55 protein-coding genes and 1 riboswitch (2 of these 56 cut by a window edge) are annotated in these 55,779 nt (G+C 62.2%); of the genes, 22 read left to right on the top strand and 33 right to left on the bottom strand.

Annotated elements, in window-relative coordinates; translation table 11 throughout:
- Window positions 1-907: the 5' portion of an MFS transporter gene (locus CGA22_RS20175; RefSeq protein WP_041022713.1), read on the bottom strand. Its footprint begins 287 nt before the window's first position; only the first 907 of its 1,194 coding nucleotides appear in the window; its start codon is at window positions 905-907; its stop codon lies off the left edge, out of view.
- 115 nt (window positions 908-1,022) lie between these two features.
- Between CGA22_RS20175 and CGA22_RS20170 the strand changes: the two genes are divergently transcribed.
- A complete protein-coding gene (locus tag CGA22_RS20170) occupies window positions 1,023-1,562 on the top strand; it encodes a TetR/AcrR family transcriptional regulator (RefSeq protein WP_041022714.1) in 540 nt (179 codons plus the stop codon).
- Between the two features lie 237 nt (window positions 1,563-1,799).
- Window positions 1,800-5,270, top strand: coding sequence for a PAS domain-containing hybrid sensor histidine kinase/response regulator (locus CGA22_RS20165; protein ID WP_041022715.1), 3,471 nt, complete (start codon window positions 1,800-1,802; stop codon window positions 5,268-5,270).
- A 176-nt stretch (window positions 5,271-5,446) separates the two neighbouring features.
- Here CGA22_RS20165 and rmuC read toward each other — a convergent pair whose 3' ends face one another.
- Together rmuC and CGA22_RS20155 are read right to left on the bottom strand one after the other, a co-directional pair.
- Window positions 5,447-6,805 carry a DNA recombination protein RmuC gene (rmuC, locus tag CGA22_RS20160; protein WP_177329257.1) on the bottom strand — a complete coding sequence of 453 codons (1,359 nt, stop codon included), beginning with the start codon at window positions 6,803-6,805 and terminating at the stop codon, window positions 5,447-5,449.
- Between the two features lie 218 nt (window positions 6,806-7,023).
- Window positions 7,024-7,347 carry a hypothetical protein gene (locus CGA22_RS20155; RefSeq protein WP_084213765.1) on the bottom strand — a complete coding sequence of 108 codons (324 nt, stop codon included), beginning with the start codon at window positions 7,345-7,347 and terminating at the stop codon, window positions 7,024-7,026.
- A 910-nt stretch (window positions 7,348-8,257) separates the two neighbouring features.
- Here CGA22_RS20155 and CGA22_RS20150 point away from each other — a divergent pair.
- From CGA22_RS20150 to CGA22_RS20140, 3 genes are all read left to right on the top strand, one after another.
- A complete protein-coding gene (locus CGA22_RS20150; RefSeq protein WP_008051046.1) occupies window positions 8,258-8,482 on the top strand; it encodes a hypothetical protein in 225 nt (74 codons plus the stop codon).
- Window positions 8,483-8,758: 276 nt separating this feature from the next.
- Window positions 8,759-9,241 (top strand): hypothetical protein, encoded by a 483-nt coding sequence (locus tag CGA22_RS20145; RefSeq protein WP_041022718.1) that lies wholly within the window; start codon window positions 8,759-8,761, stop codon window positions 9,239-9,241.
- Between the two features lie 145 nt (window positions 9,242-9,386).
- Window positions 9,387-10,676 (top strand): OmpP1/FadL family transporter, encoded by a 1,290-nt coding sequence (locus CGA22_RS20140; protein WP_041022719.1) that lies wholly within the window; start codon window positions 9,387-9,389, stop codon window positions 10,674-10,676.
- 90 nt (window positions 10,677-10,766) lie between these two features.
- On the opposite strand, the gene CGA22_RS20135 is transcribed toward CGA22_RS20140, so the two are convergent.
- From CGA22_RS20135 to cobO, 13 genes are all read right to left on the bottom strand, one after another.
- Window positions 10,767-11,318, bottom strand: coding sequence for a glutathione peroxidase (locus CGA22_RS20135; protein ID WP_041022720.1), 552 nt, complete (start codon window positions 11,316-11,318; stop codon window positions 10,767-10,769).
- 182 nt (window positions 11,319-11,500) lie between these two features.
- Complete coding sequence (locus CGA22_RS20130) at window positions 11,501-12,700, bottom strand: MFS transporter (RefSeq protein ID WP_370444507.1); 1,200 nt, start codon at window positions 12,698-12,700, stop codon at window positions 11,501-11,503.
- A 61-nt stretch (window positions 12,701-12,761) separates the two neighbouring features.
- A complete protein-coding gene (locus tag CGA22_RS20125) occupies window positions 12,762-13,166 on the bottom strand; it encodes a MarR family winged helix-turn-helix transcriptional regulator (RefSeq protein WP_024779717.1) in 405 nt (134 codons plus the stop codon).
- 182 nt (window positions 13,167-13,348) lie between these two features.
- Window positions 13,349-14,080 carry an adenosylcobinamide-GDP ribazoletransferase gene (locus tag CGA22_RS20120; protein ID WP_041022722.1) on the bottom strand — a complete coding sequence of 244 codons (732 nt, stop codon included), beginning with the start codon at window positions 14,078-14,080 and terminating at the stop codon, window positions 13,349-13,351.
- Window positions 14,081-14,082: 2 nt separating this feature from the next.
- A complete protein-coding gene (cobC, locus tag CGA22_RS20115; protein WP_041022723.1) occupies window positions 14,083-14,658 on the bottom strand; it encodes an alpha-ribazole phosphatase family protein in 576 nt (191 codons plus the stop codon).
- On the bottom strand, window positions 14,655-15,710 hold the full coding sequence (gene cobT, locus CGA22_RS20110) for a nicotinate-nucleotide--dimethylbenzimidazole phosphoribosyltransferase (protein ID WP_041022724.1): 1,056 nt from the start codon (window positions 15,708-15,710) through the stop codon (window positions 14,655-14,657). The genes cobC and cobT overlap by 4 nt, the downstream gene beginning before the upstream one ends.
- The gene (cobU, locus tag CGA22_RS20105) at window positions 15,707-16,228 is read right to left on the bottom strand and encodes a bifunctional adenosylcobinamide kinase/adenosylcobinamide-phosphate guanylyltransferase (protein ID WP_041022725.1); all 522 of its coding nucleotides are present in this window, start codon (window positions 16,226-16,228) and stop codon (window positions 15,707-15,709) included. The genes cobT and cobU overlap by 4 nt, the downstream gene beginning before the upstream one ends.
- 129 nt (window positions 16,229-16,357) lie before the next feature.
- On the bottom strand, window positions 16,358-17,809 hold the full coding sequence (locus tag CGA22_RS20100) for a cobyric acid synthase (protein ID WP_188258685.1): 1,452 nt from the start codon (window positions 17,807-17,809) through the stop codon (window positions 16,358-16,360).
- A complete protein-coding gene (gene cobD, locus CGA22_RS20095) occupies window positions 17,806-18,798 on the bottom strand; it encodes a threonine-phosphate decarboxylase CobD (RefSeq protein ID WP_041024317.1) in 993 nt (330 codons plus the stop codon). Before cobD ends, CGA22_RS20100 begins: the two co-directional genes overlap by 4 nt.
- Window positions 18,791-19,699 (bottom strand): adenosylcobinamide-phosphate synthase CbiB, encoded by a 909-nt coding sequence (cbiB, locus tag CGA22_RS20090; protein ID WP_041024318.1) that lies wholly within the window; start codon window positions 19,697-19,699, stop codon window positions 18,791-18,793. The genes cobD and cbiB overlap by 8 nt, the downstream gene beginning before the upstream one ends.
- On the bottom strand, window positions 19,696-20,346 hold the full coding sequence (gene bluB / locus CGA22_RS20085) for a 5,6-dimethylbenzimidazole synthase (RefSeq protein ID WP_041024319.1): 651 nt from the start codon (window positions 20,344-20,346) through the stop codon (window positions 19,696-19,698). The genes cbiB and bluB overlap by 4 nt, the downstream gene beginning before the upstream one ends.
- On the bottom strand, window positions 20,343-21,761 hold the full coding sequence (locus tag CGA22_RS20080; protein ID WP_041024320.1) for a cobyrinate a,c-diamide synthase: 1,419 nt from the start codon (window positions 21,759-21,761) through the stop codon (window positions 20,343-20,345). Before CGA22_RS20080 ends, bluB begins: the two co-directional genes overlap by 4 nt.
- On the bottom strand, window positions 21,758-22,384 hold the full coding sequence (cobO, locus tag CGA22_RS20075) for a cob(I)yrinic acid a,c-diamide adenosyltransferase (RefSeq protein ID WP_041024321.1): 627 nt from the start codon (window positions 22,382-22,384) through the stop codon (window positions 21,758-21,760). Before cobO ends, CGA22_RS20080 begins: the two co-directional genes overlap by 4 nt.
- Before the next feature lie 80 nt (window positions 22,385-22,464).
- Window positions 22,465-22,810, bottom strand: a riboswitch (cobalamin riboswitch).
- A 159-nt stretch (window positions 22,811-22,969) separates the two neighbouring features.
- Here cobO and CGA22_RS20070 point away from each other — a divergent pair.
- Complete coding sequence (locus CGA22_RS20070; RefSeq protein WP_041024322.1) at window positions 22,970-23,554, top strand: hypothetical protein; 585 nt, start codon at window positions 22,970-22,972, stop codon at window positions 23,552-23,554.
- 66 nt (window positions 23,555-23,620) lie between these two features.
- A complete protein-coding gene (locus CGA22_RS20065) occupies window positions 23,621-24,931 on the top strand; it encodes a PQQ-dependent sugar dehydrogenase (RefSeq protein ID WP_041024323.1) in 1,311 nt (436 codons plus the stop codon).
- An 81-nt stretch (window positions 24,932-25,012) separates the two neighbouring features.
- Here the strand turns inward: CGA22_RS20065 and CGA22_RS20060 are convergent, their stop codons facing one another.
- From CGA22_RS20060 to CGA22_RS20035, 6 genes are all read right to left on the bottom strand, one after another.
- The gene (locus tag CGA22_RS20060) at window positions 25,013-25,675 is read right to left on the bottom strand and encodes a class I SAM-dependent methyltransferase (RefSeq protein ID WP_041024324.1); all 663 of its coding nucleotides are present in this window, start codon (window positions 25,673-25,675) and stop codon (window positions 25,013-25,015) included.
- Window positions 25,676-25,690: 15 nt separating this feature from the next.
- Entirely contained in the window at window positions 25,691-26,224 is a 534-nt protein-coding gene (locus CGA22_RS20055; RefSeq protein WP_139647950.1) for a C40 family peptidase, read from the bottom strand.
- 165 nt (window positions 26,225-26,389) lie between these two features.
- Entirely contained in the window at window positions 26,390-27,016 is a 627-nt protein-coding gene (locus tag CGA22_RS20050; protein ID WP_041020804.1) for a C40 family peptidase, read from the bottom strand.
- A 212-nt stretch (window positions 27,017-27,228) separates the two neighbouring features.
- Window positions 27,229-27,933 (bottom strand): DnaA regulatory inactivator Hda, encoded by a 705-nt coding sequence (hda, locus tag CGA22_RS20045; protein WP_003178999.1) that lies wholly within the window; start codon window positions 27,931-27,933, stop codon window positions 27,229-27,231.
- Between the two features lie 157 nt (window positions 27,934-28,090).
- Window positions 28,091-29,164: an AI-2E family transporter gene (locus CGA22_RS20040; RefSeq protein WP_041020805.1), complete on the bottom strand. Its 1,074-nt coding sequence runs from the start codon at window positions 29,162-29,164 to the stop codon at window positions 28,091-28,093.
- Window positions 29,165-29,194: 30 nt separating this feature from the next.
- The gene (locus tag CGA22_RS20035; RefSeq protein ID WP_041020806.1) at window positions 29,195-30,253 is read right to left on the bottom strand and encodes a DUF2066 domain-containing protein; all 1,059 of its coding nucleotides are present in this window, start codon (window positions 30,251-30,253) and stop codon (window positions 29,195-29,197) included.
- A gap of 364 nt (window positions 30,254-30,617) precedes the next feature.
- Here CGA22_RS20035 and purM point away from each other — a divergent pair, with 364 nt between their 5' ends.
- The 5 genes from purM to CGA22_RS20010 are packed head-to-tail and all read left to right on the top strand — an operon-like array spanning window position 30,618 to window position 33,642.
- Window positions 30,618-31,676 carry a phosphoribosylformylglycinamidine cyclo-ligase gene (purM, locus tag CGA22_RS20030; protein ID WP_047700498.1) on the top strand — a complete coding sequence of 353 codons (1,059 nt, stop codon included), beginning with the start codon at window positions 30,618-30,620 and terminating at the stop codon, window positions 31,674-31,676.
- A gap of 11 nt (window positions 31,677-31,687) precedes the next feature.
- Complete coding sequence (gene purN, locus CGA22_RS20025) at window positions 31,688-32,338, top strand: phosphoribosylglycinamide formyltransferase (RefSeq protein ID WP_041020230.1); 651 nt, start codon at window positions 31,688-31,690, stop codon at window positions 32,336-32,338.
- Between the two features lie 8 nt (window positions 32,339-32,346).
- Window positions 32,347-33,060, top strand: a complete 714-nt coding sequence (locus tag CGA22_RS20020) for a DUF3108 domain-containing protein (RefSeq protein WP_041020213.1) — start codon at window positions 32,347-32,349, stop codon at window positions 33,058-33,060.
- A 27-nt stretch (window positions 33,061-33,087) separates the two neighbouring features.
- Window positions 33,088-33,384, top strand: a complete 297-nt coding sequence (locus CGA22_RS20015; protein WP_041020214.1) for a hypothetical protein — start codon at window positions 33,088-33,090, stop codon at window positions 33,382-33,384.
- A gap of 51 nt (window positions 33,385-33,435) precedes the next feature.
- Window positions 33,436-33,642: a hypothetical protein gene (locus tag CGA22_RS20010; protein ID WP_041020215.1), complete on the top strand. Its 207-nt coding sequence runs from the start codon at window positions 33,436-33,438 to the stop codon at window positions 33,640-33,642.
- A gap of 112 nt (window positions 33,643-33,754) precedes the next feature.
- Here the strand turns inward: CGA22_RS20010 and CGA22_RS20005 are convergent, their stop codons facing one another.
- From CGA22_RS20005 to cysM, 5 genes are all read right to left on the bottom strand, one after another.
- A complete protein-coding gene (locus tag CGA22_RS20005) occupies window positions 33,755-34,294 on the bottom strand; it encodes a DUF2058 domain-containing protein (RefSeq protein WP_024779739.1) in 540 nt (179 codons plus the stop codon).
- Between the two features lie 26 nt (window positions 34,295-34,320).
- Window positions 34,321-35,154 carry a nucleoside triphosphate pyrophosphohydrolase gene (gene mazG, locus CGA22_RS20000; protein WP_041020216.1) on the bottom strand — a complete coding sequence of 278 codons (834 nt, stop codon included), beginning with the start codon at window positions 35,152-35,154 and terminating at the stop codon, window positions 34,321-34,323.
- 159 nt (window positions 35,155-35,313) lie between these two features.
- Window positions 35,314-37,560 (bottom strand): GTP diphosphokinase, encoded by a 2,247-nt coding sequence (gene relA / locus CGA22_RS19995; protein ID WP_041020217.1) that lies wholly within the window; start codon window positions 37,558-37,560, stop codon window positions 35,314-35,316.
- A gap of 101 nt (window positions 37,561-37,661) precedes the next feature.
- Window positions 37,662-39,032 (bottom strand): 23S rRNA (uracil(1939)-C(5))-methyltransferase RlmD, encoded by a 1,371-nt coding sequence (gene rlmD, locus CGA22_RS19990; RefSeq protein WP_188258684.1) that lies wholly within the window; start codon window positions 39,030-39,032, stop codon window positions 37,662-37,664.
- The gene (gene cysM / locus CGA22_RS19985) at window positions 39,032-39,934 is read right to left on the bottom strand and encodes a cysteine synthase CysM (protein WP_041020218.1); all 903 of its coding nucleotides are present in this window, start codon (window positions 39,932-39,934) and stop codon (window positions 39,032-39,034) included. The genes rlmD and cysM overlap by 1 nt, the downstream gene beginning before the upstream one ends.
- Before the next feature lie 416 nt (window positions 39,935-40,350).
- On the opposite strand from cysM, the gene CGA22_RS19980 reads away from it, so the two are divergent.
- From CGA22_RS19980 to CGA22_RS19965, 4 genes are all read left to right on the top strand, one after another.
- The gene (locus CGA22_RS19980; protein ID WP_041020219.1) at window positions 40,351-43,101 is read left to right on the top strand and encodes a response regulator; all 2,751 of its coding nucleotides are present in this window, start codon (window positions 40,351-40,353) and stop codon (window positions 43,099-43,101) included.
- 67 nt (window positions 43,102-43,168) lie between these two features.
- A complete protein-coding gene (locus CGA22_RS19975) occupies window positions 43,169-44,158 on the top strand; it encodes a 2-hydroxyacid dehydrogenase (RefSeq protein WP_041020220.1) in 990 nt (329 codons plus the stop codon).
- A 175-nt stretch (window positions 44,159-44,333) separates the two neighbouring features.
- Window positions 44,334-44,768 carry a hypothetical protein gene (locus CGA22_RS19970; RefSeq protein ID WP_041020221.1) on the top strand — a complete coding sequence of 145 codons (435 nt, stop codon included), beginning with the start codon at window positions 44,334-44,336 and terminating at the stop codon, window positions 44,766-44,768.
- On the top strand, window positions 44,768-45,172 hold the full coding sequence (locus tag CGA22_RS19965) for an META domain-containing protein (RefSeq protein ID WP_041020222.1): 405 nt from the start codon (window positions 44,768-44,770) through the stop codon (window positions 45,170-45,172). Before CGA22_RS19970 ends, CGA22_RS19965 begins: the two co-directional genes overlap by 1 nt.
- Before the next feature lie 83 nt (window positions 45,173-45,255).
- Here the strand turns inward: CGA22_RS19965 and CGA22_RS19960 are convergent, their stop codons facing one another.
- Window positions 45,256-45,723 (bottom strand): TlpA disulfide reductase family protein, encoded by a 468-nt coding sequence (locus CGA22_RS19960; protein ID WP_041020223.1) that lies wholly within the window; start codon window positions 45,721-45,723, stop codon window positions 45,256-45,258.
- Between the two features lie 89 nt (window positions 45,724-45,812).
- On the opposite strand from CGA22_RS19960, the gene arsC reads away from it, so the two are divergent.
- Genes arsC through CGA22_RS19945 form a run of 3 tightly spaced genes read left to right on the top strand, consistent with a single transcriptional unit; the run spans window position 45,813 to window position 47,186 of the window.
- A complete protein-coding gene (gene arsC / locus CGA22_RS19955; protein WP_041020224.1) occupies window positions 45,813-46,166 on the top strand; it encodes an arsenate reductase (glutaredoxin) in 354 nt (117 codons plus the stop codon).
- Complete coding sequence (gene wrbA, locus CGA22_RS19950; RefSeq protein WP_041020225.1) at window positions 46,163-46,768, top strand: NAD(P)H:quinone oxidoreductase; 606 nt, start codon at window positions 46,163-46,165, stop codon at window positions 46,766-46,768. The genes arsC and wrbA overlap by 4 nt, the downstream gene beginning before the upstream one ends.
- Window positions 46,761-47,186: a DUF2069 domain-containing protein gene (locus tag CGA22_RS19945; RefSeq protein ID WP_041020226.1), complete on the top strand. Its 426-nt coding sequence runs from the start codon at window positions 46,761-46,763 to the stop codon at window positions 47,184-47,186. Before wrbA ends, CGA22_RS19945 begins: the two co-directional genes overlap by 8 nt.
- An 89-nt stretch (window positions 47,187-47,275) precedes the next feature.
- Here CGA22_RS19945 and CGA22_RS19940 read toward each other — a convergent pair whose 3' ends face one another.
- Entirely contained in the window at window positions 47,276-47,950 is a 675-nt protein-coding gene (locus CGA22_RS19940; protein WP_041020227.1) for a DNA-3-methyladenine glycosylase I, read from the bottom strand.
- 33 nt (window positions 47,951-47,983) lie between these two features.
- Window positions 47,984-48,808, bottom strand: a complete 825-nt coding sequence (gene ttcA, locus CGA22_RS19935) for a tRNA 2-thiocytidine(32) synthetase TtcA (RefSeq protein ID WP_041020228.1) — start codon at window positions 48,806-48,808, stop codon at window positions 47,984-47,986.
- A gap of 333 nt (window positions 48,809-49,141) precedes the next feature.
- Between ttcA and CGA22_RS19930 the strand changes: the two genes are divergently transcribed.
- Together CGA22_RS19930 and CGA22_RS19925 are read left to right on the top strand one after the other, a co-directional pair.
- Window positions 49,142-49,744 (top strand): Yip1 family protein, encoded by a 603-nt coding sequence (locus tag CGA22_RS19930; protein ID WP_024779754.1) that lies wholly within the window; start codon window positions 49,142-49,144, stop codon window positions 49,742-49,744.
- Between the two features lie 156 nt (window positions 49,745-49,900).
- On the top strand, window positions 49,901-50,395 hold the full coding sequence (locus tag CGA22_RS19925) for a SprT family zinc-dependent metalloprotease (RefSeq protein ID WP_041020229.1): 495 nt from the start codon (window positions 49,901-49,903) through the stop codon (window positions 50,393-50,395).
- Window positions 50,396-50,514: 119 nt separating this feature from the next.
- On the opposite strand, the gene CGA22_RS19920 is transcribed toward CGA22_RS19925, so the two are convergent.
- Both CGA22_RS19920 and CGA22_RS19915 read right to left on the bottom strand, forming a co-directional pair.
- Window positions 50,515-51,696 (bottom strand): CaiB/BaiF CoA transferase family protein, encoded by a 1,182-nt coding sequence (locus CGA22_RS19920; protein ID WP_041022948.1) that lies wholly within the window; start codon window positions 51,694-51,696, stop codon window positions 50,515-50,517.
- A gap of 171 nt (window positions 51,697-51,867) precedes the next feature.
- Window positions 51,868-53,220: a dicarboxylate/amino acid:cation symporter gene (locus tag CGA22_RS19915; protein ID WP_041022949.1), complete on the bottom strand. Its 1,353-nt coding sequence runs from the start codon at window positions 53,218-53,220 to the stop codon at window positions 51,868-51,870.
- A 334-nt stretch (window positions 53,221-53,554) separates the two neighbouring features.
- Between CGA22_RS19915 and CGA22_RS19910 the strand changes: the two genes are divergently transcribed.
- On the top strand, window positions 53,555-54,553 hold the full coding sequence (locus CGA22_RS19910; protein WP_188258683.1) for an AraC family transcriptional regulator: 999 nt from the start codon (window positions 53,555-53,557) through the stop codon (window positions 54,551-54,553).
- A gap of 138 nt (window positions 54,554-54,691) precedes the next feature.
- Here CGA22_RS19910 and CGA22_RS19905 read toward each other — a convergent pair whose 3' ends face one another.
- A protein-coding gene (locus CGA22_RS19905; RefSeq protein ID WP_041020660.1) for an ATP-binding protein crosses the window boundary here: on the bottom strand, window positions 54,692-55,779 show its 3' portion. It continues 259 nt past the right edge of the window; only the last 1,088 of its 1,347 coding nucleotides appear in the window; its start codon lies beyond the right edge, outside the window; the stop codon is at window positions 54,692-54,694.

Here is a 55,779-nt window from a genome sequence, read left to right as displayed (position 1 = left end):
TACCGACGAAGAACAATGGCAGGCTACCCGTGTGCGCGGCGATCAACACCAGCACCAGACCGGTTATCAACAAGCTGGCGGCAAGGCGCAACATCTTCCCAGCGCCCTGGTTGCGCAACGTGTAAATCGACAAGGCCCCGGTGAGCGTCAGGGCTGCCACCAACGCGCCGCCGATCAGGTTGGAGGTCGATCCGGTCGCTGCCCGCACCAGGGACGGCGCCAACGACAGATAGAAACCACCCACCGCCCAGGCCGCCAGGTTCAGTGGCAACACCAGCCACAGCGGCCGCCGCGCCTGCGGCGGCACATGCAAGGTTGGACGCAGGGACTGCCAGGCACCGGATTGCGGGCTGACACTTTCTTTCAGGCGCCAAAGATAGATGGCCTGGACCAGGAACAGGCCCAGCAACAGCCAATAGGTCAGTTGCAGGGGCAACGGCGCGAACTCCGCCAGCAAGCCACACCCCAACGCCCCGCACGCCATCCCCAGCAAGGGCGCGACACTGGTGATCAGCGGGCCTTGCTGGCGATCGAAGTCCAGCAGCGCGGCCCCCAGTACACTGGTGGCCATGCCCGTGGCGAAACCCTGAATCAACCGGGCGCCGATGAGCCAGCCGATGCTGTCGGCATTGATAAACAGCAGCATCGCCAACATGTTGAGCACCAGCGCCACGAAGATCACCGGTTTGCGTCCCAGGTAATCCGACAACGAGCCCACGGTCAGCAACGCCGCCAACAGACTGAAGGCGTACACACCGAAGATCAGCGTGAGGATGGCCGGGGAAAACTGCATGTGTTCCTGATAGAGGTGATACAACGGCGTCGGCGCGCTGGAGGCGGCGAGGAAACCGAGCAAGGTGATGGCCAGGAAGATCAGGCTGGCACGGGTCGAAGCTGGACGGGACATGGGCACACTCCGCAGAAGCTGTTCACAAAACATCAGCAAAAGCTAATTTTTTGCTTTTGCCGAGTGTGCTACCGATGCGTGCTTAAAGCAAATTCTTTGTGTTAAGGTCCGATTCATGGCTATTAAAGAAGGTTTACGCCCCGGCGGCAGAAGCGCCCGGGTACAAGAGTCGATCCATTCGGCCGTCCGCGCCCTGCTCCAGGAACAGGACCGCGCCACGCTGACCGTGCCGCAGATTGCCGCGCGCGCGGGCGTGACACCGTCCACCATCTACCGCCGCTGGGGTGACCTGCCGGCGCTGCTGGCCGACGTCGCCGTCGCCCGCATGCGCCACGACAGCGAACCGGCCAACACCGGCAGCCTGCGCGGCGACCTGCGCGCCTGGGCCGAGCAATACCTGGACGAGATGAGTTCCGAACCCGGTCGCAACATGATGCGCGACATCCAGGCCTGCGCCACACCTGGGCATTGCGTGGGGATCATCAGTGCGCAGTTGCAGGTCATCCTGGAGCGTTATCCCGATGAGCCGAATCCCGGTATCGAGCGGTTGATCAATGTGATGGTGGCGCCGACGGTGTTTCGCATCCTCTTTGCCAGCGCGCCGCTGGAGGTTGAGGAATTGTATCGGTTGATCGATATCGCGTTGGGGCAGTAAAGCCGCCATCGCGAGCAGGCTCACTCCCACATTTTCAGAGGTGGATGAGAAGTTTGTGTCCGTCGCACATCCCTTGTGGGAGCGAGCCTGCTCGCGATGAGGCCCGCAAATCCACGGAATGACCCGAGTGCGACACCCCACCACGCCCCGACCTTGGTCGACACTGACGAACCCGAGCGGGCATGCGAGACTGTCTTGCCGGGCCCAAGCCCCGGTGTTCTTCGTTCGGGAGTTTCCATGTCGTTGTCCAGCGGGCTGATCGCCATCGTTGCCCTGGCCTATATGGCCATCATGTTCGCCATCGCCTTCTACGGCGACCGGCGCAGCACGCCGTTGCCGCCACGGGTGCGGGCCTGGGTCTACAGCCTGTCGCTGGCGGTGTATTGCACCAGCTGGACATTCTTCGGCGCGGTGGGCCAGGCAGCCGAACAGCTCTGGTCGTTCCTGCCGATCTACCTCGGGCCGATCCTGCTGCTGGTGCTGGCGCCGTGGGTCCTGCAAAAAATGGTGATGATCAGTAAACAGGAGAACATTACCTCCATCGCCGACTTCATCGCCGCCCGTTATGGCAAGTCCCAGTCGCTGGCGGTGGTGGTCGCCCTGATCTGTCTGGTGGGCGTGCTGCCGTACATTGCCTTGCAGCTCAAGGGCATTGTGCTCGGGGTGAACCTGTTGATTGGCGCCGGCGCCGATGCCATGGGCACCCGCGCCCAGGACACTGCGCTGATCGTCTCGCTGATCCTGGCCTTGTTCACCATCGTGTTCGGTACCCGCAACCTCGATGCCACCGAACACCACCGCGGCATGGTGCTGGCCATTGCCTTCGAGTCCCTGGTCAAGCTGTTCGCCTTCCTCGCGGTCGGCGCCTTCGTGACGTTCGGTCTCTACGACGGCTTCGACGACCTGTTCGACCAGGCGATGCTCGCACCGCGCCTGGAGCAGTACTGGAAGGAAACCATCAACTGGCCGTCCATGGTGGTGCAGACCGGGGTGGCGATGATGGCGATCATCTGCCTGCCGCGCCAGTTTCACGTAACGGTGGTGGAGAACATCGAGCCCCAGGACCTGCGCCTGGCCAAGTGGGTGTTCCCCGCCTACCTGGCCCTGGCCGCACTGTTCGTGGTGCCCATCGCCCTCGCCGGACAAATGATGTTACCCAGCTCGGTGCTGCCGGATTCGTTCGTCATCAGCCTGCCGCTGGCGCAGGCCCATCCGGCGCTGGCGTTACTGGCGTTCATTGGCGGTGCCTCCGCGGCCACCGGCATGGTGATCGTCGCAAGCGTGGCCCTGTCCACCATGGTGTCCAACGACATGCTGCTGCCCTGGCTGTTACGTCGCAACAACGCCGAGCGGCCGTTCGAAGTGTTCCGACAGTGGATGCTCTCGGTGCGCCGGGTGAGCATCGTGGTGATCCTGCTGCTGGCCTATGTCAGCTACCGACTGCTGGGCTCCACCGCGAGCCTGGCGACCATCGGCCAGATCGCCTTCGCCGCGGTCACCCAATTGGCGCCCGCCATGCTCGGCGCGCTGTACTGGAAACAGGCGAACCGTCGCGGTGTATTCGCCGGCCTCGCTGCGGGGATCTTCCTCTGGTTCTACACCCTGGTGCTGCCGATCGCTGCCCACAGCCTGGGCTGGTCTCTGAGCGCGTTCCCGGCCTTGGCCTGGCTGCACGGCAACCCATTGCATCTGCCGATCAGCCCGCTGACCCAGGGCGTCGTCCTGTCCCTGGCCGGTAACTTCACGCTGTTTGCCTGGATCTCGGTGCTGTCCCGCACCCGTGTGTCCGAGCACTGGCAGGCCGGACGCTTCATCGGCCAGGAGATCAGCGCCCGTCCCAGCGCCCGGTCGATGCTGGCGGTGCACATCGAAGACCTGCTGCAACTGGCGGCACGCTTCGTCGGCGAGGAACGGGCGCGCCAGAGTTTCCTCCGCTTTGCCTACCGTCAGGGCAAAGGCTTCAACCCTAACCAGAACGCCGACAGCGAATGGATCGCCCACACCGAACGCCTGCTGGCCGGTGTGCTCGGGGCCTCATCGACGCGGGCCGTAGTAAAAGCCGCGATTGAAGGTCGGGAGATGCAACTGGAGGATGTGGTCCGGATCGCTGACGAAACCTCGGAAGTGCTGCAGTTCAACCGCGCCCTGCTGCAAGGCGCCATCGAAAACATCACCCAGGGCATCAGCGTGGTCGACCAGTCCCTCCGGTTGGTGGCGTGGAACCGTCGATACCTGGAACTGTTCAACTACCCGGACGGCCTGATCAGCGTCGGCCGGCCCATTGCCGACATCATCCGCTACAACGCCGAACGCGGCCTCTGCGGTCCGGGCGAAGCCGAAGTCCACGTCGCCCGGCGCCTGCACTGGATGCGCCAAGGTCGCGCCCACACGTCCGAGCGGCTGTTTCCGAACGGCCGGGTGATCGAGCTGATCGGCAACCCGATGCCCGGCGGCGGTTTCGTCATGAGCTTCACCGACATCACCGCCTTCCGCGAAGCCGCACAGGCCCTGACCGAAGCCAACGAAGGGCTGGAGCAACGGGTGGCTGAACGCACCCGGGAGTTGTCGCAACTGAACGAAGCCCTGACCGAAGCCAAAAGCACCGCCGAAGCAGCCTACCAATCCAAGACCCGCTTCCTGGCCGCGGTCAGCCACGACCTGATGCAACCCCTCAATGCCGCTCGGCTGTTCTCCGCCGCGTTGTCCCATCAGCACGACGGTTTGCCAGGCGAAGCCCGGCAACTGGTACAGCACCTGGACAGTTCACTGCGCTCGGCCGAAGACCTGATCACCGACCTGCTGGACATTTCCCGCCTGGAAAACGGCAAGATCAACCCCGACCGCAAACCCTTCGCCCTCAATGACCTGTTCGATACCCTCGGCGCCGAGTTCACGGTGCTGGCGCGGGAACAGGGCCTGAAGTTCCGCGTTCGAGGCTCGCGACTGCGGGTCGACAGCGACATCAAGCTGCTGCGGCGCATTCTGCAGAACTTCCTCACCAATGCCTTCCGCTATGCCAAGGGGCCGGTCCTGCTGGGCGTCCGTCGGCGCAACGGCGAGCTATGCCTGGAGGTCTGGGACCGCGGGCCGGGCATCGCCGAAGATAAGCAGCAGGTGATTTTCGAAGAATTCAAACGCCTGGACAGCCATCAGACCCGTGCCGAAAAAGGCCTGGGCCTGGGCCTGGCCATTGCCGACGGGCTGTGCCGCGTACTCGGCCACACGTTGCGCGTGCGCTCCTGGCCGGGACGCGGCAGTGTGTTCAGCGTCAGCGTGCCACTGGCCCATACACAACTTGCCGCGCCCAGCGTCGTGGCCGAACCCAACGGACATTTGCCCAGCGGCGCGCAGGTTTTGTGTGTCGATAATGAAGACAGCATCCTGATCGGCATGAACAGCCTGCTGACCCGCTGGGGTTGCCAGGTGTGGACAGCGCGCAACCGTGAAGAATGCGAGCGCTGGCTCGCCGAGGGCGGACGCCCGCAACTGGCCCTGGTGGACTTTCATCTGGACGACGGCGAGACCGGCACCGAACTGATGGCCTGGTTACGCACCCGCATGGGTGAACCGGTGCCGGGGGTCGTGATCAGCGCCGACGGCCGCCCCGAGACGGTAGCCCAGGTACACGCCGCCGGGCTGGATTACCTGGCAAAACCGGTGAAACCGGCGGCGTTGAGGGCGTTGTTGAGTCGGCATTTGCCGTTGTAAGAAGAAATCTTCTTTCTGCCTGGCACCTTAACCCTGTGGCGAGGGGATTTATCCCCGCTCGGCTGCGCAGCAGTCGCAAACCGGCTTGTACGGTGCATCTGTTGCACCGCAGGGACTGGTTTTGGGGTTGCTGCGCAACCCAGCGGGGATAAATCCCCTCGCCACAGGAATCTGCATCAAGCGTCGGGTTTGGCATCGGCTTCTTCCGACAACTCGGGCAGCCCATCCTCATCGGTCATTGCCCGCTCAAGCAGCTCACCCGGCAACCGCTTGCTCGCCCGGGCACCGAGCAGCTTGAGTTGCTCGGTGCGACTGACCAGGTTGCCGCGCCCTTCTGTCAGCTTGTTGCGTGCGGCATTGTAGGCCTTGTCCAGTTGTTGCAGGCGACTGCCGATTTCGTCCAGGTCCTGGATAAACAGCACAAACTTGTCGTACAGCCACCCGGCCCGCTCGGCGATCTCCCGGGCGTTCTGGCTCTGGCGCTCCTGCTTCCACAAGCTGTCGATCACCCGCAACGTCGCCAGCAACGTGGTCGGGCTGACAATCACGATGTTGCGGTCAAAGGCTTCCTGGAACAGATTCGGCTCGGCTTGAAGGGCTGCGGAGAACGCCGCTTCGATCGGCACGAACAGCAAGACGAAATCCAGGCTGTGCAAACCGTCCAGGCGTTTGTAGTCCTTGCCGGCCAGGCCTTTGACATGGGCCCGCAGCGACACGATGTGTTGCTTGAGGGCAAGCTGGCCGATGGCGTCATCTTCAGCGGCCACGTACTGCTGATAGGCGGTGAGACTGACCTTGGAATCGACCACCACCTGCTTGTCGCCGGGCAGGTAGATCAACACGTCAGGCTGGAACCGCTCGCCATCCGGCCCCTTGAGGCTGACCTGGGTCTGATACTCACGGCCCTTTTCCAGGCCGGCGTGCTCAAGCACCCGCTCGAGAATCAACTCGCCCCAGTTACCCTGGGTCTTCTGGCCCTTGAGCGCGCGAGTGAGGTTGGTGGCCTCATCGCTCAGGCGCAGGTTCAGTTGTTGCAACCGCTCCAGCTCCTTGCCCAGGGAAAAACGTTCCCGGGCTTCGGCCTGATAGCTTTCTTCGACACGTTTTTCAAAAGACTGGATGCGCTCTTTCAACGGATCGAGCAACTGCCCCAGGCGCTGCTGGCTGGTTTCAGCGAAGCGTTGCTCGCGCTCATCGAAGATTTTTCCGGCCAGCTCGGCGAACTGCGCCCGCAGCGCGTCCCGTGAACCTTGCAGGTCATCCAGGCGTTGCTGATGGTTTTCCTGCTGCTCACGGAGTTCGGCATGCAGCGACGCCGCCTGGGCATCGAGCCGCCGCAGTTCCGCCTCTTTGCTGGCACGTTCCAGGTTCCAGGCATGGGCGGCATCCCGAGCGTTATCACGCTCGATCTGCAGCAGTTCGACCTCCCGACAGGCCGCCGCAAGTTCGGCTTGCTTGGCCCCGTTGGCCTGGCTCAGGTCGCTGATTTCGTCTCGGCAGGCATCGAGCTGGGCATTCAGGCCATCATGGGCCATGTGCGCGGTGGCCAGGCGCTCTTCCAATAGCGCCACTTCGGTCTGCGCGGCACCGGCCTGGCGTTGCAGGTGCCAGGCCAGTGCGAGCAACGGCACCGCAGCGCCTGCCAGGCCCAACAACAGGCTGGTCAAATCCATAGCCATGACAAATCCTGCCGATCAGATAAAGCCCGAAGGTTAACCAAGCCGCTGGCGGTTGCCCAGCTCAGCCCTTCTATTCAGTCGTCTATTTCAAGAAGGGCCTGCCGGGCCCGATGATCCCCGGCCCGGGCGGCCTGGCGCAGCAGATCCTGGCCAATGCGCCGGTCCCGAGCGTTACCGCATTCACGGCACATCAACTGGCCAAGACGACTTTGCGCAGCCACGACCCCTTCACGGGCCGGTTGCTTGAGCAGGCGCCCGGCCAGGTGCTTGACGCTGGGGCTTTCTCCGAGCCGTGGGCTGTCGAGCAGCCACTCGGCGACCCGCATCGACATGCGCTTGGGCGGGGTAACACTAGAGGGTGGGGAAGTAACAGGATTTGATACTGAGCGAAACTTCATAACGCACTATGGGGCAGATCGAAAGGCGCGCCACTCTACTCCTTTTTTCGTGTGGGTAAAGCCGAAAAAAACCGGCACGCCCGTGCTAGAGCAAGTGCTTGGGACAATCCACAGAAGCTGTGGATAACTCAGTGGACAACCCCCCCTGAAGGGGTCGAAAGCCCTATGGGACGGGGCCTGCGCTCAAACTGACGATTTTTTCACCAGTAAAAAAAAGCGATGTTTTTCATTGACTTAAATTTTGGATACAGGCACCCACCCCGGATTGTTGCGACATGACAGTTCGGTGACAAACACCCTGGGGAGTGTGCACAAGTAACACCCAGAGTGGTTATATCGATGCGCTTTCTTGATGCATTTTGGCGGTAAGCCTGGGGATAAACCGGCTCAGTGGCATGAGGCTCCAGCCTTGCTCTTCCGACCAAATGCAGCGGATCTGGATATTTTTTGAACAACTCGCTTCCCATAAGCCGCTCGATCCGTTAAGATCCGCGCCGTTAGTACCAAGCTGAAAGTCAATTCCGGGTCGAACACATCTCCACGGTCAGCCATCCCCAAGGGACACCTCACCGATAACAGAGACCGACCCCCTCGATGGTTTCCAGGTAAATCTTGCGCCAACACAGCCTTTGACTGAATACAAAGGGTGTTGCCAGGCTCGTTACTCTGACCGAACCAACCTGCAAAATTGATCAGGATCTTCACCCTGGGCCCAGAACCTTTGCCCTTGCTGTGTCGCCTGCCCTCCTAAGTACCTACCTGCCAGCCCAAGCGCGCACTTTCATATAGCGCTCAAACTGGCTGCTTTGTTCCAGTCGGGTTCTTCGTTCGACCAATGGTGGTCGACGTTACTGGAACGTTTTAACGTTGCACGGTTCTTAACCGTGTCATTTGTAGGAACACCCATAACATGTCGACTCAAATCCAGACACAGGATGCCATCCGCACCCTAACCAACGCTTTTGCTCCAATGAACTGCCTGATCATGGCCGCTCGCAAAGGCTGCTTCAGCTTCACGCTGGTCAACGAACACGGCATCGCTCGTCACAGCGAACGCCTGTACCCTGATCAGTACTCCAGCGCAGAACCGCTGCAGGCCGTGATCGAGCGTACCCGTCAGGCACTGGTTGCCTGAGAGGCCAGAAGCACTGAAAGCCCAAAGGCCCCGCCCGAAAAGCGGGGCTTTTTATTGCCCGAAGTTTCTCGATAAAGCGAAACGGCTTAAGCACCAACGGATATAACAGTTATAACCGCTCGCGGAAGATGCTTTAAAAACAGGCCTTTACAACGGAAATATCACACTACACTTCAAGTCAAGCGGCATGATCCGCTGTCGGCGGAGCCTGGACCGATCCACCGCTGCCAAGCCCTACTCCTCCAGGCTCCGCCCCTCTTACGTTTCGAGGGTGTTATGGGTATCGCTGCCAGCGAACTGTGTCGATATGTGATCCGCCCGACGCTCCTGTACCTGGGGCGCCACAGCGCAACGGCGGAATCCTTGTTGTTGGGTATTGCCGCCAGCCAGTCCGGCCTGGGCTCAGCCTTGCATGACCGTCGCGGCCATGGCCTGTATCGCATTACCGAATGCCGTCACCAAGCACTCTGGGACCATTACCTGGCACTGGATCCGGAACGCGCCAGCCTCGTGCGCGGCCTGGCCAGTCAACATGCCTTTCTCAGCGGCCCTCACCTGGAACTGACCGTCAACCTGCGCTACGCCACTGCCATCGCCTGGCTGCTGGTGGAGGAACAAAACACCCCGCTTCCCGACGCCGACGATCTGCTGGGCATGGCCCGGATCTGGCGCCAGACGTTTCACCCTCAAGGGCGCTTGCGAGACTTCACCTGCGCCTGGCAACACTGTGTTTCATCGCTGAATCAAGTCGCCTGTTGAAAGGGATGTTTGGAAACTTCCTACAACGGCCGCGAATCTGGTCGGATTGTCCTACAAAACCGCTCTAACTCACGCAACACAGGCTATAGCGCTTGAACGAAAATGTTGGTAGTTTTCGCCTCGGTGACCACACGGAGTTCTAACAATGAAAAAAATGATGCTCAAAACCACCCTTGGCCTCGCCGTAACTTTGGCCTCCTCTCAGTTGTTCGCCAGCGGCTTTGCCCTGAACGAGCAGAGTATCAGTGGCATGGGCACTGGTTTCGCGGGTCGTTCTTCCTCTGCCGATGATGCAAGTACCGTGTTTGGCAACCCTGCCGGCATGTCGCGCCTCAAGCGTCAGCAAGTGACGGGTGGCCTGGCGGCCATCGATGCTTCGACCGACATCAACGATGCCAGCGGCAGCCGCACCGGTAGCAACGATGGCGACATGGTGCCGTTCACTGCCGTCCCCATGGGTTATTACGTCAAGCCTATCGATGATCAATGGGCGTTCGGCCTGGGTGTCTATGCTCCGTTCGGCCTGATCACCGACTATGAAAACGGCTTCCAGGGACGCAACTTCGGCAGCAAGAGCGAAGTGAAAGTCGTCACCTTCCAGCCAACTGTCAGCTACGCCTTCAACGACAAGGTGTCGATTGGTTTCGGTCCGACGATCAACCGTATCTCCGGCCAACTGGAATCGGCGCTGACCCTACCGGCACCTTTGCCCGGCACCGATGGCAACGTGAAGATCAAAGGTGATGACATTGGCTACGGCTACAACATCGGCCTTCTGGTCCAGGCAACCGACACCACTCGCGTCGGCCTGACCTACCACTCCAAGGTCAAGTACAAGCTCGAAGGCCACACCGAGGTCACCCCGGGCGCAGGCGTTCCAGCGGCTTTCCTGAGAAACGGACGCTATGACGCTTCGCTGGATATCACCACGCCTGAATCGGCCGACTTCTCCGTCACCCAGCAAATCAACGATGCCTGGACAGTCTATGCAGGCAGTACCTGGACTCGCTGGAGCCGACTGAAAGACATCACGGTCAATAACGACGGAGTGACAGCAGCGGCCGGCGGCGGGTTGGCTCCAGCTCTCGTGGGCACGATCACCGAAGAACAGAACTGGCATGACACCTGGGCCTACGCCCTCGGTACCTCCTACCAGTTGAACAAACAGTGGGTACTGCGTACCGGCCTGACCTTCGACCAGTCCCCTGCCAACAACACCGACCGCTCGCCACGTATCCCGACTGGCGACCGGACCATCTTCAGCCTGGGTGCCGGCTGGAGTCCGACCGACGACCTGACCATCGACGTGGCTTACTCCTACCTCAAGGAAGAGAAAGTCAACGTCAACCGTACCAACCGGCTGGGTCAGTCCTACAACGCCGAGTACGAAAACAGCGCAAACGGCTTCGGTGTTGGCGCAACCTACCGCTTCTGATGACTCACGGCGAGCCTGAACCCCTCGCCATCCGAAGCGAAAAAAAGCCCCGCACTCTGCAAAGAGCCGGGGCTTTTTCGTGGCCAGCGATCAGGGTTTCGACGCAATCGCCGCCTCCACCGCCTTGATGAACTCAGGATCGTCGGGTTTGATTCGGCTGGAGAAACTGGCAACAACCTTGCCCTGCCGATCCACGACGTACTTATAGAAATTCCATTTCGGCGCGCCGGATTGTTCGGCCAGGTGCTTGAACAGCGGTATGGCGTCCACACCGCGTACCGGTTGCGGTTCGGTCATGGTGAAGGTCACACCATAGTTGACGTAACAGACCTTGGCCGTCTCGGCACCGTCCTTGGACTCTTGCTTGAAGTCGTTGGACGGCACGCCCAGCACTTGCAGGCCTTGGTCCTTATAGCGCTGGCTCAGTGCTTCGAGGCCTTTGAACTGGGGCGCGAACCCGCAGAAACTGGCGGTGTTGACCACCACCAGCGGCTTACCGGCGAAGCGCCGGCACAGGTCGATGGTTTCCTTGGCCCGCAGCTTGGGCAACGAACCCTCCAACAACGGTGGGCAGTCGGCGGCCCATACTTGCCCGGTCACAACCAGCAGCAGGGTGGGAATAGCTAGCCAGCGCATCAGCATGTAGGCACTTCCTTGAAAACATGTCAGACCACGACGTTACTCGTCATAACCTGAAGCGTCCACCGCTCAGCAGTTGCCCATGCCCAGTTGCATCAAGGCCAACCCGCCCTGATGCCAGCCCCACCAGGCAAACGCCAGCAGCAGGACCGCACCGGCCACAATCAACCAGGGGCCGACGCGACTCATGCCGCACCAGCCTGAAACTGCAGGCGCGCCACCGGACGCTCGCGCACCGGCCAGTTCAACGCCGCCGCCAGCAGGCTTAACAGGATGGAGACCTGCCAGATCAAGTCGTAGCTGCCGGTGCGGTCATACACCACCCCACCCAGCCAGCCGCCCAGGAACGATCCCAACTGGTGGAACAGGAACACGATCCCACCCAGCATCGAGAGATTTCGTACACCGAACAGGGTGGCCACGGTGCCGTTGGTCAAAGGAACGGTGGAGAGCCACAGGAATCCCATCGCCATGCCAAATGCGTAGGCCGTGGTAGTGGTGACCGGCAGCCACAGGAACACGCCGATCACCACCGCCCGCGCCAGGTACAACCCTGTCAGCAGTCGCGGCTTGGACATGCGTCCGCCGAGCCAGCCGGCGGTGTAGGTACCGAAGATATTGAACAGCCCGACCAGGGCCAGCACGGTGGTGCCGACGCTGGCCGGAAGGTGCTGGTCCACCAGGTACGCCGGCAGATGCACGCCGATGAACACCACCTGGAAACCGCAGACGAAAAAGCCGAACGCCAGCAACCAGAATCCGGAATGGCTGCATGCCTCGCGCAACGCTTCGGACAAGGTCTGCTCATGGCCGGCCAAGGGCGTCGGCGTGTCCTTGAGCATGCTCACCAGCGGCACGATCAGCGCCACCAGCAGGCCCAGGACCAGCAGCGCGGCAGACCAGCCGAGCCAGCCGATCAAGCCCAAGGTGCCCGGCAACATGGCGAACTGGCCAAAGGAACCGGCGGCACTGGCGATACCCATGCCCAGGCTGCGTTTTTCTGGCGGCACAGCCCGACCGACCACCCCGAGGATCACCGAGAAAGACGTACCGGACAGACCGATACCGATCAGCAGCCCTGCACTCAATGACAGCGACCAAGCGGAATCCGACAACCCCATGAACACCAGGCCCACGGCGTAGAGTACACCGCCGATCAGCACCACTTTCGCCGCACCGAAGCGGTCGGCCAGCGCCCCGGTAAACGGCTGCGCCAGGCCCCAGATCAGGTTCTGCAGGGCGATGGCGAAGGCGAACACCTCACGGCCCCAGCCGAACTCGGTGCTCATGGGGGCCAGGAACAGCCCGAAGCCATGCCGCACACCCAGGGACAACGCCAGGATCAGCGCACTGCCCACCAGGACCCAACCACAGGTACGCCACATCGATGCCATTTTTATTCTCCGCTCGCGGGTATATACCCGCTTATTATCGAACGAACCGGCTTCACGCCAGTTCATCCAGCAAGGCCAGCAGTGCTGTGCGCTTCTCTGCGCCCAATTTATCGATCAATCGTTGTTGCGCCGCTTCCCAGGCGGGCAATGCCGCCGCCAGTCGGTCGCGTCCGGCTGGCGTCAGCACGACGATGCGGTTACGCATGTCCTCACCCTCGGCAAGCGCCACCAGCCCCTCGCCTTCCAGCACCCGAAGATTGCGCCCCAGGGTGCTGCGGTCCAGGCCCATGGCCTCGGCCAGGGACGAAATACTCGGCTGATCCAGGCGTGCCAGGTTGCTCAGCAAAGAATACTGGGCAACATTGATCCCGAAGCCATCGAGAGCGCCGTCGTAATACCTGCTGACGCCTCGAGCGGCGCGACGCAGGTTGATGCACAGACATTGGGAAGGAAGCATGATGCGTGTATATACCCGTTAACTGGATGAATGCAAATTTAAATATATCGCTTGACGAGGAAAACCTGTGGCAACAACTTGTGGGAGCAAGGCTTGCCCGCGATGAAGACACCTCGATATCAAGATTCACCGCGTTGACTTTATCGCGGGCAAGCCTTGCTCCCACAGACCTCCGCGTGGCGTCAGATCAATGCGATGCCCACCAACACCGCCATCTCAAGCAACTCCAGCAGGGCACCGGCCGTGTCACCCGTGCACCCACCCAGCCGACGCAGCATCATCTGCCGCAACCCGATGAACACCACCGTTGCGATGATCAGCGCCGAGACCCCGGCCCAGCCCGCCACCAGCACACAGCCCAGCGCACAGACCGACAAGACCTGCCACCCGGCAAGTCGCGGCAGATGGTCGGCGAGTGCCTGGCCTAACCCGCCTGCACGCACATAAGGCGTGGTCAGGAACAGGCCCAGCAGCGCCGCACGCCCCAATACCGGCACGATGAGCAACACCAGGGCCTGCCCTTGTTCGAGCAGCGCCAGCAACGCGGCGAACTTGAGCAGCAGCACCAATACCAGGGTGATCACGGCAATCGGTCCGCTGCGCGGGTCTTTCATGATCAGCAGCGTGCGCTCGCGGTCGCCAAAGCCTCCGAGCCAGGCGTCGGCGCTGTCGGCCAGGCCATCCAGGTGCAGCCCGCCACTGAGCAACACCCAGGCCGTCAGCAATAGAGCGCCCTGCAGCAGCAACGGCGTACCGAGCAGCAAGGTGCTGAAGACCCAGAGCAATGCACCGAACAACACCCCCACCAGCGGGTAGAACAGCAGCGAACGGCCAAGCTGCCCGGGTTCCGGCATGCCTGGCAGGCGAACCGGCAAGCTGCTGAGAAATTGCAGGGCGATCCAGAACGGCAGCATGTTCAGCTTATCTCCGTAAAGACCGGACCGGACGACACCCGCAGGGAGAACCGCGCCCCGTGGGCCACTTCAACGTTGAGCAATTGCTCCCGGGGCAGGCCTCGGGCCCGAGCCAGCAACAACTTCATCACGCCGCCATGGCTGACCAGCAACACCCGCTGTCCCGCGTAAGCCGCGTGCAGGCGCTCCACCGCCGCCAGGACCCGCGTCGAAAAGGCCAGCACCGGCTCACCGTCGGGAGGCGTGAAAGCATAAGGATCGGCCCAGAACCGGCCCAGGGCTTCGGCGTCCGTGTCCATCAACGCCGCTGCGCTGCGGCCCTCCCAGGCGCCAAAATGCAGCTCCTGTAGATCCGCCTCCACGTGCACCGGCAGGTTGAGTCGGCTGCCGAGCTGCTCGGCAAAGCGCGCACACCGCTGCAACGGCGAACTCACCAGTCGATCCCAAGGACCGTCCGTTGCTACAGCCGCATGCATCTGCTCCCAGCCCCTGGCCGTCAAGGCATCGTCGAGGCTGCCGCGCAACCCGCCGCCCAGCTCGGTTTCGCCATGGCGCAGTAGGTCCAGGCGCAAGGTCATGCCGGACGATCCGCCACGGCCGCTTCGGCGAACGTCGCCATTTGCCCGTGCAGGTCACAGGCCAGGCGCAACAGCGGCACCGCCAGCGCAGCGCCACTGCCCTCGCCCAGGCGCAGGCCCAAGTCGAGCAGCGGTTCGGCGCCGAGAGTTTCCAGAACGTGGCGATGCCCCGGTTCGGCGCCGCGATGGCCGAACAGCAGCCATGGCCGGCACCCGGGATTGAGGCGCACCGCCACCAATGCCGCAACGCTGCAGATAAAGCCGTCCACCAGCACTGCGATGCCTTGCTGCGCGCAGGCCAGGTACGCACCGGCCAGCGCGGCGATTTCAAACCCACCCAGATTGAACAGCGTCTGCAACGGATCGTTGCTCTGGGCTCGGTGCAGCGTCAGGGCACGTTCAATCACCTGCGCTTTGTGGCTGACACCCGCTGCGTCCAACCCCGTACCCGGCCCGACCAGATGAGCTACCGGGCAATCGAGCAAGGCGCAGGCCAGAGCACTGGCCGCCGTCGTGTTGCCAATCCCCATCTCACCACCGATGAACAACTGCGTGCCACCGGCTGTCGCGCGAGCAACGCTGTCGCGCCCGGCTTGCAGGGCCTGCTCGCCCTGGGTCACGGTCATCGCCGGGCCCTGGACGAAATTCGCCGTGCCGGGCCCGACATGCAGATGCCGCACACCGGGCAGATCCAGTGACGGCGTCACGGTCCCCAGGTCCACGACCTCCAACGCAGCGCCCAATTGCCGCGCCAGGACGCTGATGGCTGCGCCGCCGCTGACGAAGTTGAGCAGCATCTGCCCGGTGACCTCCTGGGGATAGGCCGACACACCCTCGGCCACCACCCCATGGTCGCCGGCAAAGATCGCGATCCACAGTTGCTCCAGGCTTGGCTTGACCTGCCCTTGCAGGCCCGCCAGTTGCACCGCCACCGATTCGAGCTGTCCCAGGGAGCCGGCCGGTTTGGTCAGTTGTTGCTGACGGGCCGCGGCCCGTTCCAGGGCCTGGGTATCGAGGGGCTTGCACGGGTCCAGCCACCAGCGGTGATTCATAACGCAGTACCTTTGAGGGTCAGGGGCAGGCCGGCAACGGTCAGCACAACACGCTGACAACGCTCGGCCAGGGCTTGATGCAGCCAACCGGCTTCATCGACATAACGGCGAGTCAGCTCGCCCAGCGGCACGACACCCATGCCGGTCTCGTTGCTGACAAAAATGATTTCACCGGGCAGCGCGGTCACACAATCCAGCAAGGCATCGCGCGCCATACCGAGTTGTCGGGCGTCATCGAGCATCAGCAGATTGGTCAGCCACAGGGTCAGGCAATCCACCAGCAAGCAGTGTCCCGGTGCGGCGTTGTCCCGCAACACCTGGGCCAAGGCGAGCGGCTCTTCCACCAGCGCCCATTCGGCCGGACGACGGGCGCGATGCAGGGCGACCCGCTGGTTCATCTCGCCGTCCAGGGGCTGGCTGGTGGCGATGTAGGTCACCGGCAAGCGAGTGTCCGCCGCGAGCTTTTCAGCCAGGCGACTCTTGCCGGAACGGGCGCCGCCGAGGATCAGTTGGAGCATGGCGTATTACCTTTCAAATAGGCGGTGTTGCTGCCGGCCCCATCGCGAGCAGGCTCGCTCCCACATTGGCCGGTGTTCACAATCCCCTGTGGGAGCGAGCCTGCTCGCGATGGGGCCAGTCCAGCCACCCTAGATCCCACAGAGTCCACGCAACAACCCGGTATCCAGATGCTTCTCCACCAGATCCGCCAGCCGCTCGATGTCCCGCTCGCGCAAGCCGTGGTAATCCACCGCTTGCACGTCCGCCAACCCGGCCCAACGCAACAAGGCGCTGCTGGACTCGGGCGACTCGAACAGGCCGTGCAGGTAGGTGCCGAAGATCTGTCCGTCGAGGCTCCGGGCTCCGTCGCAACGACCATCATCCAACTGCACCAAGGGCTGTTCCAGGGCCGGGCCGACGGTCACGCCGGCATGGATCTCGTAGCCACTGACCTCGGCATCCTCCAGAGTCAATCGTCCTCGGACATTGCGCAGCTGCTTCTCGTGCTCCAGGGTCGTTTCGAACGCCAGAAGCCCCAGTCCGTCGCTGGAGCCCGGCGCGCCTTCCAACCCCAGCGGATCGTGGACCTGTTGGCCGAGCATCTGCAAACCGCCGCAGATCCCCAGCAGCTTGCCGCCATAGCGCAGGTGTCGCTGGATGGCCGCTTCCCAGCCGTGGGCCCGTAGATGAGCCAGATCGCTGCGCACGCTTTTCGACCCCGGCAGGATGATCAGGTCGGCTGGCGTAATGGTCTGGCCGGGGCCGATGAATTGCAGATCAACCTGCGGGTGCAGGCGCAGCGGATCGAAATCGGTGTGATTGCTGAGCCGCGGCAACACCGGGACCACCACCTTGAGTACCTGCTCGGCCTTGTCGGTTTGGCGCCGGTCCAATCCGTCCTCGGCTTCCAGATGCAGGTCCATCACGTAGGGCAACACCCCCACCACCGGTTTGCCGGTACGCGCTTCCAACCAGTCCAGGCCCGGTTGCAGCAAGGCGATGTCGCCGCGAAAACGGTTGATGATGAAGCCTTTGACCCGCGCCTGTTCGCTGGGCGAAAGCAGCTCCAGGGTGCCCACCAGATGGGCGAATACGCCGCCGCGATTGATATCGGCGATCAGCAGCACGGGGCAGTCCACCGCTTCGGCAAACCCCATGTTGGCGATGTCACCGGCCCGCAGATTGATCTCGGCCGGCGATCCCGCGCCTTCCACCATCACCACCGGATACGCCGCGCTCAACCGCTCGTGGGAAGCCAGCACGGCCTGCATCGCGATGGCCTTATAGTCGTGATAGGCCACGGCATTCATGGTGGTGACCGCACGGCCGTGGATGATCACCTGAGCCCCCGTGTCGCTGTTGGGCTTGAGCAACACCGGGTTCATGTCGGTATGCGGCTCGAGACCGGCCGCCTGGGCCTGCACCGCCTGGGCACGACCGATTTCGCCACCGTCAGTGGTCACGGCGCTGTTGAGGGCCATGTTCTGCGGCTTGAACGGCACCACACTCACACCCTGGCGCCTGACCCAGCGGCACAGCGCCGTGACCAAGGTACTTTTACCGGCATCGGACGTGGTGCCTTGAACCATCACTGTGGTCATCGGAAGTCCTTGGCGTAGGCCTCGAAAGCCTGTTCGAGACGCAAAAATTCAGCCTCATCGGCCGGCAACCCGAAGCGCAGGCTGCTGTTGTTCGTGAACAGCCGCAAGAGAATGCCGCGATGGGCCATGAAGTCATGAAGCACCTGGGCATGTTCGGTGACCAACCACTGGAACAACCCACAACCACCCTGGGGTTTGAAGCCGTAACGGGCCAGCAGCAGCGCCAGGCGTTGACTGGCGGCTTCGCAGCGCTGACGTTGACGGGTGTGAGCGGCGGTGTCGAGCAAACAGGCTTGGCCCAGGACCCGGGTCGGCCCACTGACCGCCCACGGCCCGACCTGTTCGGCGAGCAACCTGAGCAAATGCTGCTCGGCCAGGACAAACCCCAGGCGAACCCCGGCCAGGCCAAAGAACTTGCCGAACGAACGCAGCACGATCAGCCCAACCTGATGGGCATGGGCGGCCAGGCTCAGTTGCGGAGTGACGTCCATGAAGGCCTCATCCACTACCAGCCAACCGCCACGCTGGGCCAACCGGGCGTGCCAATCCAGCAAACGCTCGGGACTCAGGTTCAGACCCGTGGGATTGTTCGGATTGACCACCACCAGCACATCGAGACTGTCGAGGAAGAAATCCACTTCCGATTCCAGCATCTCACGGACGATGTAACCGCAGCGGCGCCAGGCTTCGGCATGCTCGGCGTAACAGGGCGACAGTACGCCGACCTTGCCGCTGCGACGCAGGCGCGGCAACAACTGGATTGCCATTTGCGAGCCGGCCACCGGCAGTACATGGGTCGCCCCGTAATAAGTGCAGGCGGCCTGCTCCAGCCCGTCATCGGTTTCAGGCAGGCGCGCCCAGGCCCGTAATGGAATCGCCGGGACGTCGAACGGCCACGGCGCCAGACCGCTGGACAGGTCGAGCCAATCCACCTCGGCAATGCCATATTGCCGGGCTGCCTTGCGCAGGCGTCCGCCGTGCTCAAGCATAGAACTCAGCTCCCAGGCAAAGAATCAGCAACCACAACCATACGCCGCGCTGCACCAGTTGCCAGCCGCGATCAATGGCATCGGCGCTCGCCGGCACGCCCTCGCCCAGCGCTGGACGCTGGTGCAGTTCGCCGTGATACACCGCCGCGCCCCCCAGTTCGACGCCCAGCGCACCGGCACCGGCGGCCATAACGGGCCCGGCATTGGGGCTGTCCCAGGTCGGGCCCTGGCTGCGCCAACACCGGAGCGCCAGGCGGGTTTTGCCGAGCAGCGCGTAGGTCAACGCCACCAGCCGCGCCGGAATGTAGTTGAGCACATCGTCGATTTTTGCCGCCGCCCAGCCAAAACGCTCGAAACGTTCGTCGCGATAGCCCCACATGGCGTCGAGGGTATTGCTCAAGCGATACAACACCACGCCGGGAGCTCCCGCCACGGCGAACCAGAACAGTGCGGCAAATACCGCGTCGCTGCCGTTCTCCAGCACCGACTCGGTGGCCGCACGGGCCACGGCGGTTTCGTCCAGCTCACGGGTTTCGCGGCTGACCAGATAGCCGACACGCATGCGCGCTTCGTCCAGATCGCCGCTGCGCAGCGCCCGGGCCACCGGCTCGACATGTTCGCCGAGGCTGCGCAGGCCGAGGGCGCAGTACAGCGCCAGGATATCCACCAGCCACCCCACCAGCGGTGCCCAGGACAGGGCCGTGACGAGTAGGGTCAGCGGCACCACCGCAATGACCCACGCCGTGACCCCATGGCTGCGCCAGCCGCGCCCGCCGGAATTGAAGCGTTGTTCGATGCGATCGGCAAAGCGACCGAACGCCACCAGCGGATGCCCGCGCCGGGGCTCGCCCAGCAGTGCATCCAGCGCTACGGCGGCGGCACTGAGCAGCGCGACACTCATGGGCTCACTCCCCACTGGTTTTCATAGAGCAGCTCATTGAGTGAACGCGGTTGTGCCCAGCCCTCCAAGGCGAGCATCGGTGCCGGATAAAAACCCTCCACCGGGCCGAGGCAGAGTATCGCCAGGGGCTTGGCGCCCGCAGGCAGGCCCAGCAGATCGGCCAGGGCCTGGGGCTCGAACAGCGAAACCCAGCCCATCCCCAACCCTTCGGCACGGGACGCCAGCCACAGATTCTGGATCGCGCAGGACAGCGAAGCGAGGTCCATTTCCGGCAAGGTCCGACGGCCGAAGATGTGCCGCTCGCGGTCATCCATCAACGCCGCCACCAGTACTTCGGCACAGTCATTGATGCCCTCGACCTTGAGTTTCATGAACTCATCGCTGCGTTCGCCCAGGGCCTCGGCGGTGCGAATGCGCTCCTGCTCCACCAATTCCCGGATACCTGCCCGCAGGGCACGGTCACTGATGCGAATGAACCGCCAGGGTTGCATCAGGCCCACGCTGGGGGCCTGGTGTGCGGCTTCCAGCAGACGGCGCAGCAGCCGGGGTTCCACGGTGCCACCGGTGAAGTGACGCATGTCACGGCGTTCGGCGATGGCGCGGTAGATGGCGTCGCGTTCGGCCTGGGGGAATGCGTTGTCAGTCATGGCCTCTTCGCGAGCAGGCTCGCTCCCACATTGGGTTGGTGTTCACAGCTGGATGGGTGTTCACAGATCCCTGTGGGAGCGGGCTTGCTCACGAAAGCGGCCTCAGGGTCCGGCGCCAACAGCGCGGCGATGGCCCTCGGATTCGATGGAAAATAGAAATGCACATAGGAAGCCGTCATCCGCCCCTGCCGGAACACCGCCTCCGCGCCACGCCCGCCGTTGGGGCTATGACCACGGGCAATCGGCTCCAGGTCAGTGCTGGTCAGCGAATGATGGTAGGTGTGTCCACGCAGATTGCCTTCCGGCAGTTCCACCGATTGCAGCGCCAGGGCGGCCAGGCGCTTCTGCATCTGCGCGTCACCGGCGAGCAAACCGAGCAGTTCGGCGCGATTGCCCTCGACATCGGTCAGTGAATCCAGCAGATACAACATGCCGCCGCACTCCGCCAGCAACGGCTTGCCAGCATCGTGATGAGCGCGGATCGCCGCCAGCATCGGCGCGTTCCGCGCCAGGGCAAGGTGATGCAGCTCAGGATAACCGCCAGGCAGGTACAGGCTGTCCGCCTCGGGCAGTTCGCGGTCATGGATCGGTGAGAAAAAGCGCAGCTGTGCACCCATGGCCCGCAGTAGATCGAGGCTCGCGCCATAGGTGAAGGCAAATGCTTCGTCCCGGGCCACGGCGATGCGGACCCCGTCGAGCCACGGTTGCGCGGCAATCACCTCGGGGGCGGCGAATGTCACCGCCGGCGGGAGCGTCACTTCGCAACTGCCGGCCAAGGCCTCGGCTGCGGCGTCGAGGCGCAGGTCCAGGTCGTTCAGCTCACTGGCCTGGACCAGCCCGAGGTGGCGACTAGGCAGTTCGATTCCGGTTTCCCGGGACAGCGCGCCGTACCAGCGCAGGCCTTCGGTGAGGCTGCCTTCAAGCAATTGCGCATGGCGCACGGTGCCGACCCGGTTGGCCAGCACACCGGCGAAGGGCAGGTCCGGCTGATAGCGCGCCAGCCCGAGGGCCAGGGCGCCGAAAGTCTGGGCCATGGCCGTGCCGTCGATCACCGCCAGCACCGGCACACCGAAATGCCGCGCCAGGTCGGCGCTGGACGGCGTGCCGTCGAACAGCCCCATCACCCCTTCGATCAGGATCAGGTCCGCTTCGGCGGCCGCTTCCCACAGCAGCCGTCGACTTTCCTGCTCGCCGACCATCCACATGTCCAATTGATAGACCGGCGCGCCGCTGGCACGCTCCAGGATCATCGGGTCGAGGAAATCAGGGCCGCATTTGAATACGCGCACCTTGCGCCCTTGGTTGCGATGCAACCGGGCCAGGGCGGCGGTGACCGTGGTCTTGCCCTGCCCCGACGCCGGGGCGGCAATCAGTACCGCCGGGCATTGGCGGTCCGGCAATGAAGCGTCACTCACAGTTCAACGCCTTTCTGTGCCTTGATACCGGCCTGGAAGGCGTGCTTGATCATGCCCATTTCGGTGACGGTGTCCGCCAGCTCGATCATTTCCGGCTTGGCGCCGCGCCCGGTCACCACGACGTGCTGCATGGGCGGACGCGCCTGCAGATCACTCAGGACCTGGTCAAGATCGAGATAACCGTGCTTGAGGGCAATGTTCAGTTCATCGAGCACCACCAGGCCAATGGACGGATCACTCAGCAACTGCCGCGATACGGCCCAGGCCGCTTCGGCCGCCGCAATGTCGCGCTGTCGATCCTGGGTTTCCCAGGTAAACCCTTCGCCCATGACATGAAAGCGCACTTGCTCCGGGAAGCGCCGGAAGAACAACTCTTCACCGGTGCTGCTGCGGCCCTTGATGAACTGCACCACGCCGCACTGCATCCCATGCCCCATGGCCCGGGCCAGCATGCCGAATGCCGAACTGCTCTTGCCCTTGCCGTTGCCGGTCAGCACCAGCAGCAAGCCGCATTCGTTCGGGGAGTTGGCGATGCGCTCGTCGATCACGGCTTTTTTGCGCAGCATGCGCGCCAGGTGACGCTCGTCGCGGTCGGACGCATCTGTGTTGGGTAAGCCGGTCATGGGGAAGCCTCCGTTGGGAACTGGATAACGGCGGGCGGGCACAGGAAAAGACGGCAACAAGCCTGGCATCGCCCACCGTGATGCCGTTGGATGAATCAGGCCGGTCTCCGGGCTCATGAGCGGCGTAACGCCGGGCTGCGCGCCTTCCCATGTCGATAGACACAGTGGCCAGGCTTAGTACGAAAAGTGCCTGCGCGACGATCATGCTGCGTTGAAAACAGGCTCGGAATGCTCATTTACAACCAGTAAACTCCGCTTCCTCGCCTGTTTTCGCCTTGCCTGATCGCCGCTCGGCGACTTTTCGTACTAACCCTGCTGGCAGCTTTGACTCATTTACCGTTGCGGGGGCAGCGCCGGGTTCTCACCGGCTTCCCTGTTTCACTCTGTCGACCCGGGTCACAGAGCACCTGAAACAAGTCGCGAAGGTTAGAGGGTTGGGGGTGGAGCGTCAATTAAAGCCGCCAAGGGCCCGGCACTGATCATGGGCCTGGATCGATAAAGTGACGCCAATCTTGTGTCATGTCACGGCAAGTGATATCAAATAGACATTACGACCCGATACCACAAAAACAAGAGGGCAAAAACATGCAAGGCATGATCATCAGCAATCCAAGGCTGGAATTCCTGCGCCCGGTGCTGGAACGCTGGTTTGACTGTATCGACCGCTACAACGCCGTGCGCGGCGATAACGATACACCTTACTGGTTCGATGAAAAGGCCAACCTCGGCCTGCTCTCGGCCGCCGCCTGGATGGCCGAGATGGTCACGCTGCAGCACACCGCGACCCGCAAGCAGAATGAAGAAGGCGAACGCAACGTCAGCGCCGACCTGTTCATCGCCGGTGCCGAGGATCGTGCGTTCATCCAGGCCACCCAACGCTGGCCGAAGGTGAAGAGCCTCAACCTGACCCAGCCCCTGCAGGATGTCACCAGCGACGCCAAGCGCATCAGTTATGCCACTGACCTGAAGCTGGGCTGCCTGTTCGTCGCCCCGCAAAAAGCCCAGCAAAGTACTACGCCCGAAGAACTCCAGGACATGATCGAGGACCTGCAAAAGGAAAATACCTGCGCCGTGGCCTGGTACTTCCCTTACAACTATCGCAAGTTGCGCAACGAGGCCGGTCATTACCACCCGGGTATCGCCGTGCTGTTCAAGCAGGCCCACGGCTGACCGGTTGAACCATCAGCGGTCTATGCTTCTCTATGAATAACTACATGCATTCATAGGGAAGCCAGCATGCTCAAGCCACCGCACCTTCTGATCGTCGCCCTCGCCGCAGGGCTTGTCGCTTGTGGCGAGTCTTCCACACTGCAAGTCTCCGACGGCACCGGCCCATCGCCAAAACTGCCCGAACCGAACAAGACCCTGGTCCCCACCGTCAACATCGCCGAAGCGGTCGGCTGGCCCCAGGGCGCCAAGCCAACCGCAGCCGAGGGCCTGCAAGTGGTGGCGTTCGCCGAAGGACTGGATCATCCGCGCTGGCTCTACGTGCTGCCCAATGGCGATGTGCTGGTGGCGGAAACCAATGCCCCGCCCAAGCCGGACGACGCCAAGGGCATCCGTGGCTGGGTGATGAAAAAAGTCATGGGCCGCGCCGGCGCCGGCGTCCCCAGCCCGAATCGCATCACGTTGTTGCGCGACGCCAACCACGATGGCATCGCAGAAACCCGCACGGTCTTCCTGGAAAACCTCAACTCGCCGTTCGGCATGACATTGGTGGGCAATGACTTGTACGTGGCCGACACCGACCGGCTGATCCGCTTCCCCTACAAGGACGGCGACACGCAAATCAAAGCGCAGCCGACCAAGGTCGTCGATCTGCCAGGTGGCACCATCAACCACCACTGGACCAAGAACGTGATCGCCAGCCGTGACGGCAGCAAGCTTTACGTCACCACCGGCTCGAACAGCAACGTCGCGGAAAATGGCATGGAGGCGGAGGAAGGCCGCGCGGCGATCTGGGAAGTGGACCGCGCCACCGGCAATCACCGCATTTTCGCTTCGGGCCTGCGCAACCCCAACGGGCTGGCCTGGGAACCGCGCAGTGGTGCGTTGTGGACAGCGGTGAATGAGCGCGATGAGATCGGCAGCGACCTGGTGCCGGACTACATCACCTCGGTCAAGGACGGCGCCTTCTACGGCTGGCCCTACAGCTATTACGGGCAGAACGTCGACGTGCGGGTCGAGCCACAGAACCCGGCATTGGTGGCCAAGGCCATCGCCCCGGACTACGCCGTCGGCCCCCACACGGCCTCATTGGGCCTGACGTTCGCCGAAGGCAGCGCCCTGCCAGCGCCCTTCACCGAAGGCGCGTTCATTGGCCAGCATGGCTCTTGGAATCGTAAGCCCCACAGTGGCTATAAAGTGATTTTCGTACCGTTCAGCGGCGGCAAACCGGCGGGTAAACCGGTGGATGTGCTGACCGGCTTCCTGAACGCAGACGAAAAAGCCCAAGGGCGCCCGGTGGGCGTGGTGATCGACAAGCAAGGCGGCTTGCTGGTGGCCGATGACGTGGGAAACAAGGTATGGCGGGTGTCGGGTAAATAATCCGTCGATGGCCTGCGGACAACTCTGTGGCGAGGGGATTCATCCCCTCGCCACAAATGTCATTCCAACCAGGAACTGCGCTTAAAGCTTACGACACAAAGTCAATCCATCCCCCAGCGGCAGCAGCGACAAATCCACCCGCAGATCATCCTTCAAGGCCAGATTCAGTGCCTGAATGGCGCGGGTGTCCTCGCTCTGGGGCTGGGCTTCCAGCACCCGTCCGCTCCACAGCGTGTTATCAAACATCACCAGCCCACCCCGGCGCAGCAACCGTAGCGCGCGCTCCAGGTAAGCCGGGTAGTTGGCCTTGTCGGCGTCGATGAAGATCAGGTCGAACGTGTCACCCTGCCCCTGGCGCTCAAGATCGTCGAGGGTTTCCAGGGCCGGCGCCAGGCGCAGCTCGATCCGCTCGGCCAGTCCCGCTTCGCGCCAGAAACGCAGCGCCACGGCGTTGTAGTCACCGGGAATATCGCAACAGATCAACGAACCATCCGGCGGCAGGGCCGAGGCCATGCACAACGCGCTGTAGCCGGTGAACGTACCGACTTCCAACAAGCGCCGGGCGCCGGTGAGTTTCACCAGCAATGCCAGGAATTGACCCTGCTCGGGCGCTATCTGCCAGCGCGCCATGGGCAGCGCCTGGGTCTCGTCCCGCAGACGTCGCTGCAAAGGCGTCTCCCGCAGGGAAACGTCCAGCAGATACTGGTAAAGGGCATCATCGAGATTGAGGGTGCGAGCGGTCATGACAACCTCCGCGAATCAGGGATAACGCGCCAGGTGTTCCGGTTGCAGCACCCGCTTGGCACTCAGATAGGCTTTCTGCCAATAGGCCTTGGACAGGCTGTCGAGCTTGACCGTACCGCCAGTGGCCGGCGCATGAACGAAGCGGCCCTCACCGACATAGATCCCGGCATGGCTGACCTGGGAGCCACCGTTGGTGGCGAAGAAAATCAGGTCACCACTTTGCAGCGCGTCCTTGCCGACATCCGGTGCGCGCATGCCGATCATCTCGCGGGTCGAACGTGGCAGGGAAATACCGGCGGCATCACGGTAGACGTAGCCGATCAGGCCGCTGCAATCGAACCCCGAATCCGGCGTATTGCCGCCCCAGCGGTAAGGCGTCCCGACCAGGCCCAAGGCCCGGAAGAGCACATCTTCGGCGGCCGGAGGCAAGGGTTGCGAGGGAGCAAAGACCACAGGAGCCCGAACGGGCGCGGGCGGTGGCGTACGACTTGCGCATGCGCTGAGCAGTGCGGCAAGGCAGATAAGAGCGAGGCGGGCCGACGTCGACATATGCAGAACAATCCTGATCTGGATGCGGCTTTTCTGCCGTGGACATGAAAACGAATCCGCCTGCGGAGTACGCAGGCGGATTGCCATCAATCAATGATCAAGGATTCTAGCGCCTGTGAAGCAAACTTCAAGTAAGACTTTAAGTTTACCTTACAAATTGTGCGCTTACTTGCGAGCGGTGACCACGGTCGGTGCCATGGCGAGGGCTCGCTTGGCTTCGATGAAGGTCTTGTTCCAGTAAGTGTCACCCAGGCTGTCGATCCGCACGCCACCGCTGCGGCGGCTGCTGGAATGGATGAACTGGTTGTCGCCGAGATAGATACCGGCGTGGCTGACGCGTCCGCGACGACCGCTGGTGCTGAAGAACAGCAGGTCACCGGGCTCCAGTTGATTACGTGCCACCAGTGGGGCGTTCACGTTGATCATTTCCCGCGTGGAGCGTGGCAGGCTCATGCCGGCCTCTTCGCGGAACAGGTAGCCGATGAAACCGCTGCAATCGAAGCCGGCTTCAGAGGTGCCACCAAAGCGGTAACGGGTGCCGATCAACGACATGCCACGTTCCAGGATGCTGTCGGCCAGCACCGGAAGCTGGTAAGGCTTGTTGCCGGCGAAAGCTGCCAGCTCTTTGTCGTTGGCCATTTCTTCCTGGAAGGAGACGGAGGAAGACTGGGCGGTAACGGTGTTCTGAACCTGTGGTTGTTGTACTTGCTGGGACACTGGGGAGTGGGCAGCGCAACCGAACAACAGGGTAACGAGTGCGAGAGGCACGAGGGGTGCGAAGCGATTTAGCATGGGCACGACCGTGGCTGAAGTAGTAAAGATGGCGAGACTATGCCCTCTATCGACTTCATTTGCAAATTCAATCGATGCAAATGTGACTTCCCGGTTTTCCGTTTACATCTAAGCGCTTAAGCCCATTTTGAAAGTCATGTGGCCTGCAGCCCAGCAGGACCGCGGGTTTCGCCGTGTCCAGACAAGGCCAGGAGCCACTACGGGCAACGGTTCTACCAGCCCAGGGTTTCTTTCAAAAAAGGAATAGTCAGCTTGCGTTGGGCTTGAAGGGAAGCCTGATCGAGGCGTTCGAGCAATTCGAACAACGCACTCATGCTGCGGGTGCCACGGGTGAGGATGAAATGCCCGACTTCGTCGGTCAGGTGCAGGCCACGGCGGGAAGCACGCAGTTGCAAGGCACGGAGTTTGTCTTCATCGGACAGCGGCCGCATCTGGAAAATCAGCGCCAGGGTGAGGCGGGACTTGAGATCCGCCAGTTTCACCGGTAGCTCCCGTGGCGACGTCGAGGCAGCGATCAGCAAGCGCCGGCCGCTGTCACGCAGCCGGTTGAACAGATGGAACAGCGCTTCTTCCCAGTCAGCCTTGCCGGCAACGGCCTGGAGATCGTCCAGGCAGACCAGTTCGTACTGTTCAAGGTTGTCGAGGATTTCCACACCGCGATCCAGCAACTCCGCCAGCGGCAGGTATACCGCCGGCTCGCCCAACTGCTCGAACCGCAGGCAAGCGGCCTGCAACAGGTGCGTGCGCCCTACCCCGTCCTTGCCCCACAGATAGATCAGACTCTCGGTCCAGCCAGCGTCGGCTTCGCAAAGCCGCTCGACATAGCCGAGTGCAGCGGCATTGGCGCCTGGGTAGTAGTTGATAAAGGTGGCATCGTCACGCAGACGCACACCTAGGGGCAGCTGAATCGGTTTCATGCTGGCTGGACAGCTCCAAAGGAACCGTGAGTGGCCTCTGTGTAAAGTTGGCAAAGTCTATACCCGTGGCGCGGACCGCACAATGCGCCGGACCACGAGCAAAATCAAAGGTTTGCAGCGACAACGCCAGGGAACGACGGTTTTCCTGACATTTATCCTACAGCTCGGGGTCTTCGGCGCCGCTGTAGATATCCGAATCCTTGTACAGATCATGTACATGACGCACCAGCACCATGATCACCGCGGCCACCGGCAGCGCCAACAGGATGCCGGTGAAGCCGAACAACTCGCCGCCCGCCAGGATCGCGAAGATCACCGCCACCGGATGCAGACCGATCCGATCGCCCACCAGCAACGGCGTCAGCACCATGCCCTCCAGGGCTTGGCCAACCATGAACACCGCCACGATGCCGACCATGGGGTAGAGATCACCGCCAAACTGGAACAGCCCGGCGATCAAGGCGGCGCCAATACCGATCACGAACCCCATGTACGGAACGATGGCGGCCAACCCGGCGATCATGCCAATCAAAAGCCCCAGCTCCAGCCCTACCAGCATCAACCCGGCCGCGTAGATGAAGCCCAGCGCCACCATCACCAGCAATTGCCCACGCACAAAGGCGCCCAGCACTTCGTGGCATTCACCGGCCAGGGTCACAATGCGCTCTTCGCGGTGGCGGGGCAGCAGGCTGCGAACCTTGGCCATCATCAAGTCCCAATCCCGCAGCAAGTAGAAACTCACGACCGGAATCAGCACCAGGTTGGCCAGCCAACCGATCAGCGCCAGGCCCGAGGCAGTGGCCTGGCTCAACACGACGCCGACAATATCGGTGGTCTGGCCCATGTGCGCGCTGATGGCCGCCTTGACCTTGTCGAATTTCCAGAAACCATCCGCCAACCCCAGTTTCGACTGCACCCACGGCACCGCCGTGTGCTGCAGCCAGTCGAGCATCTGCGGCGCCAGTTCGTACAGACGCACCAACTGCTTGGCGAGCATCGGTATCAATACCAGCAACAGGGCGCCGACAATCAAGGTGAACAGCGCAAATACCGTCACCACGCCCCAGGTTCGCGACAGACCGAGCTTTTCCAGGCGATCCACCACCGGGTCAAACAGATAAGCCAACAGCAGCGCAACCAGGAACGGCGTGAGAATCGGATGCAGCAGATAGATAAACGCGAACAGCAGGGCAACCCCGCCCAACCAGAACCAACGCCGCGTATCGCCCATGAACCACTCCAGCTATATAAAGAAAGAAACCTACCAGCGGAACCGCAGACTGGCCGTCGGCGCGGGCGCCGGTGTTGCGGTCGGAGCCGCCCCATCGGCAGCCGGCGGAACCGCAGGCACCGGGGCAACCGCTTCACCGGCGGGAATTTCCTGCAACTTCGCCAGCGCCAGTTGCGCCTTCAATTGCTCTGCGCTGCCATTGACCCGATAGACGATCCGGTCGCCTTCGACCCGCTGCACCTGCCCACCGAACGGTTCGAGCAAACGCCCAAGGGCGGCATAACGCTCAAGATTCATGCCCTGCACCTCCAACGACTGCTCGGTGGCCACGCCCGGCTTGGCCACGAAGCGCGGCGCCAGGCGCTGACTCACCGCCAGCATCACTGCATCGGCCAGCGCAGCCTGATCGGCGCCCTGGACAGTGCCTTGCTCGCGTTGGTCGCCCAGCCACAGGCGCCAGGTCCCGTGCCACTGACCGCCCTCTTCCTTGGCGTGGACCGCCAGCAAGGCATCCGCCGCGTATCGCTCCGAGGCATCGTGCAGCGGCGCCGGATTGCTGCCTTCCAGGTTCGGCGCGGTGGCAACGATCTGCTCGCTCAAATCCGCCAGCGGCAAATGCAGCGCCAGGCCCCGGTGCTGGGCGGCACGGCGCAACGGCGTGGCGCTGGCCTGACCATCGCCCACCAGGCTGGAGCCTTCAGCCGAGTCGTTGAGCCACCAGCCCAGGATCGACGGTCGGTTCACGCCCCACAGCGACAACCCTGCCGAGCGCAAGGCCCGGTCGGTGCTCGCCGGATCGAAGTCGACCTTGAGGCTTTCCGGTGGGCCGGCGTCGTAGCCATATTGAAGAATGATCTGCTGCGGGTCCTTGCGGATCGCCGCCAGTCCCGGGCTCTGGGCGGCCTTGGCGTCGCCGGTCAGGCGCAGCACCAGCGTATCCAGGGCACGCAGCGTCGCCTGGTTACGCTCTTCCGGCGTCTGGCTGCTCACCGGTTCGAGCACTTGATAGAGGCCATTGAGGGTTTCGGCATGGCTCGCCAGGCTGATCAGCGACAAGCAGCCCACGGACAAGAATTTGAACAAACGCATGGAATATTCCCGGACATAAACGACTGGAACAAGCCGTGTGAAGAAACTGAGCATGGCTGTGACCACAGCACCTGGCAAAACATTCACACACCCGATGGAAGTTTCGCACCGCGTAACCATAGCCGGTTACCGCTACACCTTATACAGGCGCACCGCGCAGCACCAACAGAAGAAATATCGGTTTTTTTCCTCGGATATGTCCCTGCCCGTCGGCGCGAGGATGGCCGCTGCCCCACAAGCCTGATAAAATCGCGCGCCTTCGCAGACCGGCAATGGCCGGGCACCCGGAATAATTCGTACAACGGTTATTCAATGGCCCCGGCGATCGGTCGTTACCCAGAAATCCCCCCTAAAGGCCTGGATCATGAGCAAGCAACCCTCCCTGAGCTACAAGGACGCCGGTGTAGACATCGACGCCGGTGAAGCATTGGTCGAACGCATCAAGAGCGTCGCCAAGCGCACTGCGCGCCCGGAAGTCATGGGCGGCCTGGGCGGTTTCGGCGCCCTCTGCGAGATCCCGGCCGGCTACAAGCAACCGGTGCTGGTCTCGGGCACCGACGGCGTGGGTACCAAGCTGCGCCTGGCGCTGAACCTGAACAAGCACGACAGCATCGGCATCGACCTGGTGGCCATGTGCGTGAACGACCTGGTGGTCTGCGGCGCCGAGCCGTTGTTCTTCCTCGACTACTACGCCACCGGCAAGCTGAACGTCGACACCGCCGCCCAGGTCGTTACCGGTATCGGTGCCGGCTGTGAACTGTCCGGTTGCTCTCTGGTCGGCGGCGAAACCGCTGAAATGCCAGGCATGTACGAAGGCGAAGACTACGACCTGGCCGGCTTCTGCGTCGGCGTCGTGGAAAAAGCCGAGATCATCGACGGTTCGAAAGTCGCCACCGGCGATGCCCTGCTCGCCCTGCCGTCTTCCGGCCCGCACTCCAACGGCTACTCGCTGATCCGCAAGATCATCGAAGTGTCCGGCGCCGACATCGAAAACATCCAGCTCGACGGCAAGCCACTGACCGACCTGCTGATGGCCCCGACCCGCATCTACGTCAAGCCGCTGCTCAAGCTGATCAAGGACACCGGTGCCGTCAAGGCCATGGCCCACATCACTGGCGGCGGCCTGCTGGACAACATCCCGCGCGTCCTGCCAAAAGGCGCCCAGGCGGTGGTCGACGTGGCGAGCTGGACCCGTCCGGCGGTGTTCGACTGGCTGCAAGAGAAAGGCAACGTCGACGAAACCGAAATGCACCGCGTGCTGAACTGCGGCGTGGGCATGGTGATCTGCGTGGCTCAGGAGCACGTCGAGACCGCCTTGAACGTGCTGCGTGAAGCGGGCGAACAGCCTTGGGTCATCGGCCAGATCGCAACCGCGGCCGAAGGCGCTGCCCAGGTCGAGCTGAAAAACCTCAAGGCTCACTGATGCAGGAAAACATGCCTGCAACCTGTGACGTCGTGGTGCTGCTGTCCGGCACCGGCAGTAACTTGCAGGCGCTGATCGACAGCACGCGGACCGGCGACAGCCCGGTCCGTATCCGCGCGGTGATTTCCAACCGCGTCGATGCCTACGGCCTGCAACGTGCCAAGGATGCGGGTATCGACACCCGTGTCCTGGATCACAAGGCGTTCGACGGCCGCGAAGCCTTCGACGCCGCGCTGATCGAACAGATCGACGCCTTCAATCCCCACCTGGTGGTCCTGGCTGGCTTCATGCGCATCCTCAGCGCTGGCTTCGTGCGCCACTATCAGGGCCGCCTGTTCAACATCCACCCCTCGCTGCTGCCCAAATACAAAGGGTTACACACTCACCAGCGCGTTCTGGAGGCCGGAGACACTGAGCACGGCTGCTCCGTGCACTTTGTCACCGAGGAACTCGATGGCGGACCACTGGTCGTACAGGCAGTAATACCGGTAGAGTTGCACGACACGCCGCAAAGCCTGGCAGAACGGGTTCACGCCCGGGAACACCAGATCTACCCGATGGCCGTGCGTTGGTTTGCCGAAGGACGGCTGACCCTCGACGATCGTGGTGCCTCACTGGACGGCCAGTTGCTCGCCGCCAGCGGCCATTTGATTCGACACTAGGAGATTTTATGCGTCGCGCCCTGCTCTTCGCCTGTGCTCTGCTTGCCTTGCCCCTGGCACAGGCTTCAGACCTTCAACCGTTCTCCGCCAGCTACACCGCCGACTGGAAGCAACTGCCCATGAGCGGCACCGCCGAGCGCAGCCTGACCAAGGAGGCCAACGGCACCTGGAAGCTGAGCTTCAAGGCGTCGATGATGATCGCCAGCCTGACGGAAGAAAGCACCCTGACCCTGGACAAGGACACGCTGCTGCCGCAGTCCTACCACTTCGAACGCGGTGGCCTGGGCAAGGCCAAGAAGGCCGACCTGGACTTCGACTGGAGCACGAAGATGGTCACCGGCACTGATCGCGGTGACGCGGTAAAGCTGCCGCTGAATCGTGGCATGGTCGATAAATCCACTTATCAGTTGGCCCTGCAGCACGACGTCGCGGCCGGCAAGAAGAGCATGAGCTACCAGGTCGTCGATGACGGTGAGGTCGACACCTATGACTTCCGCGTACTGGGCTCGGAAAAGGTCGACACCAAGGCCGGCCAGATCGACGCGATCAAGGTCGAGCGCGTGCGCGATCCGACACAGAGCAAACGCACCACCGTACTCTGGTTCGCCAAGGACTGGGACTACCTGCTGGTCCGCCTGCAACAGGTCGAGACTGACGGCAAGGAGTACAACATCATGCTCCTGGACGGCACGGTCAACGGCAAGCCAGTGAAAGGCAGCTGATCGACGCGAACACAAGAAGCCCCGCCGATGCGGGGCTTCTTTTTGCCTGGATTTCGACTCTGTGGGAGCTTTGTGGGAGCAAGGCTTGCCCGCGATGCAGGCGCCTCGGTTTTGCCGACCGCGTTATCGTTTATCGCGAGCAAGCTTTGCTCCCACGGGGTCTGCATTATTCAAGAGTGGTTTCTGCCACATGAAACCTTTTTCATGAAACCCACTCCTGCGACCAAACGCCGCGCCCTGTCCGGCCTGCGGGATTATGGCGATTTTCATGAAAACTTCTTAATCGGCCAGGGCATTTACTTAGCAGGCTATCCAAATCTATAACAAAGTCCTGCACACGCTTTGCTGCAGATGACAGAAATTGGAGTTTGCAAGATGACTGTGAAAGTAAATGAACGCGATGATGCCCACATGTCCCACGAAGCCATTGCCGCCGGCATTCAGATCTGGGATGTGCGTCAACAGGATCTGCTGGTGGGGATGTTCCACTCCGAGACGGAGGCCTACCGCTACAAGGCCGAGCTGGAGCGCGAGGAAAGCCAGCGTGCCCATGAGGCAACGCAATCCCAGGAACAACTCTGACTCCTGTGGGAGCTGAGCTTGTTCGCGATGGCGGCGTATCAGTCAACAAACGTATCGACTGACACACCGCCATCGCGAGCAAGCTCGGCTCCCACAGGGTTTTGTGTTTAGCTCACCACATCAAATCATCAGGAATCTGATACGCCGCGTACGGATCGTCGGCATCCACTTCTTCGGTCTGGGTGTTGAGCTGGACGATGCGCTTGGGGTCGCGCTCCTGGATCTTCAGGGCGGCCTCGCGCGGGATCACTTCGTAGCCGCCGGCATGGTGGACGATCGCCAGCGAGCCGCTGCTCAGCTTGTTGCGCATCAGGGTGTTCACCGAGATGCGCTTGACCTTCTTGTCGTCGACGAAGTTGTAGTAATCCTCGGTGGTCAGCTTCGGCAGGCGCGAGACTTCGATCAATTGCTTGATCTGCGCGGCACGAGCCTTCTGCTCGGCCTTCTCCTGTTGCTGGCGATTGAGCTCCTGGTCGCGCCGGGCCTTCTCGGCCATGGCTTCCTGGGCGGCGCGCTGCTGAGAATCATCCAGCTCGATCTGGCCTTTGTGGGCCAGGCGCTGCTGCTTCTGCTTGTCTTTGCCGACCTGCTTGACCTGCTTTTGGTTGACCAGCCCTGCTTTGAGCAACTGGTCGCGAAGGGAAAGGCTCATGGTGCTTACTCACTTAGGCAACGGCCTCAGCCACAGCTGGGCAAATTCTTTTCCTGACGTTTGGCTTCGCCCCACAAGGCGTCCAACTCTTCGAGGGTGCAATCTTCCATGGGACGGTGGGTGTCGCGCAATGCCTGTTCGATAAATCGGAAACGTCGCTCGAACTTGGCGTTGGCCCCGCGCAACGCGCCTTCTGGATCGACCTTGAGGTGCCGGGCCAGGTTGACGACCGAAAACAGCAGATCGCCGATCTCGTCGGCCACTGCCGCCTGATCGTTTTCCGACATGGCTTCGAGCACTTCGTCGAGTTCTTCCCGGACCTTGTCGAGCACCGGCAAGGCGTCCGGCCAGTCGAAACCGACCTGCCCGGCGCGCTTCTGCAATTTGGCCGAACGGGACAGCGCCGGCAACGCACCGGGCACATCGTCGAGCAGCGAGAGTTGCAACGGCGCGGCGGACTTCTCGGCCCGTTCCTCGGCCTTGATTTCCTCCCAGCGCTGCTTGACCTGCTCTTCACTCAGGCGCGGCACATCCAGCGGTGCGTACAGGTCGCCGGTGGGAAATACGTGGGGATGGCGACGAATCAGCTTGCGGGTGATGCTGTCGACCACGCCGGCAAACTCGAAGCGGTTTTCTTCCCGGGCCAGTTGGCTGTAATACACCACCTGGAACAGCAGGTCGCCCAACTCACCCTGCACATGGTCGAAGTCACCGCGCTCGATGGCATCGGCCACTTCGTAGGCTTCTTCCAGGGTATGAGGGACGATCGTCTCCCAGGTCTGCTTGATGTCCCATGGGCAACCATACTGCGGATCCCGCAAGCGGCTCATCAGGTGGAGCAGGTCTTCAAGGCTATACATAAATCCATCTCGTCACACAAAACCCTGTGGGAGCGAGCCTGTGGGAGCAAATCTCGCTCGCGATGGCGGCCTGGCCAACAACATGAATGCTGACTGAAACCCCGTTATCGCGAGCGAGCTTTGCTCCCACAAGCTCGCTCCCACATTTTTTGACTGCGCTTAACCCGGCGTACGGTTACGCCGGGTCTCGATGATGTTCGGCAACTGGGAAATCCGCCCCAGCAACCGCCCCAGCGCATCCAACCCCGGAATCTCGATGGTCAGGGACATCAGCGCGGTATTGTCTTCCTTGTTCGAGCGGGTGTTGACCGCCAGCACGTTGATGCGCTCGTTCAGCAGCACCTGGGACACGTCGCGCAGCAGCCCGGAGCGATCGTAGGCGCGGATGACGATGTCCACCGGATAGGTGAGCACCGGCACCGGCCCCCAACTGACCTGAATGATCCGCTCGGGTTCGCGACCGGCCAGTTGCAGTACCGAGGCACAGTCTTGGCGGTGAATGCTCACGCCACGCCCCTGGGTGATGTAGCCGACGATCGCATCACCCGGCAACGGCTGGCAGCAGCCGGCCATCTGGGTCATCAGGTTGCCCACGCCCTGGATCTGGATATCGCCGCGCTTGCCAGGTTTGTAGCCGGTGGCCTTGCGCGGGATCAGTTCCAGTTGTTCGTTGCCACGCTCCGGCTCCACCAGTTGCTGGGCCAGGTTGACCAGTTGCGCCAGGCGCAGGTCGCCGGCCCCGAGGGCGGCGAACATGTCCTCGGCGGTTTTCATGTTCGCTTTTTCGGCCAGCTTGTCGAAATCCACCTGCGGCAGGCCCAGGCGACTGAGCTCGCGCTCGATCAGGGTCTTGCCGGCGGCGACGTTCTGGTCGCGGGCCTGCAACTTGAACCAATGGACGATTTTCGCCCGCGCCCGGGAGGTGGTGATGTAGCCCAGGTTCGGGTTCAGCCAGTCACGACTCGGCGTGCCGTGCTTGCTGGTGATGATCTCGACCTGTTCGCCGGTCTGCAGGCTGTAGTTGAGCGGCACGATCCGCCCGTTGATCTTGGCGCCACGGCAGTTGTGGCCGATCTCGGTGTGGACCCGGTAGGCGAAGTCCAGCGGCGTCGCGCCCTTGGGCAGGTCGATGGCGTGGCCGTCGGGGGTGAAGATGTAGACCCGGTCCGGCTCGATATCCACCCGCAGCTGTTCCGCCAGGCCACCGATGTCGCCCAGTTCCTCATGCCATTCGAGCACTTGGCGCAGCCAGGAGATTTTCTCTTCGTAGTGGTTGGACCCGGACTTGACGTCGGTGCCCTTGTATTTCCAGTGGGCACACACACCCAGCTCGGCTTCCTCGTGCATGGCGTGGGTGCGGATCTGCACTTCCAGCACCTTGCCTTCCGGGCCGATCACCGCGGTGTGCAGCGAGCGATAGCCGTTTTCCTTGGGGTTGGCGATGTAGTCGTCGAACTCCTTCGGAATGTGCCGCCACAAGGTATGGACGATCCCCAGCGCCGTGTAGCAGTCGCGCATTTCCGGGACCAGCACGCGAACGGCGCGCACGTCATAGATCTGGCTGAACTCCAGGCCCTTGCGCTGCATTTTGCGCCAGATCGAATAGATGTGCTTGGCCCGGCCGCTGATGTCGGCCTCCACGCCCGTGGCCTGCAGTTCTTCGCGCAATTGGGTCATCACGTCGGTGATGAACCGCTCGCGGTCCAGGCGCCGCTCATGCAGCAACTTGGCGATCTGCTTGTACTGGTCCGGCTCCAGGTAGCGGAAGGACAGGTCCTCCAGCTCCCATTTGATGTGACCAATACCCAGACGGTGGGCCAGGGGGGCATAGATGTCGAACACTTCCCGGGCTACGCGATTGCGTTTTTCGTCGTCGGCGGACTTCACCGCGCGGATCGCGCAGGTACGCTCGGCCAGCTTGATCAGCGCGACGCGCACGTCGTCGACCATGGCCACGAGCATCTTGCGCAGGTTTTCCACCTGGCCCTGGGTACCCAGGACCATGGAGTGACGCGGACTGAGGCTGGCGCTGATGGCCGCCATGCGCAGTACGCCGTCGATCAGCTTGGCGACCACCGCGCCGAAACGCTGGCTGACCACCGGCAGCTGGATCTGGCCTTCGCGCACGCCACGGTACAACACGGCGGCGACCAGTGAATCCTGGTCGAGCTTGAGGTCGGCGAGGATCTCGGCGATCTCCAGGCCCGTCTGGAAACTCGACGTGCCTTCGGACCAGAGGTTCTTCGCCGCATTGTGTTGCTGTTCCGCCTCACGAGCGAACTCGCAGGCTTCCTTCAAGGCTTCGCGATCCAGTGCCATGTCGATACTGACCGCGTGATCGAGCCAAGCCTCGAGATTGATACTGCCGTCGGTGTTGATCGGCTGGTGTGCTCTCACCTGTACCATCTTTACTTACCTTCCCTACGACGCAGATTCAATGCGTCAACATCGCTGACCTTCGTTGCCCGTGTTTCCGCCCAGGGCTGTGGCGGGTTGGCACGAACGGGTCAGTCGGACAAGCCATCCTGGCTCGCTTCAAATAACGCCATGGCCTCGACATGCGCCGTTTGAGGAAACATATCGAGAATCCCGGCACGTTTTAACCGGTAGCCCTGCTTGATCAATTCGACCGTGTCCCGGGCCAAAGTTGCCGGGTTGCACGATACATAAACCAACCGTTTGGCGCCCAGGGACGCCAGCTTGCGCACCACCTCGAAAGCACCGTCACGGGGTGGGTCCAAGAGTACCGCAGAAAAGCCTTCGCCGATCCACTCGGCACCCGCCAGTGGCTGGGATAAATCGGCCTGAAAAAAGGCAGAGTTATGCAAATTATTACTGACGGCATTGGCCGCCGCCCGATCCACCATGGTTTGCACGCCTTCCACGGCCACCACCTCACGCACGCACCGGGCCAACGGCAAGGCAAAGTTGCCCAGGCCGCAGAACAGATCCAGCACCCGCTCCTCGGATCGTGGCGCCAGCCACTGCAGAGCCTGGGCGACCATCGCCTCGTTGACCCCGGCGTTTACCTGGATGAAATCCCCCGGCCGATAAGCCAGGTCCAGGTCCCAGGTGTCCAGGCGATAGCCCAGGGTCAATCCAGGTTCGACCGGTTGTGGCTCGCCTTCGCCGTGCAGCCACAGTTGAGCTCCGTGGGATGCGCAGAAATCCTTGAGGATCGTCAGGTCGGCTTCCGACAGCGGCGCCATGTGCCGCAGCAATACCGCCAGGGACGAGCCGGCGAACAATTCCACATGCCCCAGCGCCTGGGGTTTGCTCAAGCGGCGAAGCATGTCCGGCAAGCGGCTCATGATCGGTTGCAAAGGCTGTACCAGCACCGGGCAATCGCCAATGGCGACAATGTCCTGGCTGCCGACGGCACGAAACCCGACCTCGAGTTTCTTCGCTTTCTGGTCCCAGCGTACCGCCACGCGGGCGCGGCGCCGGTAAGCGAATTCCGGCCCGCTCAGCGGCGCGGCCCATTCCTCCGGCGCCACACCGGCAACCCGCGACAATTGCTCGGCGAGCATGCGCTGTTTCAGGGCGAGCTGTTCGTCGTGGGGCAGGTGTTGAACGCTGCAACCGCCACATCGACCGGCATGAATGCACGGCGCAGCGCGGCGCAGTTCACTGGCCTGGAACACCCGCTCGGTACGCGCCTCGACCACCTTGCCATGAGCCCCCAGCACCCGCGCCTCGACCTCTTCGCCAGCCAGTGCGCCAATGACGAACCAGGTGCGCCCATCGACAAAAGCGATGCCCCGGCCATCGTTGGCCAGACGCTCGATCATCAGGCGCTGTTTCTTGCCGGTCGGCACTTGTGGGGCCCGGCTTCCGCCGCTGGGTTGGAAGCGCAAGCCTCTTTCATGCTTGGCCATCAGTTGGGCGCGTCAAAAATGCCGGTGGACAGGTAGCGATCACCGCGGTCGCAGATGATCGCGACGATCACCGCGTTTTCCACTTCCTTGGACAAACGCAGCATGCCCGCCACGGCACCGCCGGACGACACGCCGCAGAAGATGCCTTCTTCGCGAGCCAGGCGACGGGTCACGTCCTCGGCTTCGCTCTGGGCCATGTCGATGATGCGGTCCACACGGTCGGCCTGGTAGATCTTCGGCAGATATTCCTCGGGCCAGCGGCGAATGCCGGGGATGGACGCGCCTTCCATCGGCTGCAGGCCGATGATCTGCACGTTCGGATTCTGTTCTTTCAGGTAGCGCGAAGTGCCCATGATGGTCCCGGTGGTGCCCATCGAGCTGACGAAATGGGTGATGGTGCCGTCGGTCTGGCGCCAGATCTCGGGACCGGTGCTGGTGTAGTGGGCCTCGGGGTTGTCGCCGTTGGCGAATTGGTCGAGCACCTTGCCGCGACCCTCGGCCTGCATCCGCTCGGCCAGGTCCCGGGCGCCTTCCATGCCTTCGTCCTTGGTGACAAGGATCAACTCGGCGCCGTAGGCGGTCATCGCGGCCTTGCGCTCGGCACTGGAGTTGTCAGGCATGATCAGGATCATCTTGTAGCCCTTGATCGCCGCCGCCATCGCCAGGGCAATCCCGGTGTTGCCGGAGGTCGCCTCGATCAGCGTGTCACCGGGCTGGATCTGCCCGCGCAATTCGCCACGGGTGATCATCGACAGCGCCGGCCGGTCCTTGACCGAACCCGCCGGGTTGTTCCCTTCGAGCTTGAGCAGAAGCGTGTTGCTGGTCACGCCGGGCAGGCGCTGCAAACGGACCAGCGGGGTGTTGCCGACGCAATCGGCGATGGTGGGGTATTGCACAGTCATGGCGTATTCGCAATCCGGGCTGCGGGGGCGCCTATCATACCGGCAAACGTCGGCGCTCCATATCACTCAAAATCAAGCGCCTATAACCGAAAGATATAAGTGGAATCCACCAAGCGCCCCACTTGGTTGCGGCTATATCTCCTACGCTCTGTCGAGCCCACGCACTCGTGCTGATAAGTACGGACCACGGCGGTGTCCTATCGCATGCATGGAACAGGGTCACCTCTGCACAGACGCGATAGCCGGTCGTTCCAGACGCCAGCGCCGCTTATCGCAGCGGATGATCGCCCAACGGTACGGATGCACGGCGACATGAATTTTACGGAGATTGCCCGCCTGCAAATCGCTACACTGCGCAGATGTTGCGTGCCGGATGCGCGCAAAGTCGATCAGACCGCTGGATGCAGGAGACAAGTGTGCTCAAGAAACTGGGAATCAAAGGCCGCGTGCTGTTGCTGACCTTGTTGCCGACCAGCCTGATGGCGCTGGTCCTGGGCGGCTATTTCACCTGGATGCAGCAATCGGACCTGCATGCCCAGTTACTGCAGCGTGGCGAGATGATCGCCGAACAGCTTGCTCCACTGGTCGCCCCGGCCATGAGTCGCCAGGACAGCGACCTGCTGGAACGCATCGCTACCCAATCCCTCGAGCAGACGGACGTGCGCGCCGTGACGTTCCTCGCCCCGGACCGCACGCCCCTGGCCCACGCCGGCCCGACCATGCTCAACCGTGCACCGGAGGGCAACAGTGCCCAACTGCTGCAACGCACCGGCAACGATGCCACGCGCTACCTGCTGCCGGTATTCGGCAAACATCGCAACCTCGCCGGCGAACTGATCCCCGAAGAAGCCGACCGCCTGCTGGGCTGGGTCGAGCTGGAGTTGTCCCACAGCGGCATGCTGCTGCGCGGTTACCGCAGCCTGTTTGCCAGCCTGTTGCTGATCACCGCCGGCCTGGGCCTGACCGGGTTGCTTGCCCTGCGCATGGGCCGCACGATCAACCGACCGCTGAGCCAGATCAAGCTGGCCGTGGCGCAACTCAAGGACGGTCATCTGGAAACCCGCCTGCCGCCGCTGGGCAGCCAGGAGCTGGATGAGCTGGCGTCAGGCATCAACCGCATGGCCGGCACCTTGCAGAACGCCCAGGAAGAACTGCAGCACAGCATCGACCAGGCCACCGAAGACGTGCGGCAGAACCTGGAGACCATCGAGATCCAGAACATCGAGCTGGATCTGGCCCGCAAGGAGGCCCTGGAGGCCAGCCGGATCAAGTCCGAATTCCTGGCGAACATGAGCCATGAAATCCGTACGCCCCTCAATGGCATCCTCGGCTTCACGCATCTGCTGCAGAAAAGCGAACTGACCCCGCGCCAGCTCGATTACCTGGGCACCATCGAAAAGTCCGCCGACAGCCTGCTGGGCATCATCAACGAGATCCTGGATTTTTCTAAGATCGAGGCCGGCAAGCTGGTGCTCGACAGCATTCCGTTCAACCTGCGGGACCTGTTGCAGGACACCCTGACCATCCTCGCCCCCGCCGCCCATGCCAAACAATTGGAACTGGTGAGCCTGGTCTACCGCGACACCCCGTTGTCGCTGGTGGGCGATCCGCTGCGACTCAAGCAGATCCTCACCAACCTGGTCAGCAACGCCATCAAGTTCACCCGCGAAGGCACCATCGTCGCCCGGGCCATGCTCGAAGACGAACACGAAGACAGCGTGCAACTGCGCATCAGCATCCAGGACACCGGTATCGGCCTGTCGAACCAGGACGTGCGGGCGCTGTTCCAGGCGTTCAGTCAGGCTGACAATTCGCTGTCGCGGCAGCCGGGCGGCACCGGATTGGGCCTGGTGATTTCCAAGCGCCTGGTGGAACAGATGGGTGGCGAGATCGGGGTCGACAGCACACCGGGCGAAGGCTCGGAATTCTGGATCAGCCTGCGCCTGCCCAAGACCCGTGACGACGCCGAGGACCTGCCCGGTCCACCGTTGCTGGGTCGCCACGTGGCCCTGTTGGAAAACCACGAACTGGCCCGCCAGGCCTTGCAGCACCAGTTGGAAGACTGCGGCTTGCAGGTAACGCCATTCAATACCCTGGAAAACCTGACCAATGGCGTGACCATCGCCCACCAGACCGACAAGGCCATCGACCTGGCCGTGCTGGGCATCACCAGCAACGACATGCCGCCGGAGCGCCTCAACCAGCATATCTGGGACCTTGAGCACCTGGGTTGCAAGGTCCTGGTGCTGTGCCCGACCACCGAGCAGACCCTGTACCACCTCTCGGTACCCAACCCCCACAGCCAGTTGCAGGCCAAGCCGGCCTGTACCCGTAAGTTGCGCCGCTCGTTGTCCGACCTGGTCAACCCGCGCCCGCCGCGCAACGAACCCAACGAGCCGGTGGCCAGCCGCGCCCCCAAGGTCCTGTGCGTAGACGACAACCCGGCCAACCTGTTGCTGGTGCAAACCCTGCTCGAAGACATGGGTGCCAAAGTGCTGGCAGTGGAAAGCGGCTATGCCGCGGTCCAGGCCGTGCAGAAGGAAACCTTCGACCTGGTTCTGATGGACGTACAGATGCCCGGCATGGACGGTCGCCAGAGCACCGAGGCCATCCGCCAGTGGGAAAGCGAGCGGCATTGCACACCGTTGCCGATCGTCGCCCTCACTGCCCACGCCATGGCCAACGAAAAGCGCGCCTTGCTGCAAAGCGGCATGGACGACTACCTGACCAAACCCATCAGCGAGCGGCAACTGGCCCAGGTGGTGCTCAAATGGACCGGCCTGGCCCTGCGCAATCAATCCCCGGAGCGAGGCTTCGACGCCCAGGGCGGCAGCGAACTGCTGGTGCTCGATCATGAAGAAGGCCTGCGTCTGGCCGCTGGCAAGGCCGATCTGGCGGCAGACATGCTGGCGATGCTGCTGGCCTCCCTGGAAGCCGACCGCGAAGCGATTCGCCAGGCCAGCGAGGCCAACGATCACAACGCCCTGATCGAGCGGGTCCATCGCCTGCATGGCGCCACACGCTACTGCGGCGTCCCGCAATTGCGCGCCGCCTGCCAACGCAGCGAAACCTTGCTCAAGCAACAGGACCCCAAGGCCAGCGGCGCCCTGGAAGACCTGGATCGGGCCATCGATCGCCTGGCCAGCGAGGCCCGCATCAGCGCCTGATCCAAGGCAATAAACCCAAGGTCGATGGCGGCTAAGCTGACACGATTCAAAGTGCCAGGAGGCCGCCATGCGCGCGATTCTTTTCAGCAGCCAGACCTACGATCGAGACAGTTTCATCAAAGCCCCGCTACCCGCCGGCCTTGAACTGCAATTCCAGCCAGCCCGCTTGAACCTGGACACCGTGGCCCTGGCCGAACGGCACGAGGTGGTGTGCGCATTCATCAACGATGACCTGAGCGCCCCGGTACTGGAACGGCTGGCAAACGGCGGAACCCGGTTGATCGCCCTGCGCTCGGCCGGCTACAACCATGTCGACCTGCCCGCCGCCAGGCGCCTGGGGTTGAGCATCGTCCGGGTGCCGGCCTATTCGCCTCATGCGGTGGCCGAACATGCGGTGGCATTGATCATGGCACTCAATCGCTGCCTGCACCGCGCCTATAACCGCACCCGCGACGGCAACTTCAGCCTCCATGGCCTGACCGGATTCGACCTGGTGGGCAAGACAGTCGGCGTGGTCGGCACCGGACAGATCGGCGCGACGTTCGCACGGATCATGGCCGGCTTCGGTTGCCGCTTGCTGGCTTGTGACCCTTATCCCAACCCTCAGGTCGAAACCCTGGGGGCCCGCTATCTGCCCTTGGCCGATCTGCTGGCGCAAGCGCAGATCATCAGCCTGCACTGCCCGCTGAACGAACACAGCCGGCACCTGATCAATGCCGATTCGCTGGCGACGATGCAGCCCGGCGCCATGCTGATCAATACCGGGCGCGGCGGCCTGGTGGACACACCGGCCCTGATCGAAGCGCTGAAAAGCGGTCAGTTGGGTTATCTGGGGCTGGACGTCTACGAGGAAGAGGCTCAACTGTTTTTCAAGGACCGCTCCGACCAGCCCTTGCAGGACGATGTGCTGGCACGGCTGCTGACCTTTCCCAACGTGGTGATCACCGCGCACCAGGCGTTCCTGACCCATGAAGCGCTGGACGCAATCGCCGCGACCACCCTGGACAACATCGCCGCCTGGGCGAACGGCACGCCACAAAACCTGGTGAACGACTAAAACCAACTACAACACCAGCCCCCTGTGGGAGCGAGCCTGCTCGCGATAGCGGCAGATCAGTCGGCATCAATGTCAACTGACAGGCTCGCTCCCACAAGGAGGGCGGTGTTCGTCGCATCCGGACCATCCCCACCCATACCGCGTGCTAGCATGTCGCGCCTATTTTGGAGGACCCATGGCCGAGCACGATTTCCGCTACACCCTGATGAACCCGCAGCACACCCTGACCGAAGTCCGCGCACTGGCGCCGGGCCGCTATCAGGTCACCGGTAACGGCGGTTCGATCCAGGCCAACGATGTACTGCTGGTCACCCTCAAAGGCAGCAAGGATCTGTCCATGCGCCTGACCGTGGACACCGTTCGCCACCTGCTCAAGCCCATGGGCCAATGGACCGCCATGACCACCGGTCCGGTGTTCGGCGAACTGGCAATCCACACCTGGCAGGTCAATTGCGACGGTTGCGCCAAGGAACTGAGCTTCGAGTTTGCTGTTGACGCCAAGCTTGGCGTCAAGGCCCAGAAACCGGCCGCCAGCGCGCGTATCGCCGAGTTGGGCTGGGCCACCGCGGGTGAAAAACACCTGTGCCCGACGTGCAGGGAAGCCGCCTGATGAAACGTCTGGCCCTGTCCGCGTTGATCGGCATGAGCCTGATGGGCTGTGCCGCCGAACCTGTACAGTTGCAACAGAACCGCAGCTACATCCTGGAATGGATCGGTGAACGGCCATTGATGGACTACAGCCACCTGACCATCACCCTGGGGGAGGATGGCCGGGCCTATGGCAATGCCGGCTGCAATCACTGGTTCGCCCCCTATACCCTGGAAGGCCACCGCCTGAGCTTCGGCAAGATCGGCAGCACCCGCAAACTCTGCGGTCCGGCCGTGATGGAGCAGGAGTCGCGGTTCTTGCGGGCACTGGAAAAGGTTGAACGCTGGGACATCTCGCCCATCGAGCAAGTACGCTTCTGGCCGGCCCAGGGCAAGCCGCTGCGGTGGTGGCTGGAAGAGGGTTGAGCCTGGTACGGGTGTAATTCATTGTGGCGAGGGGATAAATCCCCTCGCCACAACAGCCCTCACAACCTCCCCGCCACAAAGTGCTATTTAAGTGCCTGCAACGCCTTGAGCTTCGCCATCACCCCCACAGCCGTCTGCTCGCCCAGCAATTGCTCGCGCACCTTGCCCTCGTTGTCGATGATGTAGGTCACCGGCAACCCTTCGCTGCGCGGCAGGTCGAAGATCTCGGCCGGATCCCGGGCCAGCACGGTGAATCGGATGCCCATCTTGTCGCTGGCGCTCTTGAGCTCCTCGCCCTGCACCTGATCGAAATTGACCCCGAACACACCGACGTTGCGCCCTTTGAGCTGTTCGGCCAAGGCATTGAACTCCGGGATCTCAGTACGGCACGGTGCGCACCATTCGGCCCAGTAGTTGATGACCAGCCACTGCTTGTCCAGCCGTTGCGAGTCGATCGCCTGGCCATTCTGGTCGACCCCGTAGTCGTTTCCGCAACCGGCGAGCAACAGGATGCCCATGAATGCCAGTGCCGCCGTCAATCGCCTTGCCATGTGCCAATCCTTGTCTGAATGTGAACGCTGCCACGACCCATCGTGGCACAGTAGAATAGCCGCCACCTTACGCAAGATGCGACCCGCTCATGACTGATCTGACGCTTTATCACAACCCGCGCTGCTCTAAATCCCGCGGTGCGCTGGAACTGTTGGAGGCCCGCGGCCTGACGCCCACCGTGGTCCGCTACCTGGAGACCCCACTCGATGCAGCGCAGCTCGAACGGCTGCTGGGCAAGCTCGGCATCACGGCCCGGCAACTGCTGCGCACCGGCGAGGACGAATACACTCACCTGAACCTGGCCGACGAAAGCCTGAGCCAGGCGCAATTGATCGCCGCCATTGCCGCCCACCCGAAACTCATGGAGCGGCCGATTCTCGAAACCGCCGACAAAGCCGTGATCGGCCGTCCGCCGGAGAAGATCCTGGAGATCCTGCCGTGAGCACACCGTACATCCTGGTGTTGTATTACAGCCGCAGCGGCTCCACCAACGAAATGGCCCGGCAGATCGCCCGCGGCATCGAACAGGCCGGGCTGGAAGCCAGGTTGCGCACGGTGCCGGCGATTTCCACCGAATGCGAAGCGGTGGCCCCGGACATTCCCGAGCAGGGTCCGCTGTACGCCACCCTCGATGACCTGAAGAACTGTGCCGGCCTGGCCTTGGGCAGCCCGACCCGTTTCGGCAACATGGCCGCGCCGCTCAAGTACTTTCTCGACGGCACCAGCAACCTGTGGTTGACCGGTGCCCTGGTGGGCAAGCCAGCTGGGGTGTTCACCTCCACCGCGAGCCTGCACGGCGGCCAGGAAACCACCCTGCTGTCGATGATGCTGCCGCTGTTGCACCACGGCATGCTGATCACCGGCCTGCCCTACAGCGAGTCGGCGCTGATCGACACCGAGGGCGGCGGTACGCCTTACGGGCCGAGCCATCACGCCGGGAGTGACGGGAAAAGCGGCTTGAACGAGCATGAAGTCGCCTTGTGCCGGGCCTTGGGTTCGCGCCTGGCGAAAACCGCACAGTTGCTGGAGAGCGGCCGTGGCTAAAAAGCCGAAGATCCTCCCCTCCATCCAGTGGCTGGAGCCGCGCGTACGCATCGCCCGTGCTCTCAGCCTGCTGTGCTTTTTCGGCCTGGTGGGAGTGCTCAGCGTGTATTACCTGCTGATCGCCGATCTGCACGGCGCGCGTCCCTGGGTGATCCTGCTGATCGAGTTGGTACCGCTGTTGATACTGGCACCCGGCATGCTCACCGGCAGCGCTCGCGGCCATTCATGGATGTGCTTCGTGGTGAACCTGTATTTCATCAAGGGCGCATTGGCGGCCTATGACCCGAACCGGCAACTGTTCGGCGTGCTGGAAATGCTCGCGAGCGTGGCGGTGTTCTGCTCGGCGTTGTTGTATGTGCGCTGGCGGTTCCAGTTGAACCGGCGGTTGGCTGGCGAGGGCGACATCTCCGTTGCCTGACAGGCCGCCATCGCGAGCAGGCTAGCTCCCACAGGGAAATGCATTGCTAATGTGGGAGCGAGCCTGCTCGCGATAGGTGCGACTCGGCCTTAATGATTCACGGTATACGCCAGCATCTTCGAAATCTGGCTCATCGGCCGCCCGCCACTTTCTTCATGCCACTGGTTGAAGGCATTCTGCACCGTCGCCAGGTCCCGCAGGCTTGTAGGAACTTTGTCGATGATGTCCTGGGCATTGAGCGCCGCCACAACGTCGTTGCTGGTCACGAAGGTGTCCTTGCCCATCATCCGTAAAAAGTACGGAGCCGATAGGCCGCCCAGTTGATGACCATGTTTTCTCAGGTAGGTCCACAGGCCAACGATGTCGTCCACCGGCCAGTCGGCGATCAGCGCACCGAAGCTGCCTTTTTCATGAGCCGCGTCCAGTACCAGTTGCGCGTTGCGCGGCACGCTTTTGAGCTTGCCCAGATGTCGGATGATCCGCGCATCCTGCATCAACCGCTCCAGGTGCTCGGCACTCATCAAGACGACTTTTTCCGGATCGAACTTGAAGAACACCTCTTCGAACGCCGGCCACTTGGCATCCACCAGGCTGTGCTTGAGCCCTGCGCGAAAGATCCGCAGCGACATGCTCGAGAGGTAGCGGTCGTCGCCGATCTTGCGCAGTTGCGCCGGGGTCTTGGGAACAGGCAGGTGGGCTTCCAGTTCAGCCGCCGAACCGAAGCGGTTCAGACAGTACTCATGCAGCCACTTGTAATCGCGCATTCCTGCTCCTTGGGTCCGGTGTAAAAAAGCGGGTCAGAGATTCACCACGTTGACGAAGCGCGAAGCAGCGCTTTCATCGATACGCAGGTTGGTGAAATCGAACAGGTTGCGGTCCGCCAGCTGCGACGGAACGACGTTCTGCAAACCACGGAAGATGCTCTCGGTACGGCCTGGCGTCTTGCGCTCCCACTCTTGAAGCATCTCCTTGACCACCTGGCGCTGCAGGTTCTCCTGGGAACCACACAAGTTGCAGGGGATGATCGGGAATTGCTTGAGATCCGAATAGGCCTGGATGTCTTTCTCGCTGCAATAGGCCAGCGGGCGGATCACCACGTTGCGCCCGTCATCGGCGCGCAGCTTGGGCGGCATGGCCTTGAGCGAGCCATTGAAGAACATGTTCAGGAAGAACGTCTCGACGATGTCGTCACGGTGATGACCCAGGGCCATCTTGGTCGCGCCGATCTCGTCGGCGAAGGTGTAGAGCGTACCGCGACGCAGGCGTGAACACAGCGAACAGGTGGTCTTGCCTTCGGGAATCAGCTCCTTGACCACCGAGTAGGTGTCTTTCTCGACGATGTGGTACTCCACGCCCAGCGACTCGAGATACGCCGGCAGCACATCCTCGGGAAACCCCGGCTGCTTCTGGTCCATGTTCACGGCGACGATGTCGAACTTGATCGGCGCAACCTTCTGCAGGTGCATCAGCACGTCGAGCATGGTGTAGCTGTCCTTGCCCCCGGACAGGCAGACCATGACCTTGTCGCCGTCTTCAATCATGTTGAAATCGGCAACCGCCTCACCGGCCAGGCGGCGCAGGCGCTTTTGCAGTTTGTTCTGGTTGACCGTAAGAGTGCCCATGACGCGAAATCCGTGAGGTGTGACGAAGGGCCGGCATTTTACGCAAAAACAGGCCTGCGGCGAAGAGGCTGGCACACCACTGTTGTGGCGAGGGGATTTATCCCCTCGCCACAGGGTTATTCGCTGGCTTCAAGACCTTACACACAGACCTATCGGCGATTAACCCGCCCACCTACAGCGCGATTTGCTCTAAGCCCCCCATCCCCCTCGGGATGAGTCCTTTCTATACTGCGTCATAAGGTCGCACACATATTCAGACCTTTACTTACTTGGCCATTTGGCTCGTAGGCGCTCCGTTGGGGGGCGATGGCAATAACAAAGGAGTGACTGACTATGATCCATCATGTCGTGGGGCTCTTTACCCACCCTGATCAAGAATGGAAAGACATCCGTGGCGATCAGGAGGAAAGCATCAGCCACATGTACCTCACCCACACGCTGATCCTGGCGGCGATTCCCGCGGTATCGGCGTTTATCGGCACGACGCAGGTAGGATGGGTCATCGGCAATCGTGCCCCCGTCATGCTCACCCAGGAAAGCGCGCTGTGGATGACCATCATGTCCTATCTGGCCATGCTGGGCGGTGTCGCGGTGATGGGCGCGTTCATTCACTGGATGGCCCGTACCTATGACGCCAACCCGAGCCTGGCCCGTTGCGTCGCGTTCGCCACCTACACCGCCACTCCCCTGTTCATCGGCGGCCTGGCGGCGCTCTATCCACACATGTGGCTGGGAATGATCGTGGGCACGGCGGCGATCTGCTACACGGTTTACCTGCTGTATGTGGGCTTGCCGACCTTCATGAATATTCCCCAGGACGAAGGCTTCCTGTTTTCCAGTTCGGTACTCGCCGTCGGCCTGGTGGTGCTGGTTGCCATCATGGCGTTCACAGTGATTGTCTGGGGGTTGGGCGTCGGCCCGGTCTATACCAACTGAAGAACCAAGGCTCTCCTATAAAAACAGGATCTGCCAACACAGGCCGCCGCAAGGCGGCCTTCCTGTGTCTGACTGAGGAAACGACCGCTGGGCACCTGAGCGATTCGCAACGGCCGACGCTTGCGGCATACTCGGTTTTCTGGAGACCCGTAAAGCATGCTCGAGCAACTCAATACCCGCGTCGAAGAGTGTTACCAACAAGCCGAATCCTTTTTCAAACGTCCTTTCAAACGCCCGGTGGTCAGCTTCAAATTGCGTGGCCAGAAAGCCGGTGTCGCACATTTGCATGAGAACCTGCTGCGCTTCAATCCACAGCTATACCGGGAAAATGCTGAAGACTTCCTCAAGCAGACCGTCGCCCACGAAGTCGCGCACCTGATCGCCCATCAATTGTTTGGCGAACGTATCCAACCCCATGGCGAAGAATGGCAACTGATCATGCGCGGCGTCTACGAACTGCCGCCCAACCGCTGCCACACCTACGAAATCAAACGCCGTAGCGTTACCCGTTACATCTACAAATGCCCCTGCGAAGGCAGCGATTTCCCGTTCTCGGCCCAGCGCCATAACCTGGTGCGCCAGGGACGACGGTATCTGTGCCGCAGTTGTCGCGGGACATTGGTGTTCAGCGGGGAGACGCGGGTGGAGTAGAGGGATTTGGGGGGCCTGGGCCGGCCTCATCGCGAGCAGGCTCGCTCCCACAGGGATTTTGCAGCGCCCAAATAACCATTGTGGGAGCGAGCCTGCTCGCGATGAGGCCAGCAATACCACTACAAAATCACCCTGCCATCCCGCAGTCGAGCAATCCGCTCAGCACTGAACCCCAACTCCTCTAGCACCTGATCCGTATGCGCCCCCAGTCCTGCACCAATATGCCGAGACTCGGGCAACCCTTCCGAGAACTTCAACGGGCAAGCCATCTGCGCCTGACTCGAGCCATCGCCCCGAGGCACCTGGGTGACCACTTTCCTGGCCTGCAACTGCGGATGCCCGAGGGCTTCTTCCAGGCTCAGCACCGGCTCGACGCAGGCATCGATTTTGGCAAACAACCGGCAAAGTTCGGTGAAATCATGCTTCTCGAACTCGACTTGCAGCGCCTGCTTGAGCATCTGTTGCCGCTCGGACTCGGGTGACAGCCCGTGAACCGCCAGCTCCGGCCGGCCCAGGGCCTCACACAACGCTTGCATGAAAGCCGGTTCCAGACTGCCCACCGACATCCAGCGACCATCCCGGGTGCGGTAATAGTCATAGAAGCTGCCGCCATTGAGCAGGTGCTTTTCCCAACCGGGTTCGACACCGCTGGCCAGGTAACCGGCGCCCGCCAGTGCGTTGAGGCTGAACACACAATCGGCCATGCTCACATCCAGGTATTGGCCCTGCCCGCTCTGCTGGCGGGCGATTACCGCCGCCAACAATCCGATCACCCCGTACAGCGACCCGCCGGCGACGTCCGCCGCCTGGATCCCCAACGGCAACGGGCCGCTGTCGGCACGCCCGGTCTGGCTGGCCAGCCCTGTCAGGGCCAGGTAGTTGATGTCATGTCCGGCACGGTCCTTGTAGGGGCCCGTCTGGCCGTAGCCGGTGATCGACACGTAGATGAGCCGGGGATTGATCGCCTTCAACGCCTCATACCCGAGTCCCAGTCGTTCCATCACGCCAGGACGGAACTGTTCCAGCAAAATATCGTAGTCACCCAGCAACCGCTTGATCACCTCCAGCGCCTCCGGTTGCTTGAGGTCCAGGGCAAGACTGCGCTTGTTGCGATTGAGGTAGGCATGGCTGGCGGAAACACCCCGGTCATGGGGCGGCAGGACGCGCAGCAGGTCCGGGCGGGTCGGTGATTCGATGCGCAGCACCTCGGCGCCCATGTCCGCCAGCAGCAGCGAGGCGAACGGCCCGGGTAGCAGGGTCGAGAAATCCAGAACCTTGAGCGATGCCAATGGACCTTGCATGGAGGGTCTCCGCCGGATGATGAACAAAGACTAGGCAGGTGCTGGCGATGGGGCAATTACTGCAGGTGTCGTTTGGGATGACCAATGCGCTCAGCGAGTTCATCTGTGGTGAGCTTTGACGCCGCCCATGAAAAAACCCGCCGAAGCGGGTTTTTCATTGCAGCCTGAAGATTACTTCACAGTGCCTGGAGTAGAGCCTTCAGCCGCTGCGATCTGCGCCGCAGCGATCTGCTCGTCGTCTTCACGCACGTCAGAGATGCCGCGACCGCCGGAAGCCAGTTCGGTCTGCAACTGGTCTTCATCCAGCTCCTTGACCCACTTGGCAACCACGATGGTGGCGACAGCGTTGCCCACCAGGTTGGTCAGGGCGCGGGCTTCGGACATGAAACGGTCGATACCCAGGATCAGCGCCAGGCCGGCAACCGGCAGGGTGCCCACGGCCGACAGGGTGGCCGCCAGTACGATGAAGCCGCTACCGGTCACGCCAGCAGCACCTTTGGAGGACAGCAACAGCACAGCCAGCAGGGTGATCTGGTGAGTCAGGTCCATCGGGGTGTCGGTGGCCTGGGCGATGAACACCGCGGCCATGGTCAGGTAAATCGAAGTACCGTCGAGGTTGAACGAGTAGCCTGTTGGGATGACCAGGCCTACGACCGACTTCTTGGCACCCAGGCGCTCCATCTTGATCAGCATGCGTGGCAGCGCCGATTCCGACGAGGAAGTACCCAGCACGATCAGCAGCTCTTCACGGATGTAGCGGACCAACTTGATGACGCTGAAGCCATGAGCGCGGCAGATGGCGCCCAGCACCACCAGCACGAACACGACGCAGGTGATGTAGAAGCAGATCATCAGCTGGCCCAGTTGCACCAGCGAACCCACGCCGTAGGCGCCGATGGTGAACGCCATGGCACCGAACGCACCCAGGGGGGCCAGTTTCATGATCATGTTGATGATGATGAACATCACGTGGGCGAAGCGATCGATGAAATCCAGCACCGGCTTGCCATAGGCACCCAAGCGATGCAGGGCGAAACCGAAGATCACCGAGAACATCAGCACTTGCAGGATGTCGCCGTTGGCGAACGCGCCGACGATGGTGTTCGGGATCACGTTGAGGAGGAAGGCGACGATGCTCTGGTCTTTACCAGCCGAAATGAAACCGGCGATCTTGCTGGTGTCCAGGGTCGACACGTCGATGTGCATGCCGTTGCCCGGTTGCACGACGTTGACCACGACCAGGCCGATCAGCAGGGCGATGGTGGAGACGATTTCGAAGTACAGCAGTGCGTAACCGCCGGTCTTGCCCACCGACTTCATGTTCTGCATGCCGGCGATACCGCTGACAACGGTGCAGAAAATGATGGGGGCGATGACCATCTTGATCAGTTTGATGAACCCGTCACCGAACGGCTTGAGAGCCACACCGGTTTGCGGATAGAAGTGGCCGAGCAAAATACCGATGGCAATGGCAACGATCACCTGGAAATACAGGGATTTGTACAAGGGCTGACGAGTCGTCATGGCAAACCTTCCTCAAGCGTCCCGTGTGACAACATCCATCTGTTGTCCACGACACCTCAACTTTGCGAACCCTCCTGCACTGGAGGGATTTGTTTTGTCGGCTGCACGGTGGCAGACCTACGTAATGCATCGCAAAGCCCGTGCCATTTCTCAGAAACGCCCTACAGCCGCCATGGCAGACAGGTTTTGTGATTAATCACAAGTTAAACGATAGCGTATAAGATGGCGGATTTCCGCCAACAGCTTGATTCCTGTTCCGGGATTTGGCGGATATCCGCCTTGTCGCGATGGAGCGCCCTGCTACCATCGGTCGCTTATCGAACGGATTGATGCCATGCGCCAACGCACGATCGCCAGTCACTTTGCCCGCGCAGCCTTGGGCGGCGCACGTCGGCAGGGATTCGACGCTCTTCCCCTGCTGCAACAACTGGGCATCAGCCCTGAGCTGTTGGACGAGCCCCGCGCGCGTATCGCGCCGGAGCAGTTCGCCCGCCTGCTGCAATCGCTGTGGCTGGCATTGGGTGATGAATACCTTGGATTCGGCAGCGCCCCGAGCAAACCCGGGACGTTCGCCATGATGTGCCATACGCTGATCCACTGCCGGACCCTGGGCAAGGCGCTCCAGCGTGGCCTGTTGTTCTACCGCCTGTTCCCCGACGCCCCGGACCTGACACTGGTAGCTGAAGGCGAACAGGTGCGCCTGGTGCTGGACGATTCGGCCTTGTGGGACCCGGATCATTTCCTCGCCGAAAGCCTGCTGGTGGTCTGGCATCGCCTCGCCAGTTGGCTGATCGGCCAGCGAATCGGCCTGGAGCAGGCCAGCTTCAGTTATGCCAGGCCCGCCCATGGCGCCGAGTATGATTTGCTGTTCCCCTGTCCACTGGTGTTCGAGGCGCAACACAGCAGCCTGTTATTCCACAGCCGCTACCTGGACATGCCATTGCTTCAGGACGAACGGACCCTCAAGCGTTTTCTCGAGCGCTCCCCCGCCGATCTGCTTTCGCGCCCGGACGACGGTCACAGCCTGAGCAGCCAACTGCGGCGGTTGCTCGGCCGCGATACCGCACGCTGGCCGGACCTGGAGGCCGCCGCCGATCATCTGCACCTCAGCCCCCAGACCCTGCGCCGCCATCTGCGGGAGGAAGGCACCAGCTTCCAGGAGCTCAAGGATCACCTGCGGCGGGATATCGCCATCTACCACCTGGGCCGCGCGGACCTGTCGCTGCAGCAGATCGCCGAGCAGTTGGGGTTCTCGGAGCCATCGGCGTTCCACCGGGCGTTCAAGAAGTGGACGGGGCTGACGCCCGGGGCTTATCGGGCGCAGGAGAATTGAGGGAAGAGCTTGGTGTTTACCCCTGTGGGAGCAAGGCTTGCCCGCGATGACAATCTCGAGGACGCCATCGCGGGCAAGCCTTGCTCCCACAGAGTTCATGCAAGTTCAAGTCACAGGTTTGCCTCGAGTCCACTCCTGTCAAACCACCGGAAAAAGCACCCGGAACGCCGCCCCGCCCAGTTCCGAATCCCCCAGGGTCAATCGTGCGCCGTAGCTCTCGATAATGTCCTTGACCACCGCCAGGCCAATCCCCTGCCCCGGATGCTGACGGTCCAGCCGCTCGCCGCGTTGGAGAATCCGTGCACGCTGGTCCGGCGGCACGCCTGGCCCGTCATCCTCGACGCACAGCTCGATGCCGCCAAGGGTCTGATGCGCGCTGACGAGCACTTCCCCCAGGCACAGCCGATAGGCATTCTCCAGCAGGTTGCCGAGCATCTCCAACAAGGCGCCCTGCTCGATCGGCACGTGACAGTGCTCCGGCAGGTCGAAGCGGACGTTGACCCGTTTGTCGCGATAGACCTTGTCGAGGGTGTCGCACAGGCTTTGCAGCACCGGCCGCAGGCGCACCTGATGGCGCACCAGCCCGCTCTTGCGCAAGCTGGCACGCTGCAACTGGTAGCCGATCTGCTGGCTCATACGCTCGATCTGGGTTTGCAGCACCCAGGCCTGCCCACGGTCTTCGGGGCGCCGGGCCATGTCTTCGCTGACACCCTGCAAGACCGCCAACGGCGTCTTCAGGCTGTGGGCCAGGTCGTCGAGGGAGTCGCGATAGCGGCTGCGCTGCTCCCGCTCGCTGTACAACAGCCGGTTGAGGGAGCCGGTCAGGCGCAGCAGTTCCCGGGGATGCTCGGTACTGAGGCTCTCCCGCGTGCCGCCTTCGATTTCGTCCAGCTCCTGGCTCAGGCGTCGCAACGCCCGCAGCCCCCAGGTCAGACCGATCCACAACAGCGCCAGCAACACCGCCAGCGCCGCTCCGAAACCCAGGTAGAGCTTGTCCCGCAACCCCTGGAGGGTCACTTCGTAATCACGCACCGGTTGCAGGGTGACGATGCTGAAGGCCGCGTTCTGGCCGGCGAGCAACTTGATCTCGACGTCATAGACAAAGAACTCCTCGCCGCTCTGCTCGCGAATGCGGGCAAACTCATTGCCCTGGCCGTCATAACGAGGCGTGTAATTGATGTTTTCTTCCCGGGTCGCCTTCGACCGCCAGACCAGTCGCCCGTCGC

Origin of the sequence: Pseudomonas sp. PSB18, assembly GCF_014596565.1 — a bacterium.
Classification (GTDB): Bacteria; Pseudomonadota; Gammaproteobacteria; order Pseudomonadales; family Pseudomonadaceae; genus Aquipseudomonas.
Note: the sequence above shows the minus strand (reverse complement) of the source record. Positions and strands in the feature narration are given on the sequence as shown.

What these genes read in the sequence shown, in the direction of transcription:
- CGA22_RS20140 (WP_041022719.1), top strand. Translation starts at nt 9,387, where the DNA reads ATGAAAAAAATGATGCTCAAAACCACCCTTGGCCTCGCCGTAACTTTG.
- CGA22_RS19925 (WP_041020229.1), top strand. Translation starts at nt 49,901, where the DNA reads ATGCTCGAGCAACTCAATACCCGCGTCGAAGAGTGTTACCAACAAGCC.
- bluB (WP_041024319.1), bottom strand. Translation starts at nt 20,346, where the DNA reads ATGACTGACAACGCATTCCCCCAGGCCGAACGCGACGCCATCTACCGC.
- CGA22_RS20065 (WP_041024323.1), top strand. Translation starts at nt 23,621, where the DNA reads ATGCTCAAGCCACCGCACCTTCTGATCGTCGCCCTCGCCGCAGGGCTT.
- relA (WP_041020217.1), bottom strand. Translation starts at nt 37,560, where the DNA reads ATGGTACAGGTGAGAGCACACCAGCCGATCAACACCGACGGCAGTATC.
- CGA22_RS20020 (WP_041020213.1), top strand. Translation starts at nt 32,347, where the DNA reads ATGCGTCGCGCCCTGCTCTTCGCCTGTGCTCTGCTTGCCTTGCCCCTG.
- hda (WP_003178999.1), bottom strand. Translation starts at nt 27,933, where the DNA reads ATGAAACCGATTCAGCTGCCCCTAGGTGTGCGTCTGCGTGACGATGCC.
- CGA22_RS19940 (WP_041020227.1), bottom strand. Translation starts at nt 47,950, where the DNA reads ATGCGCGATTACAAGTGGCTGCATGAGTACTGTCTGAACCGCTTCGGT.
- CGA22_RS20145 (WP_041022718.1), top strand. Translation starts at nt 8,759, where the DNA reads ATGGGTATCGCTGCCAGCGAACTGTGTCGATATGTGATCCGCCCGACG.
- purN (WP_041020230.1), top strand. Translation starts at nt 31,688, where the DNA reads ATGCCTGCAACCTGTGACGTCGTGGTGCTGCTGTCCGGCACCGGCAGT.
- cobD (WP_041024317.1), bottom strand. Translation starts at nt 18,798, where the DNA reads ATGCTTGAGCACGGCGGACGCCTGCGCAAGGCAGCCCGGCAATATGGC.
- CGA22_RS20125 (WP_024779717.1), bottom strand. Translation starts at nt 13,166, where the DNA reads ATGCTTCCTTCCCAATGTCTGTGCATCAACCTGCGTCGCGCCGCTCGA.
- CGA22_RS20120 (WP_041022722.1), bottom strand. Translation starts at nt 14,080, where the DNA reads ATGCTGCCGTTCTGGATCGCCCTGCAATTTCTCAGCAGCTTGCCGGTT.
- cobU (WP_041022725.1), bottom strand. Translation starts at nt 16,228, where the DNA reads ATGCTCCAACTGATCCTCGGCGGCGCCCGTTCCGGCAAGAGTCGCCTG.
- cobC (WP_041022723.1), bottom strand. Translation starts at nt 14,658, where the DNA reads ATGACCTTGCGCCTGGACCTACTGCGCCATGGCGAAACCGAGCTGGGC.
- CGA22_RS20170 (WP_041022714.1), top strand. Translation starts at nt 1,023, where the DNA reads ATGGCTATTAAAGAAGGTTTACGCCCCGGCGGCAGAAGCGCCCGGGTA.
- cysM (WP_041020218.1), bottom strand. Translation starts at nt 39,934, where the DNA reads ATGACTGTGCAATACCCCACCATCGCCGATTGCGTCGGCAACACCCCG.
- CGA22_RS20035 (WP_041020806.1), bottom strand. Translation starts at nt 30,253, where the DNA reads ATGCGTTTGTTCAAATTCTTGTCCGTGGGCTGCTTGTCGCTGATCAGC.
- CGA22_RS19975 (WP_041020220.1), top strand. Translation starts at nt 43,169, where the DNA reads ATGCGCGCGATTCTTTTCAGCAGCCAGACCTACGATCGAGACAGTTTC.
- CGA22_RS20165 (WP_041022715.1), top strand. Translation starts at nt 1,800, where the DNA reads ATGTCGTTGTCCAGCGGGCTGATCGCCATCGTTGCCCTGGCCTATATG.
- CGA22_RS20060 (WP_041024324.1), bottom strand. Translation starts at nt 25,675, where the DNA reads ATGACCGCTCGCACCCTCAATCTCGATGATGCCCTTTACCAGTATCTG.
- arsC (WP_041020224.1), top strand. Translation starts at nt 45,813, where the DNA reads ATGACTGATCTGACGCTTTATCACAACCCGCGCTGCTCTAAATCCCGC.
- mazG (WP_041020216.1), bottom strand. Translation starts at nt 35,154, where the DNA reads ATGTATAGCCTTGAAGACCTGCTCCACCTGATGAGCCGCTTGCGGGAT.
- CGA22_RS19915 (WP_041022949.1), bottom strand. Translation starts at nt 53,220, where the DNA reads ATGACGACTCGTCAGCCCTTGTACAAATCCCTGTATTTCCAGGTGATC.
- CGA22_RS19920 (WP_041022948.1), bottom strand. Translation starts at nt 51,696, where the DNA reads ATGCAAGGTCCATTGGCATCGCTCAAGGTTCTGGATTTCTCGACCCTG.
- CGA22_RS20050 (WP_041020804.1), bottom strand. Translation starts at nt 27,016, where the DNA reads ATGCTAAATCGCTTCGCACCCCTCGTGCCTCTCGCACTCGTTACCCTG.
- CGA22_RS20015 (WP_041020214.1), top strand. Translation starts at nt 33,088, where the DNA reads ATGCGGGGCTTCTTTTTGCCTGGATTTCGACTCTGTGGGAGCTTTGTG.
- CGA22_RS19960 (WP_041020223.1), bottom strand. Translation starts at nt 45,723, where the DNA reads ATGGCAAGGCGATTGACGGCGGCACTGGCATTCATGGGCATCCTGTTG.
- rmuC (WP_177329257.1), bottom strand. Translation starts at nt 6,805, where the DNA reads ATGGCCCATGATGGCCTGAATGCCCAGCTCGATGCCTGCCGAGACGAA.
- CGA22_RS19930 (WP_024779754.1), top strand. Translation starts at nt 49,142, where the DNA reads ATGATCCATCATGTCGTGGGGCTCTTTACCCACCCTGATCAAGAATGG.
- CGA22_RS20070 (WP_041024322.1), top strand. Translation starts at nt 22,970, where the DNA reads ATGCAAGGCATGATCATCAGCAATCCAAGGCTGGAATTCCTGCGCCCG.
- CGA22_RS19910 (WP_188258683.1), top strand. Translation starts at nt 53,555, where the DNA reads ATGCGCCAACGCACGATCGCCAGTCACTTTGCCCGCGCAGCCTTGGGC.
- CGA22_RS20155 (WP_084213765.1), bottom strand. Translation starts at nt 7,347, where the DNA reads ATGAAGTTTCGCTCAGTATCAAATCCTGTTACTTCCCCACCCTCTAGT.
- purM (WP_047700498.1), top strand. Translation starts at nt 30,618, where the DNA reads ATGAGCAAGCAACCCTCCCTGAGCTACAAGGACGCCGGTGTAGACATC.
- CGA22_RS20135 (WP_041022720.1), bottom strand. Translation starts at nt 11,318, where the DNA reads ATGCTGATGCGCTGGCTAGCTATTCCCACCCTGCTGCTGGTTGTGACC.
- CGA22_RS19970 (WP_041020221.1), top strand. Translation starts at nt 44,334, where the DNA reads ATGGCCGAGCACGATTTCCGCTACACCCTGATGAACCCGCAGCACACC.
- CGA22_RS20055 (WP_139647950.1), bottom strand. Translation starts at nt 26,224, where the DNA reads ATGTCGACGTCGGCCCGCCTCGCTCTTATCTGCCTTGCCGCACTGCTC.
- CGA22_RS20010 (WP_041020215.1), top strand. Translation starts at nt 33,436, where the DNA reads ATGACTGTGAAAGTAAATGAACGCGATGATGCCCACATGTCCCACGAA.
- cobT (WP_041022724.1), bottom strand. Translation starts at nt 15,710, where the DNA reads ATGAATCACCGCTGGTGGCTGGACCCGTGCAAGCCCCTCGATACCCAG.
- CGA22_RS20040 (WP_041020805.1), bottom strand. Translation starts at nt 29,164, where the DNA reads ATGGGCGATACGCGGCGTTGGTTCTGGTTGGGCGGGGTTGCCCTGCTG.
- cobO (WP_041024321.1), bottom strand. Translation starts at nt 22,384, where the DNA reads ATGACCGGCTTACCCAACACAGATGCGTCCGACCGCGACGAGCGTCAC.
- CGA22_RS19965 (WP_041020222.1), top strand. Translation starts at nt 44,768, where the DNA reads ATGAAACGTCTGGCCCTGTCCGCGTTGATCGGCATGAGCCTGATGGGC.
- rlmD (WP_188258684.1), bottom strand. Translation starts at nt 39,032, where the DNA reads ATGGCCAAGCATGAAAGAGGCTTGCGCTTCCAACCCAGCGGCGGAAGC.
- CGA22_RS20100 (WP_188258685.1), bottom strand. Translation starts at nt 17,809, where the DNA reads ATGACCACAGTGATGGTTCAAGGCACCACGTCCGATGCCGGTAAAAGT.
- CGA22_RS20150 (WP_008051046.1), top strand. Translation starts at nt 8,258, where the DNA reads ATGTCGACTCAAATCCAGACACAGGATGCCATCCGCACCCTAACCAAC.
- CGA22_RS20005 (WP_024779739.1), bottom strand. Translation starts at nt 34,294, where the DNA reads ATGAGCCTTTCCCTTCGCGACCAGTTGCTCAAAGCAGGGCTGGTCAAC.
- CGA22_RS20130 (WP_370444507.1), bottom strand. Translation starts at nt 12,700, where the DNA reads ATGTGGCGTACCTGTGGTTGGGTCCTGGTGGGCAGTGCGCTGATCCTG.
- ttcA (WP_041020228.1), bottom strand. Translation starts at nt 48,808, where the DNA reads ATGGGCACTCTTACGGTCAACCAGAACAAACTGCAAAAGCGCCTGCGC.
- cbiB (WP_041024318.1), bottom strand. Translation starts at nt 19,699, where the DNA reads ATGAGTGTCGCGCTGCTCAGTGCCGCCGCCGTAGCGCTGGATGCACTG.